The following is a 50,931-nucleotide window of genomic DNA, read 5'->3' on the forward strand; positions in this document are numbered from 1 at the left end:
TAGAAGTAAGAGACATGAAGGTAAACCCAAGCGTCAAGAAGATTTGCGACAAGTGCAAGGTCATTCGTCGTCACGGTCGCGTCATGGTTATCTGCGACAACCCACGTCACAAGCAGCGCCAGGGCTAATAACCAAATAACAAAAAAGGCAATACAAGGTTTTTAGGAACCTAACCCTCGGAGAAGGCCGGGGCCAAATCGTGAGATTCGGATGTATTGCTCCAGACCTTCAACTACAACAAGGAGAAATCCCATGGCACGTGTTGCCGGAGCAGATATTCCAGACGCGAAGCGCGTCGAAATCGCACTTACCTACATCTACGGCATTGGCCGTACTCGCTCAGTTCAGATCTTGGAAGAAACCAAGGTTGACAAGAACATCCGCGTAAAAGACCTAACTGACGACCAGCTGGTTGCCATCCGTGACTTCATCGAAGGCACTTTCAAAGTTGAGGGTGACCTCCGCCGCGATGTTGCAGCAGACATCCGCCGCAAGGTTGAGATCGGCTCATACGAGGGTATCCGTCACCGCAAGGGCCTACCGGTCCGCGGTCAGCGTACCAAGACCAACGCACGTACTCGCAAGGGTCCAAAGCGTACCGTAGCCGGCAAGAAGAAGGCGGCTCGCAAGTAGCCCTTAGGCACTTGTAGCCCTTCCACAAACCTTAAGAATTTAGGAGAAACTCATGGCAGCACCTAAGGCAAGCGTCCGCAAGCCACGCCGCAAAGAGAAGAAGAACATTGCTGTAGGCCAGGCCCACATCAAGAGCACCTTCAACAACACAATCGTTTCAATTACCGACCCAACCGGTGCGGTTATCTCATGGTCATCATCTGGCGATGTCGGCTTCAAGGGTTCACGTAAGTCAACCCCGTTCGCCGCGCAGCTAGCAGCAGAAGCAGCAGCTCGCAAGGCACAGGAGCACGGCCTAAAGAAGGTTGACGTATTCGTGAAGGGCCCAGGCTCAGGTCGCGAAACTGCAATCCGTTCACTTCAGGCTGCTGGCCTAGAGGTTGGCTCAATCTCAGACGTGACCCCACAGGCTCACAACGGTTGCCGCCCACCAAAGCGTCGCCGCGTCTAACTTCGGTTCTGTCTCGGCTGGCTAAATTGGCTAGCCGGGTCTAACCACCCGATGCTAAGCGCATCAAAGATTTACCGCTTCGTAGTGGCCACTGCGAAGTCCCCAACAAATAGACATCAAATAGTGGATGTCTAGCTGAAAGGAACCAAACGTGCTGATTGCACAGCGTCCAACTCTTCACGAAGAAGTACTAGCACCGAACCGCTCACGTTTTGCTCTAGAGCCACTTGAGCCAGGTTTTGGTTACACCCTAGGAAACTCACTCCGTCGTACCCTTTTGTCATCTATCCCAGGTGCAGCTGTTACCAACATCCGCATCGAGGGTGTTCGTCACGAGTTCAGCACCATCGAGGGTGTTAAAGAAGACGTAACCGAGATCATCTTGAACATCAAGGACCTCGTAGTTTCTTCAGAGCACGACGCACCTGTCGTGGCTCACCTGCGCAAGCAGACTGCTGGCCCTGTAACCGCTGCAGACATCCAGGTACCTGCTGGTGTAGAGGTTCACAACCCAGAATTGGTTATCGCAACCATCAACGCAAAGGCAAAGTTCGAAGTTGAGCTAACCATCGAGCGTGGCCGTGGCTACGTTCAGGCTTCTCAGAACCGTAACCCAGACGCAGATGCTGACGTTATTCCAATTGACTCAATTTATTCACCAGTACTAAAGGTCTCGTACCGCGTAGAGGCAACCCGTGCCGGTGAGTTCACCAACTTCGACAAGCTAATCGTTGACGTTGAGAGCAAGCCATCGATCACTCCTCGCGACGCAGTTGCGTCTGCAGGTAGCACCTTGGTTGAGCTCTTTGGTCTTGCACGTGAGCTTAACTCAGCCGCTGAAGGTATCGAGCTTGGCGCAGCACCAGTTGAGGCTGGACTGTCACCTGAGCTTGCAATGGCAATCGAAGAACTGGACCTAACCGTCCGCTCATACAACTGCCTAAAGCGCGAGGGCATCAACACCGTTAGCGAGCTAATCGGTCTTTCAGAAGACCAGTTGATGAACATCCGCAACTTCGGTAGCAAGTCGGTAGACGAGGTTCGCGACAAGCTAACCTCAATGGGACTTAAGTTCAAGGACGCCGTCCCAGGCTTCGACGCAGCTTACTTTAGCTCGGCTTATGACGAGGGCGACCAGGCGTAAGCCGGTCTTCCAGATCACAGAAATCTAAGAGGAGAAATCAATGCCTACCCCAACTAAGGGACCACGTCTAGGTGGCGGACCAGCTCACGAGCGTCTAATGCTTCGCAACATGGCGACTTCGCTTTTCAAGCACGGCAAGATCACTACTACTGAGACCAAGGCAAAGCGCCTTCGTCCAGTTGCAGAGCGTCTTGTTAGCTTCGCAAAGCGCGGAGACCTACACGCACGTCGTCGCGTTATGCAGCAGATCACTGACAAGTCAGTTGTTCACGAGCTATTCGCAAACATCGCACCACAGGTTGCAGAGCGCCAGGGTGGCTACACCCGCATCACCAAGCTTGGCTTCCGTAAGGGCGACAACGCCCCTATGGCGCTTATCGAGCTTGTTCTTGAGCCAGTTGCTCCTAAGAACGCAACCAAGAAGCCTAAGCTAACCAACAGCGTTAAGGCAGTTGCAGCAGCTCCTGTTGAGGCTCCAGCCGAGGTCGTAGAGACCGAAGTTGAAGAAGCAGCAGTAGAGGCTCCAGCAGCAGAGTAGTTTTAGCTAATGAATCAGCCCGTTAACCCACCGGTTAACGGGCTTTTTCGTTACCGCGTGAACTTTGCCTACGACGGAACCGCCTATTGGGGGTTTTCGAAGCAGCGTGACTTCAACACGGTTCAGGCTGAACTGCTCGAAGCCCTAACCACCGTCTTTGGTGAATCGAAGAATGACTTTGGAATGCGAGTGGCCGGTAGAACTGATGCCGGCGTTCACGCCTATGACCAAGTTGTTCATTTCGATCTGTCGATAGAGCAAATCAAGCGACTGGGCCGTTCCCGTGGCATGGTTGGCAAATTGAACGACCTGCTGCCAGTGGACATCCGTGTGCATTCTGTAGAAGAGGCGCCGCCGGGGTTCGACGCACGCTTCTCTGCGACCTACCGCCGCTATCGCTATCGCATCGCCGATGGCCTAGCTCAAAAGAACCCACTAAAGCAGCGCTATACCCACTGGATCAAACACCCCTTGGATGTCTTGCAGATGCAAGCCGCTGCGCTCGAACTCTATGGACTTCACGACTTTGCCTCTTTTTGTCGACCAAAGCTCGGCGCCACAACCATTCGCCATCTGAGAGAAATCACTATTCAGCGAAACACTCAAGATGACAATGTCATTGAGGTTGAGATTCAGGCGGATGCTTTTTGCCACAACATGGTTCGCTCAATCGTTGGCGGGCTGATTACCGCTGGTGAAGGCCGAGCTACACCTAGCGACATTTCGGCGACGTTGGCCCGCAAAACCAGGGTTGGTTCATACAAGGTAGCGCCGGCTCGTGGACTCACTTTAATCAAGATTGGTTACCCAGCCGATGACCAATTAGCGGCCCAGGCAGAGATTGCTCGCAACCTTCGAACCTTGGATGAGAATTAGGGTTTGACCGCAAGCCATAGTTCGGGCTAGACTTGACCTTTGGTATTGGCAGTTAGCCAATGTGAAAATGTGAATCCCGAGAAGATCTCTCTTCTAGTGAGGGTTCATTTCAATCCGACACTGAAGTAGAAGGCAATCTAACGTGCGTACTTATTCTCCAAAGGCTCACGAGCTGAGCAACGAGTGGCTAGTCATCGACGCCGCTGATGTAGTTCTCGGCCGTCTAGCAACCCACGCAGCAGCACTGTTGCGCGGAAAGCACAAGCCAACTTTTGCTCCTCACATGGACAACGGTGACTTCGTCATCATCATCAATGCAGAGAAGGTTGCTCTAACCGGCGCCAAGCTCAAGCAGAAGAAGGCTTACCGTCACTCTGGTTACCCAGGTGGCCTAACTGCAACCACCTATGCGGAACTTCTTGAGAAGAACCCAGAGAAGGCTGTAGAAAAGGCAATCAAGGGCATGCTGCCTCACAACAAGCTAGGCGCAGACCAGTTGTCAAAGCTTAAGGTTTACCGCGGTGCAGAGCACCCACACGCTGCTCAGCAGCCAAAGCCTTTCATCATCGACCAGGTAGCTCAGTAAGGAATCCCTCGTGGCTAAAGACATCGTAGAAAACACCACTGCTGAAGACGTAGCAGTTCCAGAGAGCTACACCACCGAGACCCCAGCAGCTAAGGCTGCTCCGGCTAAGTCACGTGGCCCACTAACCACTCCAGGTGCAGGCCTAGGTCGCCGCAAAGAAGCGATCGCTCGCGTTCGCATCATGCCAGGCACCGGCGTTATCAAGGTCAACGGCCGTGAGTTCGCAGAGTACTTCCCAAACAAGCTTCACCAGCAGCTAATCACTGACCCGTTCACCATCCTTGACCTAAAGGGCGCTTACGACGTAGTCGCTCGCATCTCAGGTGGCGGCTCAGCTGGTCAGGCTGGTGCACTTCGTCTAGGTATTGCTCGTGCACTTAACGAGATCGACCGCGACAACAACCGTCCTTCACTAAAGAAGGCAGGCTTCCTAAAGCGCGACCCACGTGTTATCGAGCGCAAGAAGGCTGGTCTTAAGAAGGCACGTAAGGCATCTCAGTTCTCGAAGCGTTAATCCGTTTCGGATTCTCGTTCAGCGCGTAGTCTTCAAACATGGCTCGTCTATTTGGAACCGATGGCGTTCGAGGTCTTGCTAACCGAGACCTCACCCTTGAAATGGCTATTCAGCTGGCTCAAGCGGCTGCCATCGTTCTAGGCGAAGAAGCGCGTTCACGAGGAATCAAACCTAAAGCCGTTATCGGCCGCGACCCCCGCATCTCGGGAGAGTTTCTAGCTGCAGCAATTGCAGCCGGGCTCTCGAGTTCGGGGGTTGACGTTTTTGACGCTGGAGTCTTGCCGACCCCGGCGACTGCGTTTCTAACCGCTGATCTAGACGCCGATTTTGGTGTCATGATTTCGGCTTCGCACAACCCAGCCCCAGATAACGGCATCAAATTCTTCTCGCGTGGTGGTCACAAACTTGACGACGCAATTGAAGATGCCATTCAGGCAGCGATGGCTGGCGAAAAGCTGGCTCCGGTTGGCGGCAATGTCGGCCACGTTCAGCGATTTGCTGATGCTGAAGATCGCTACATCGTTCACTTGTTGGCTAGCCTGCCTAACCGACTTGATGGCCTCAAGGTAGTTGTCGACTGTGCCCACGGTGCAGCTGCGGGTGTTTCACCTCAGGTTTTTGCTGATGCTGGTGCTCAGGTGATCGTTATTGGTGCAGACCCAGATGGCATGAACATTAACCTCGGATGTGGTTCTACCCACTTGAGCGCATTGCAGACGGCGGTACTAGAACACGGTGCAGATCTTGGTGTAGCTCACGATGGTGATGCCGACCGCTGCTTGGCTGTCGATCACAACGGTCACATTATTGACGGTGATGAGATCATGGCTATTCTTGCGCTTTCAATGAAAGAGCGCGGGCAGCTGGCTCGAAACACCTTGGTTGCAACGGTTATGAGCAACCTGGGTCTAAAGATTGCGATGCGCGAAAACGGCATCGAAATGCTTGAGACCAAAGTTGGCGACCGCTACGTTCTTGAAGAAATTCGCGCTGGTGGCTACACCTTGGGTGGCGAGCAGTCTGGCCACGTAATTTTTAGCCAGTATGCAACCACCGGTGACGGAATCTTGACCGGCCTGAAGTTGGCAGCCGAAGTAAACCGAAAGGGCAAATCCCTTGCCGAACTTGCCAAGGTTATGACGGTTTACCCACAGGTATTGATCAACGTTCCAAAGGTTGACCGTTCTCGTGCAGACTCAGACGCGGCAGTTCAAGCTATTGTTGCCGAGGCTGAAGCAGCTCTTCACGGAACCGGCCGAGTGCTTTTGCGCGCATCTGGAACCGAGCCGCTGGTTCGAGTTATGGTCGAGGCCGCTGACGAAGGCACAGCAAGAAGCTGGGCTGAACGCATATCGCGCGTAGTCGAAAAAGAACTGGCGCTCTAAAGCTTTCTGAGCAGCACGCGCTCTACCGCATGCTTGTCGCCTTTGTGCAAAACCAAAGTCGCCCTTGATCTGGTTGGCAAAATATTCTCAACCAGGTTCGGCAAATTGATTGTCGACCAAATCTCATTGGCTCGGGCCAATGCCTTGTCAACTGGCATTTCCGCGTAGCGGTGAAAATACGATGCAGGGTTCGTGAAGGCTGACTCGCGCAATTTATAGAATCGATCCAAGAACCAGGATGTGATGTTCTGGGTGTCAGCATCAACATAAATCTTGAAGTCGAAGAAATCGCTTAGCGCAACGTCTTGGTCGGCACCGGGGGATTGCAACACATTCAAACCCTCGATGATCAAGACGTCTGGATTGTGAACGGCGATGACTTCGCCGGGAACGATGTCGTAAATCAGGTGCGAATAGACCGGTGCGGTTACCTCAGCAGCACCGCTCTTGATGTCGGCCACGAATTTGAGCAACGCTAGGCGGTCGTAAGACTCGGGGAATCCCTTGCGGTGCATGATGCCGCGTTTTTCTAGTTCGGCATTGGGGTGCAGAAATCCATCCGTGGTCACTAGTTCAACGCTCGGAGTGCCATCCCAGCGACTGAGCAGCTCCTTCAGCAATCGAGACACAGTTGACTTGCCAACGGCCACTGAACCGGCAACGCCGATGATGAACGGAGTGCGACCTGAAGACTTGCCAAGAAAGCTTCCGGCAGCGCGGTGAAGGCTCTGGTGCTCGGCAACATAGAGGTTGAGCAAGCGGCTGAGAGGTAGGTAGACCTCGCGAACTTCTTTGAGGTCTAGAAAGTCACCGAGGCCACGGATTTGCTGAATTTCAGCCTCGGTCAGAGGCATATCAGTGGTGTTTCCTAGGTCTGCCCAGTCGGCTCGAGAAATCTCGTTGAAAGGGCTCAGCAGTTCGCTCACAAAAAGCCATTCTGCCGTAAAGTTGAAGGCATGTGTGGAATCATCGGCTATGTAGGCCCAAAGTCAACCCTGGACGTGCTACTTGGCGGCCTTCGCAGACTGGAATATCGTGGCTACGATTCAGCTGGAGTTTCAGTAATTTCAGCTGGTGGAAACCTTGAAACCCGCAAGAAGGCTGGAAAGCTAGACAACCTGGTTTCAGAAATCACCTCACACCCGCTACCTGAGTCACACATCGGTATCGGCCACACTCGCTGGGCAACACACGGCGCGCCAACTGATGGCAACGCACACCCACACCTAGGTGGCCCAACCAGCAAACTTTCTCTGATTCACAATGGCATCATTGAGAACTTTGGTGCACTAAAAGCTGAGCTGCTTGCCGCGGGCACCAAATTTGCAAGCGAGACTGACTCTGAAGTTGCAGCCCACCTAATTGCAGCCGAGTTCGAAAAGACCGGCGACCTGCCTAAAGCTTTTGCAAATGTGGTTAACCGCCTGCACGGCGCATTCACCATCCTGGTAATTCATGAATCTCAGCCAGACGTTGTTTTGGCAGCCCGTCGCAACGCACCGTTGGTTATTGGTCTTGGTGACGGCGAAAACTTCTTGGGTTCTGACGTTGCAGCATTCGTCGAGCACACCGACCGCGCCATCTCTGTTGGCCAGGATGAAATCGTAATTCTGCGCGCAGGTTCAGTCGAGGTTCGCACCTTCGACGGCGCACCGGTAACCCCAACCGAATTCAAAGTTGACTGGGATGCCTCTGCTGCCAGCAAGGGTGGTTGGTCAAGCTTTATGGCGAAAGAGATCGCCGACCAGCCTCAGGCAGTCGCCGACACACTCATGGGCCGCCTTGAATCAGATGGCTCTGTAGTTCTTCAAGAAATTGACGGCCTTAGCGCAGAAGACATCAAGAACATCGACCGCATCATCATGGTTGCCTGTGGCACTGCGAGCTATGCCTGTGACGTGGCCAAGTATGCAATCGAAAAGTTCTCTCGCATTCCGGTTCAGGTAGAGCTCTCACACGAGTTCCGTTACCGCGACCCAATCGTCACCGAGCGCACTCTAATTGTTGCGGTCAGCCAGTCTGGCGAGACCATGGATACCCTGATGGCTACCCGTTATGCCAAAGAGCAGGGTGCAAAGGTTCTAGCAATCTGTAACACCCAGGGTGCAACCCTTGCCCGAGAGTCAGACGCTGTTATCTACACCCACGCTGGCCCAGAGGTTGCTGTTGCCTCAACCAAGGCTCTGGTGGCACAGATCACCGCGGGTTACCTATTGGCACTGTTCCTAGGTGCTGGTCGCGGTGCAACCGCACAGGCAGAACTTCGTCGCCTGGGTCAAGAGCTATTGAAGATGCCGGCAAATGTCACTCACGTTCTAGAGCGCCTTGAGCCAATTCGTGAACTGGCCAAGAAGATGGCTGACGCAAAGTCAGTGCTATTCCTAGGTCGCAACGTCGGCTTCCCGGTCGCTATGGAGGGTGCACTCAAGCTCAAGGAGCTGGCTTACATCCATGCTGAAGGTTTTGCCGCGGGTGAATTGAAGCACGGCCCAATTGCACTAATCGAAGAGGGGCAGCCGGTATTCGTTATCGTGCCAAGCCCAGACGATGTCGACAGCTTGCACCCGAAGGTGATTTCAAACATCCAAGAGATTCGCGCTCGCGGAGCCAAGGTTATTGCGATTGCTGAAGAGGGCGACGCCGAGGTTGGCAACTATGCCGAGCACGTGACCTATGTGCCAAAGTGTGAAAACATTTTCTCTTCGATTTTGACTGTGATTCCACTTCAGTGCTTTGCTCTTGAACTTTCAACCGCAAAGGGCTTGGATGTAGACCAGCCTCGCAACCTAGCCAAGTCGGTAACGGTCGAGTAATTCGATGATTGTGGGTGTCGGTGTAGACGCGGTTGAACTCAGCCGCTTCGAAATCAAACTCTCAGAGACTCCTAGACTTGCCGAACGGCTTTTCACCGAGGCCGAGCGCGATTCGAACCTCAAATCTTTGGCGGGCAAATTCGCGGCTAAAGAAGCGTTGATTAAGGCGCTCGCCGGAGTTGGCGGCTTGGAGTGGCATGGCATGGAGATCATCAAAGAAGCTTCAGGCAAACCAGCATTTTCGCTCACTGGGCGCACGGCTGAATTAGCTGCTGATGCCGGGGTGCAGAACATCCATGTTTCAATTACTCATGACGGCCAAATGGCTGTTGCTTTTGTAGTGGCCGAGGGAGGTGCCTGATGCGCGAGTTGATTATCGATCTTGACGCCATTGCGAGCAACCTTAAGTCGGTGCGCGCGCGCGTTGGCTCAGCCATGGTTCTGGGAGTGGTCAAGGCAGACGCCTACGGCCACGGCATGATTCCGGTAGCTAAGAAGCTTGAGGCTGCTGGCGTCGACTATCTCGGCGTTGCTGACGTTCACGAAGCTCAGCAGTTGCGTGATGCCGGAATCGATCTGCCAATTTTGGCTTGGTTGCATGACCCACGCGAAAACTTTATCCGTGCCATTGATAGCGGAATCGAATTAGGTATTGCCAACCTGGAACAGTTGGAGCGAGTTGCGAAGGCAGCCGAGCACCTCGGCCGAATCGCCCGCGTGCACTTGAAAGTCGACACCGGCTTGGGGCGCAATGGTTCGACGGAACAAGAATGGCCTGCTCTGCTGAAGGCTGCTCACGGTTTTGTAGCCGAAGGTTTCATTCAGGCAGTTGCCATTTTTAGTCACCTGTCTTGCACCAGCGAGGCTGACGACCTGTTGCAAATCGAACGCTTCGAGGCTGCCTGCGAAAGCGCGCGAGAGCACGAGATTGATTTTGAATTGCGTCACCTAACTGCGAGCGACGGTTCGATTCGCTACCCGCAGGCTCACTACGAAATGGTTCGTATTGGCGTTGCGCTCTATGGTCTTTCGCCGTTCACCGAGAATCACTCTGAAGATTTTGGATTGATTCCGGCAATGACTGCAACCTCGGTTGTTGTGCAGACCAAGCGGGTGCCCGCTGACCATGGGGTCAGTTATGGTTACCTCCACCGCACCACTGGCGAGACCACTTTGGCACTGGTGCCAGTTGGCTACGCCGAGGGTCTTCCGCGAAACGCTAGCACAGCCGCCAAAGTCTCGATCAACGGCAAGACCTATTCGATCCTTAGTCGAATTGCCATGGATCAATTTGTGCTTGACGTCGGTGACGATGTAGTTAGTGCTGGCGACCTAGTGACTATTTTTGGTGATGCTGCCGCGGGGGTTCCATCCGTGGATGATTTGGCTGCCGCTGCCGACACGATCAACTATGAAATCGTCACTCGCATGGGTGGCCGTTTCAAGCGAACCTATTTGGGCGAAGAGGCATAAGTGGCCGAGGTTCTGGCCAACCTGATAATCGAAACCCCCGAAGAAATGCACGACTTGGGGTTGAAACTTGCACGCGCTTTCAAAGCCGGAGATCTAATTTTGCTCACTGGCCCACTCGGGGCAGGTAAGACCACGCTCACCCGCGGAATTGGCGAGGCGCTGGGCGCAATCGGAAACGTCTCAAGCCCAACTTTCGTTTTGGCCCGAACCCATTCTTGTGGCACCGGCAAACCAGAATTGGTTCACGTGGATGCTTATCGACTAACCAGCGCGGCTGAGCTCGATGACCTAGACATTGATTTTGGCAACTCGATCACTGTGGTCGAATGGGGTCGCGGGCTAACCGACGGAATCACCGAGGATTGGCTCGAACTTGAAATCGAGCGAGACCACACCGGTGCGTCAGAGACTCGAAAGGTTACTATTACAGGCACCGGCAGTCGTTGGTCAGGAGTGAAATTCTGATGCCTATCACTCTGGCGATTGACACCTCGGCTGGTACATCCGTGGCGGTCTTGCGTGGCGGCGAATTGTTGGCCGAGTTGAACAACGACTACAACATGAAACATGCCGAAGGAATTGGCGATGCGATTTCGCAAGTGATTGCAGCCGCCGAGATTAAGCCAAGCCAAATAAAGACTGTTGTGGTTGGTCGAGGCCCAGCCCCATTCACCGGCCTAAGAATCGGCATCGCGGCCGCCATCATGTTTTCTGAAGGTGTCGGAGCTAGGTTATTCGGAGTCGTCAGCCTTGACGCTGTTGCTCGCGAGGCTTTGATAAACCGCGAGATTGCCAGCCAGGTTTCAGAAGAAAAGCCCCTGTTGGTAACCGCAGATGCCAGGCGCAGCGAGGTCTACTGGGCGCTTTATTCGGGCATCTCAAAGTCGGGTGCGCCAATTTGTGTTGAAGGCCCAGCGGTTATCAAACCGGTTGCGCTTGAAGAGCTACTCGCTGGCAGAGGCCTGCAACCAATCAGGTCTGAAGCGCCGGTTAGGGCAGCCCAACTGGCTAAGGTGCTCGATGCGCAACTAGTCGATGGCCAGGCAACTGATGATGTAACCGCGCTGTATCTGCGTGCTCCAGATGCGGTGCCGAGCCCAGGCAAGAAGGTCAGCGGATGAAACCCTGGTCGATAAGAAATGCGGTTGAGTCAGACCTTGACGCAATCATGCAACTCGAAAATGCCTGCTTCGCGGCAGATGCCTGGTCTCGCGAAAATATGCACTTTGAAGTGCAGGCTCACCACACGGTTTATTTGGTGGCCCACCTTGATGAGCAGCTGGTTGGCTTTGCTGGTCTGAGCAAGGTGCCTGGCAACGATCAAGCCGACATCCAAACCATCGCTGTGTCTGAAACTCAGCGAGGCAAGGGTCTTGGTCGAGACCTGATGAACCACTTGCTCACCGATGCCCGTCGCCAGCTTGCCTATGAGGTTTTTCTTGAGGTTCGTGCAGATAACGAGCCGGCTCAAAAACTCTATGAGTCGTTGGGGTTTGAGCACATCGACACCCGCAAGCGTTATTACCAACCCGATGATGTCGATGCCTGGGTTATGCGTTTGCAATTCAAGCAGTCATCTTTCGGCCGCGAGCCTGTGGTTCTCGGAATCGAGTCTTCTTGCGATGAAACCGGTGTTGGCATTGTTCGAGGCAGCACGCTTTTGGCGAATGTCATTTCAAGCAGCATGGATGAACATGCTCGCTTCGGTGGAGTTGTTCCCGAGATTGCAGCAAGAGCTCACCTAGAGGCGCTCAAGCCAACTCTGAATCAAGCACTGGCTACGGCAAATCTCAGCCTTCAAGATATCGATGCGATTGCGGTCACAAATGGCCCGGGTCTCGGTGGCGCTCTAATGGTTGGCGTTGGCGCAGCCAAAGCCTTGGCCGTTGCGCTAGAAAAGCCGATCTATGCCGTGAATCACTTGGTTGGTCACGTCGGAGTAGACATTCTTGAGCGCGGCAAACTTGAAACTCCGACCATTGCACTCTTGGTCAGTGGTGGGCATACCTCGTTGCTATTGGTTCGCGATCTTTTAGATGATGTTGAGTTGTTGGGCGAGACCATCGACGATGCCGCGGGTGAAGCCTTCGACAAAATTGCCCGAGTGCTCGGATTGCCATACCCGGGTGGCCCCGAAATCGACCGAGCTGCGATTGGGGGTGACCCTAAAGCGATAAGGTTCCCGCGTGGGCTCACTCTGCCAAAAGACATGGAGAAGCATCGCTATAACTTCTCGTTCTCAGGACTAAAAACCGCGGTTGCCCGTTGGGTAGAGGTTGCCGAGGCCAAGGGCGAAACTTATAACAAGGCCGATGTGGCAGCTAGCTTCAGAGAGGCAGTTGCCGACGTTTTGGTGAGCAAGGCAATTAATGCTTGCCTGGCCTACGGTGTTCCTCGACTGTTGCTCGGTGGGGGCGTGGTTGCCAATGCCAGACTTCGCGAACTTGCAACCGAACGGTGCGCCGAGAATGGAATCGAACTTCGAATCCCAGCACTTAGCCTCTGCACTGATAACGGCGCAATGATCGCCGCTCTTGGTGCCCAACTCATAATGGCCGGGCGCCAGCCTTCATCCTTGCATTTTGGCGCCGACTCAACGCTGCCGGTGACCACAGTTCAGTCGTTGTAGTTTCACTGCCTAACCTCAGGCTTCTCACAGTGTTTTATCAGACACGGGTGGTCAACTGATTTTGTTGTAAGACAACGAGACCTAGGAGAAAGCCAAATGGCTGAGAAGACCGCAAAGATTGAAACCGCTGCGAAGGCAGACGCAAAAGCTGCACCAAAAACTGAGGCTAAGGCCGCCCCTGCAGCGGCTGCTAATGGTGCAGCAAAATTTGACCTGAATTCACTGAACACCCTTGCTGTTGTTTCTCTCGCAACAGCGGTAACTGGCTTCGGTGCCGTGGCCGCAATCATCACCGGTCACATCTCACTGGCTCAGATCAAAAAGTCTGGTCAGTCAGGTCGAGGTCTTGCCATTGCTGGTGTCATCGTGGGCTATGCAGTTGTAGCGCTTTGGGTGCTCGGCGGCATTGCTTCAATCGCTTACAAGCTTCGCTATGGCTTCGGCTATGGCGATGTCATGCCCATGGATGGCTTTGGAACCAGAATGGACGGTTTCGGCAACGGCATGATGGGTCAGATCGACTAAGGGTTTTACTACTGCAACAAAACGAGGATAAAGGGATTACTTCTCGCAGATAAGAACACGATGGGCGTCGCCCACTCTGGTAACAATCAGGGTGGCGGCGCCTTTCCCTTTGGGCGCCAACTCTTTGCGCAATTGCTCAGGAACAATATCTGAACCACGTTTTTTGATTTCAAGCGTGCCTATTTCGCGCTCGCGAAGATAAGCCTTTAACTTTTTGCGATCGAAAGCTAGGTTGTCGATCACGCGATAGCTCTTCAACCAAGGCGAATCAATAGGTTCATCGCTGGTCAGGTAGGCGATCTCTGGGGCAAAGATGCGAGCGCCCACCTCAATGGCGAGCTGACCCAGCAAGTGCGATCGAATTACTGAGTTGTCTGGCTCGTGTACGAAATTACCCAACTCGCCATACGGTGCATCTAGTCGAGCACTGCTAGCGCTGGTGATTTCGAACTTTGCATCCGGGGTAATCAAAAGTGCAGCACGCTTGATGTTTGGGCGCGCAACAGCGCCAAACCAGAGGCCAAGTTCTACTAGGTCGCCATTTACTGAAACCCATTGGGCTTCGGCGGTTTCAGGAATACCTTCGTGCGGGTGACCAGGGCCAAACTTCACTCCGGTAGGTTTGCGCTCTGCAGCGGCAACCACAAAGTCAAATGTTGGTGAGAAGGCGGCTGGGTCAAATTTTCTTGAAGCGCGCTCGCGCGATGGCCCACCAAGTTCGCGTCTTGCTGGGTCAAAGAAGAGTCCATCAAATTGGTCAAGGTCTAGTTTGGTGACGTCGGCTTGTTCGACGACTGCATTTTCAAATGGCGCCAGGTTATAGGAAGCCACTGCGGCGGTCACTTCATCGATGTCAAAGGCCCGAACCTGCAAATCCAGGCTGGCCATAGCCAGGCTCTCGGCTCCGATTCCGCAGCCAAGGTCGGCAATGACGCTCAAGCCCGCGGCTCTGAAGCGTTGGGCGTGCAATGCCGCCACTGAAAGCCTGGATGCCTGTTCTAGACCAGCCTCGGTGAAGAGCATCTGAGGAGTGAATGGTCCAAATTTTGATTCGGCTCGCCTGCGAAGTTTGGCTTGGCTGAGCACCGCGGCAACCAGGGCCGGGTCGTTTCCTTCGGAACGAAGGCTGCTGACCAGTTTTAGAACGTCTGCTTTAGCGTCAATCGGGCCTACTTTTTCAAGTAGCTTTTGACCCTCTGGTGAGAGCAAGCGAATGAAGTCTTGGCGTTCCATAAAGACAGGCTACCAATCGGCTGACAGCGAACAGCCTTTAGCACTCAACTGCATCGAGTGCTAATATGGCTCTACAAACCCGTTTCTAGAAGAAGAGGTAATCATGTCGGTTTCGATTAAGCCACTTGAAGATCGCATCGTTGTTCGCCCAGTTGAGGCAGAGCAGGTCACCGCTTCGGGTCTGGTAATTCCAGACACCGCAAAAGAGAAGCCACAAGAGGCTGAGGTTATTGCTGTTGGTCCTGGTCGTGTAGACGAGCGCGGCAACCGCATCCCAGTTGATGTTGCTGTTGGCGACAAAGTTATCTTCTCGAAGTACGGCGGCACCGAGCTAAAGTTTGCTGGCGAAGAGTACCTAGTGCTTTCAGCCCGCGACGTGCTAGCAGTAGTAGTTCGCTAAATTGCTTTGAAAGACCCCGGCCTAGGTCGGGGTCTTTTGCGTTAAATCAAGGTGGTTTTAGCGCCGCCAGACAAAAATTCTTCCTCTAAACAAGCCCCACTCCGGTGGGTAGAATTGAAAAATGACTTCTCATGACCCTTTTGGCTTTGTTGGCCTAACCTACGATGACGTCCTACTACTTCCAGGTGAGTCAGACATCGTTCCATCAGGTGTGAACACCAAGACTCGCATCACCAAGCGCATCGAAATCAACGTGCCTTTGCTTTCATCAGCCATGGATACCGTGACTGAGGCAAGACTTGCCATCGCAATGGCTCGACAGGGTGGAATCGGTGTCTTGCACCGCAACCTTTCACTCGAGCGTCAGGCCAGCGAAGTTGATCTGGTTAAGCGTTCAGAAGCCGGCATGATTACTCACCCGGTAACCACCAACCCACTTGCAACCATTGAAGAAGTCGATGAGCTTTGTGGCCGCTACCGCGTTTCAGGTCTGCCAGTAATCGACGAGAACGGCATCCTGGTTGGCATTGTCACCAACCGTGACATGCGATTTGTGCTTGACGTGCAGCGCACCACAACTTTGGTCAAAGATGTAATGACCCCAACTCCGCTAATCACCGCACCATATGGAATCAACCCAGATGACGCGATTGGTATTTTTGCTCAGCACCGCATCGAAAAATTGCCTTTGGTTGACCCTGACGGCAAACTTCGCGGATTGATCACCGTAAAAGACTTCGACAAATCAGAGAAGTACCCACTGGCCTCAAAAGATGCAAACGGTCGCCTTCTAGTTGCAGCGGCAGTTGGCGTTGGTCAAGACGCTTGGGAGCGCTCAATGGCTTTGGTTGAGGCCGGCGTAGACCTACTAATCGTCGACACCGCTCACGGTCACAACCGTGCCGTGCTCGAGATGATCGCCAAGCTAAAGGCCGAACCATTCGCTAAGAATGTTGACATCATGGGCGGAAACGTCGCTACTCGCGAGGGTGCTCAGGCTCTGGTTGACGCCGGCGCCGACGCAGTCAAGGTTGGCGTTGGTCCAGGCTCAATTTGCACCACTCGTGTTGTTGCCGGTGTTGGTGTACCTCAGGTCACCGCCGTCTACCAAGCTTCACTCGCGGCTCGTCCTGCCGGTGTGCCAGTTATCGCCGATGGTGGTCTGCAGTACTCAGGCGACATTCCTAAGGCCCTGGTAGCTGGAGCTAACGCGGTAATGATTGGTTCGCTTCTTGCCGGCACAGATGAAGCTCCTGGCGACATCACCTTCGTTGGCGGCAAGCAGTACAAGACCTACCGTGGCATGGGTTCATTGGGTGCCATGCAGTCTCGCGGCCAGGCAAAGTCTTATTCAAAAGACCGCTACTTCCAAGATGACGTGCTTCGCGAAGACAAGCTTGTTCCAGAAGGCATCGAGGGTCGCGTGGCATACCGCGGTTCAGTTGCATCTGTAGTTCACCAGCTAATCGGTGGCCTTCGTGCCTCGATGGGTTACGTGGGTGCCGAAAACATTCCTCAGCTTCAGGAGAAGGGCAAGTTCGTTCGCATCACAGCTGCCGGACTAAAAGAATCTCACCCGCACGACATTCAGATGACTGTCGAAGCTCCAAACTACGGAACCCGCTAAACGCGGATTAGGAAACAGAACTTATGAGTGAAATCGAAATCGGTCGCGGCAAGCGCGGCAATCGTGCCTGGGCATTCGACGACATCGCTATCGTGCCATCACGACGCACCCGCGACCCTCGCGATGTTTCAACCGCCTGGAAGATCGATGCTTATGAGTTCGACCTGCCTGTGTTGGGTGCGCCAATGGACTCAGTCGTCTCACCTGATACCGCAATTGCCATCGGCAAGCTCGGTGGTCTCGGTGTTTTAGATCTTGAAGGTCTCTGGACTCGCTACGAAGACCCAACCCAGCAGCTAAACGAGGTTGCCAAGCTTTCTCCTGAATCTGCTACCAAGCGCATGCAAGAGATTTATGCAGAGCCAATCAAGGCTGAACTGATTCGCGATCGAATCGCTCAGATTCGTGCAGCTGGTGTGACCGTTGCCGGTGCACTAACCCCGCAGCGTGCCGCCGAGTTCAGCGACACCGTCATCAAGGCGGGTCTCGACATGTTCGTTATCCGTGGCACAACCGTTTCGGCTGAGCACGTTTCACGAAACTCAGAACCGCTGAACCTAAAAGAATTCATTTACAAGCTCGAGGTGCCGGTAATCGTCGGTGGCGCAGCAACCTACACCTCAGCTCTCCACCTGATGCGCACCGGTGCTGCTGGTGTTCTAGTTGGCTTCGGTGGTGGCGCAGCTTCAACCACTCGCCGCGTTTTGGGCATACACGCTCCGATGGCAACCGCAGTTGCTGATGTGGCTGGCGCTCGTCGTGACTACATGGATGAATCTGGCGGTCGCTATGTTCACGTAATCGCCGATGGCGGTCTTGGTACTGCCGGTGACATCGTGAAAGCCATCGCTGTTGGTGCCGATGCAGTGATGCTCGGTTCAGTTCTTGCTCGTGCCGAAGAGGCACCTGGTCAAGGCTGGCACTGGGGTCAAGAGGCTTTCAACCAAGAGTTGCCGCGCGGCAACAAGGTTGAGGTCGGAACCTCTGGCACACTCGAGCAGATTTTGGTTGGCCCGTCTTCAAAGGCTGACGGAACCACCAACCTAATGGGTTCACTTCGCCGTTCGATGGCAACCACCGGTTACTCAGATGTCAAAGAGTTCCAGCGCGTTGACGTCGTGGTTGCCCCATATCACGTTTAGGCAAAAGCATGCCAGCAAAGGCGCCAACCTTCTTCTCTGTCGCAAGGCAGCCGAAGTGGATTGGCGCTTTGTTGCTTTCGCTCATGGTGGCAGCAGTTTTCGCAGCACTGGGTCAATGGCAGCTTGATCGAAGTTTTACTAAAAACACTCCGGGTCAGACCCAAGAGCTTCCGGTTGAAACTGTGAACCTAATGCTCGACACTGAACATGTTTTTATCGTCGAAAACCGATTGCAGTCGAATGAACTCGGGTTCTGGCTAATCTCAGGCGCCCACGACGAAGCCGGCAAATCGCTCACGGTCGCGCTCGGCTGGGGAGAAAACCTTGCTGAACTGGTTGCTGACCGAGAGGCGCTCATGCAATCAGTGCAGGCCCAGGCATTCATGCCTCACAAGGGAATTTGGGTGCCAACCGAGGCACCGCAACCGACGAATATCGAGCAGCCATATTTGCTCAAGTCAGTATCGTTGGCCCAACTGATCAATCTTTATGACTTAGACGCCGGCACCGAGTTGTACCCAGATGTTTTTGTGCTCGCCCAAGAGTTTCAGACTAAAAGCGGAAAGCTAGAACAAATTAAAGTCTCCTATGAAAAAGGGGCTGCAAGTATCAATTGGCTGAGCGCTTTCTATTTTCTGGAGTGGTGCCTCTTCGCCGGTTTTGCGGTCTTCCTTTGGTGGCGCTTGGTCAAAGATGAGCAAATTCGCCTTCAACTCGAAACGGTAAACTAGAGGCATGACTTTGGCCCCTCTTCCCGAGCAAATTCCAACCATCCGTGGTGTTTTGAAGTATTTCAAAGTGACTTCTTATATCACCGGTGTGTTCTTGATTTTGATCATGGTTATGTGGGCAATTCGCTTGAGCATTCATGCCGACCTGTGGCTTGCGGGCCCTGATGGTTTTCTTGCATTGGCCTTTTATTCAGAGGGCGCTGACGGCGTCAAAGTAGGCCTACCGACCAATGGCTTTAGCCTCACCTCGGTCTCGCTAATTGTTCATGGATGGCTCTATGTTGCCTACCTGTTTGGCGATTTCAGACTCTGGACTCTGCTGCGCTGGAGTTTCACCAGATTCCTGATTATTGCGCTTGGTGGAATCGTTCCATTTCTTTCATTCTTTACCGAAAAATACTTCGCCAAGGTTGCCGAAGCCGATCTGAAAAAGGTTGTCTAAATGACCCAATCAACAAATTCACGTCCGGTTCTAGTCGTCGACTTCGGTGCACAGTACGCCCAGTTGATTGCTCGTCGCGTTCGCGAGGCTTCGGTCTACTCAGAGATCGTTCACCACAATGTGACCGCTGTTGAAGTAGCTGCCAAAAACCCGCTTGCCATCATCCTTTCTGGTGGTCCATCATCGGTTTACGAAGCTGGTTCTCCAAAGCTTGACCCAGCCATCCTTGAATTGGGTGTACCGATTCTGGGTATTTGCTACGGTTTTCAGACTCTGGCCAATGCTCTTGGTGGCACAGTCGAACCAACCGGCATTCGCGAATACGGTGCAACTGAACTCTCGGTTATCTCAGGCGGAGAAATTCTTGAGGGTCAGCCGGCCGAGCAAATCTGTTGGATGAGCCACGGCGACCAGGTAACCAAGGCCCCTGCCGGCTTTGAGGTATTGGCTTCAACCGCAATTACTCCTGTGGCTGCCTTCGCTAACCACGAGAAGAAGATTTATGGCGTTCAGTGGCACCCAGAGGTGAAGCACTCGCAGTTTGGTCAAGACGTTCTAGTGAACTTCTTGCACAATGCCGCTGGTATTCCGGCTGACTGGAATTCTGGCAACGTAATTGCCGAGCAGGTGGAGAAGATTCGTGCGCAGGTGGGCGATGCCCGCGTTATCTGTGGCCTTTCTGGCGGCGTTGACTCTGCCGTTGCAGCCGCGCTGGTTCACAAGGCTGTCGGCGACCAATTGGTTTGCGTGTTCGTGAACCACGGTCTACTGCGTCAAGACGAGGCCGAGCAGGTTGAGCGTGACTATGTTGCAGCAACCGGAATTCGCCTGGTTACCGTGAACGTTGAAGAGAAATTCTTGAACGCGCTAGCCGGGGTTAGCGACCCTGAGACCAAGCGAAAGATTATCGGCCGCGAGTTCATCCGCACCTTCGAAGAGGCTCAGGCAGCACTTTACGAAGAGTCGAAAGCCGACAACCGACCAATCAAGTTCTTGGTTCAGGGCACTCTTTATCCTGACGTTGTTGAATCTGGTGGCGGCGCTACCGCAGGCATTAAGAGCCACCACAACGTTGGCGGTTTGCCAGACGACATTGAGTTCGAGCTGGTTGAACCACTTCGTACTCTCTTCAAGGATGAAGTTCGCGCCATCGGTGCCGAACTAGGTTTGCCAGCCGAGATTGTTCAGCGTCAGCCTTTCCCAGGCCCAGGCCTAGGTATTCGCATCGTTGGCGAAATCACCAAGGATCGCCTAGACCTTCTGCGCAAAGCCGATGCGATTGTTCGCGCCGAGCTAACTGCTGCCGGACTAGATTCTGAGATCTGGCAGTGCCCAGTTGTGCTGCTTGCCGATGTTCGCTCGGTTGGTGTTCAGGGCGATGGCCGCACCTACGGTCACCCAATTGTGCTTCGCCCAGTTTCTTCTGAAGACGCAATGACCGCAGACTGGACCCGCGTTCCTTACGAAGTTCTTGCGAAAATCTCGAACCGAATCACCAACGAGGTTGACGGCGTAAACCGAGTGGTTCTCGACGTCACATCAAAGCCACCTGGCACCATCGAGTGGGAATAACAAAACCGGTGCTCGTTTTTGGGCACCGCGGAGCCTGCGGTTATCGACCAGAAAATACCCTCGAGTCTTTCGAGCTGGCGTTTATTCAGGGTGCCGATGCAATCGAGTGCGACGTTGTTCCAACCAAAGACGGTCATTTGATCGTTCGTCATGACTCGTGGCTTTCTGACACCACCGACATTGCCGAACACCCTGAGTTTGCCGATCGCAAGCGCGAGGGTTTAGTTGGTTGGCAAATGACCCGCCAAGACTGGTTTGTTGAAGACTTCACGCTCGCTGAAATCAAGACACTTCGTGCTACCGAAAGGCTGGCTGATTTGCGCCCAGGTAGCGCAAAGTTTGATGGCCAATTCGAGATTCCATCCTTGGATGAATTTCTCGCCGCATCGTTCAACGATGGAAAACACCTAATCATCGAGATCAAACACGGATCTCACTTTGCGTTGCTTGGATTCCCGGTAGCCGCGATCCTTGCTCGAATCTTGGGTGAAAGCAATTGGCGTGAGCGTGGCATAACGCTAACCATCGAGTCGTTTGACGCCGCGGTGCTATCGCAGGCTAAGCGCCTCTGCGGAGACATTGCGAAATATGTATTTTTAGTCGAGAGCTGGGGCATGCCCAGCGACCGCACCGACTTGGGGGTCGCAGCCTGGCTCGACGAAATTGCGAGCAAGTTTGACGGTGTCGGCATCGAGGCCAAGCAACTTTTTGATGATGGCTCACTGGTGAGCAAAATGCATGACCGCGGGCTCTTGGTTTATGCCTGGACTGCCAAGGTTGAAGAGGCAGTTGCCAGCATTGAAGAGTATTACGTTGGGTTCATTAATCTGGGCACGGATGGAATCTTTGCCGACCAGCCCGACCTGCTTGCCGAACTTGTCGCAGGGCTGTCCTAAACTTGCGTAGTTATGTCTGAGTTAGATCTTTTTTCAAACGCCTTTGGCGCAAGCGAACGCCTTGTAGAAGGCTTGAATCCGCAACAAAAAGCTGCCGTTGAGTACCGCGGCCCAGCTTTGCTTATCGTTGCCGGAGCAGGTTCAGGCAAAACCCGAGTGCTTACCCACCGAATCGCCCACCTGTTGGCAAACCGAGAGGCCTGGCCTTCTCAGATTCTTGCCATCACCTTTACCAACAAAGCAGCTGCTGAAATGCGCGAACGAGTCAAAGATTTGCTGGGCGAAGCCGCTGATGGAATGTGGCTGAAGACCTTTCACTCAGCCTGTGTGCTCATTTTGCGTCGTGAGGCAGAGCGCCTAGGGCATGACTCAAATTTCACAATTTATGACTCGGGCGATAGCCGAGCAATTCTCAAGCGCCTGATCAAAGACACTGCAGCCGACATCCATAAGTTGACTCCAGCCGGTGTGGCAGCAGCAATTTCTAATGCCAAAAATGAGCTTGCAGATGCTGAATCATTCGCGCGCAACACTGATCAAAATGATCCAGTGGCTCGTGCGATTTCAGAAATTTTCACTCGTTACCAGGCAGAACTTCGAAAGAACAACGCCTTCGACTTTGATGACCTAATCGGCGAGACCGTTCACCTGTTCCGCGCTTTTCCTGATGTTTTGGCTCGCTATCAAGACAAGTTCAAGCACATCCTGGTCGATGAGTATCAAGACACCAACCACGCTCAATACGCACTCATCAAAGAGCTAGCCGCTAAAGCGTCGCTAACAGTGGTGGGTGATTCAGACCAGTCGATTTATGCCTTCCGTGGTGCTGATATTCGAAACATCACCGAGTTTGAAAAAGACTTTGGCGGCGCAAAGGCCATCTTGCTCGAACAGAATTACCGTTCAACCCAAAACATTCTTTCTGCGGCTAACGCTGTCATCTCGAACAACTTTGACCGACCGGCTAAAAACCTCTGGACCGCCTCGGGCGATGGCGAGAAAATCGTCGGCTACACCGGTTATTCGGCACATGATGAAGCGCAGTTTATTGCTGATGAAATCAACAAACTTCACAGCGATGGCATCAACTATCGCGATATTGCCGTGATGTATCGCACCAACTCACAAACCCGTGCCCTTGAAGATATCTTCATTCGTTCAGCCTTGCCATACCGAGTCGTCGGCGGAACAAAGTTTTATGAGCGCCAAGAAATCAAGGATGCAATGGCCTACCTCGTGGCCATCAGCAACATCAAAGATGACCTGGCTACCAGAAGAATCCTGAATGTTCCAAAGCGCGGCATTGGCGATGCCAGCGAAACCGCCTTGGCGACCTTCGCGGCTAAAAACGGACTATCAGTGCGTGAAGTTTTGGCTCACGTGAGTGAGCTTGGTTTTGGGCCAAAGATCACTGGCGCGATCAATCAATTGGCTGATCTTTTGAATGAGCTTCAGGCCATGGTTGAGGCCGAATCAGTCGACAGTATCATGCGCGAAATGCTGAACCGATCGGGTTACCTCGAGTCTTTGCGCTCAAGCCGTGATCCTCAAGACGAAGCTCGAGTCGAGAACCTTGAAGAACTTGTCTCGGTTGCCCGAGAATTCCAGCGCAATAATCCAGAGGGTCGATTGCCCGACTTCTTGAACGAAGTTGCACTGGTTGCAGCTGCTGATGATCTTGACGATGAATCAGGAACCATCTCTTTGATGACTCTTCACACCGCTAAGGGCTTGGAGTATGAAGCGGTATTCCTCACCGGAATTGAAGAGGGTCTGCTGCCACACCGAATGTCATTCATTACTCCGGGCGGTATGGCCGAGGAACGAAGGCTGTTCTATGTGGGCATCACTCGAGCACGCAAGAAATTGCACATTAGCCTGGCCATGACCCGAACCACGTTTGGTGAGTCTGAAGCTTCGACTCCGAGTCGCTACCTGCAAGAAATACCAGATGCACTGATTGATTGGCGCGAATCTGGAGCGGGGTCATCTCGTTCACTCAACTCAAGCCGCTACCGACCTTCAATTGCAGATGGTGCCGGCTATGGTTCTCGCGATTCGTCAGAGTCTTCTGGCGGTTATGGCGGCACGCCATCGGCCAAGCCGAAGACAGAGTGGAAGGGCGCAATTAGCTCGGTCCGAAACAACGAAGGCTTGCAATTAGCCGTTGGCGACCTGATTAACCACTCCGATTTTGGCAAGGGCAAAGTAATTGCAACTGCCGGTGAAGGCAATCGCCAGACCGCTGAAATTCACTTTGGCAGCATCGGCGTAAAGCGCCTGCTGGTCAAGGTTGCTCCGATCGAAAAACTAGAAAGCTAAAGCGGCACAGCCGAATTTGTGGGCCCAGAAAAGGTCTAAACTGAGAGGGTTGCCCACAACAATCTGAACGGAAATCACAGTGGATTTATTCGAGTATCAGGCACGCGACATGTTCGAGGCCTACGGCGTTCCAGTTCTGCAGGGTCTTACCGCAGACACTCCTGAAGAGGTCGAGGCAGCTGCTGCCAAGATTGGCGGCGTAGTAGTCGTCAAGGCTCAGGTTAAGGCCGGTGGCCGCGGCAAAGCCGGTGGCGTCAAGGTGGCAAAGTCACCTGAAGAAGCAAAAGAGCTTTCAAAGAACATCTTTGGTCTAGACATCAAGGGCCACGTAGTAAAGCGCGTGATGGTGGCCCAAGGCGCCTCAATCGCCCAGGAATTCTATTTCTCAGTTCTTCTTGATCGATCAAACCGCACCTTCCTATCGCTTTGCAGCGTTGAGGGCGGCATGGAGATTGAGCAGCTAGCCGAAGAGCGTCCTGAAGCACTAGCTAAAGTTCCTGTTGACGCTACCAAGGGCATCGACCTCGCAAAGGCACTCGACATCGCCAAGCAGGGTGGCTTCGATGACGAACTAGCTGCCAAGGTTGCTCCAGTGTTCGTGAAGCTTTACGAAGTCTTCGTAAAAGAAGACACCACTTTGGTTGAGGTAAACCCTCTAGTTCTAACCACCGATGGCCAGATCATCGCTCTTGATGGCAAGGTGTCGCTAGACGACAACGCCGAGTTCCGCCACGAGCGCGAATCAATGGAGCGAGACGAACTTGACCCGCTTGAGGCCAAGGCTAAGGCTATGGACCTCAACTACGTCAAGCTCGACGGCGAAGTTGGAATCATTGGTAACGGTGCTGGTTTGGTTATGTCGACCCTTGACGTAGTTGCCTATGCGGGTGAGCGTCACGGTGGCGTAAAGCCAGCAAACTTCCTTGACATTGGTGGTGGCGCTTCAGCAGAGGTCATGGCTGCTGGCCTAGACGTTATTTTGAACGACCCTCAGGTAAAGAGCGTTTTCGTGAACGTCTTCGGTGGCATCACTGCTTGTGACGCTGTTGCAAACGGCATCGTCGGCGCACTAAAGACTCTCGGCGACAAAGCAACCAAGCCGCTAGTTGTTCGCCTTGACGGCAACAACGTTCTTGAGGGCCGCTACATCCTTGAACAAGCATCACACCCGCTTGTGACCGTTGTCGACACCATGGATGAAGCTGCCGACAAGGCCGCAGAATTCGCAAACCGCTAAGCGCGAGAAGGAAATAAAGAAATGGCTATTTTTCTAGACGAGAACTCGCGAATCATTGTTCAGGGCATGACTGGCTCTGAGGGCATGAAGCACACCCGCCGCATGCTGCTTGGCGGTTCAAACATCGTCGGTGGTGTGAACCCGCGCAAGGCTGGCGAAACCGTTGACGTTGAAGGCAAGCAGTTGCCAGTCTTTGGCTCTGTTGCCGAAGCTATGTCGGCTACCGGCGCTAACGTCACCGTGATCTTTGTTCCACCTGCCTTCGCTAAGGCTGCCATGATCGAGGCTATTGACGCTGAGATTCCATTGGCAGTTGCTATCACCGAAGGCATTCCAGTTCACGACTCTGCTGAGGCCTGGGCCTACAACGTTGACAAGGGTCTAAAGACCCGCCTCATCGGCCCTAACTGCCCGGGCATCATCAGCCCAGGAAAATCAAACGCCGGAATCACCCCGTCTGACATCACCGGCGCCGGCCCAATCGGTCTAGTTTCGAAGTCAGGAACCCTGACTTACCAGATGATGTTTGAACTTCGTGACATCGGCATGTCAACCGCAATCGGTATCGGCGGAGACCCAGTAATTGGCACCACCCACATCGATGCGCTGGCTGCTTTTGAGGCAGACCCAGAGACCAAGGCAATCGTTCTAATTGGTGAAATCGGTGGCGACTCTGAAGAGAAGGCCGCTGCTTACATCAAGGCAAACGTGACCAAGCCGGTTGTTGCCTATGTTGCTGGTTTTACCGCTCCAGAAGGCAAGACCATGGGTCACGCGGGTGCTATCGTTTCAGGTTCTGCAGGTACAGCACAGGCTAAGAAAGAAGCTTTCGAAGCTGCTGGCGTAAAGGTAGGCAAGACCCCTAGCGAGACCGCAGCGCTAATGCGTGAGGTTTACGCGAGTCTCTAAACGAGGCTCGTGGGGGAGCCCAGTTAAGTGAATCGTCGTCTTACGTTTTTGATGGCGGCCCTCGAGGCCACCATCATTGCCGCCATTGGCGTCTTCATTTCGCTGGCTCCGCTAACTATCGTTTGGTTATTTGAGAACGATCCGAGCATCACCTGGCTGGTTCCATATCGTGCGGCTACCGACATTTGGTTGCTTGCCCAAGGTGCGCACCTAAGCGTTCCGGCGGCGACGGTTCTGAGTTTCGAATCTCCGGCTTTTAGTATCGGAATTTTGCCACTTGGCCTAAGCGTCATAATCGCCGCTATGGCATTCAGGTTGGGTCGTCGCCTTACCGCAGCAGGCCAATTGTGGCCTGGCTGGTCGGCAGCTGTAATTGCCTACGGGTTGATGTCGCTGCTTATCACTACTTCTTCGTATGACGTTGCAATTTTTCCGGTGGCCTGGGAGGGCACGTTCTTTCCGCCTGCCTTCTTTACGTTATTCATGGTTCTTGGTTCGGTAGTCGGCCGATTGGAATATTCCGGCGATGGGCCTCTGGTTGAGCCAGCTGAACGCTTGTGGATTCGACAGTATGCGGCTTATCGCTTTGATCGTTTCAATTGGGCTGTGCGTGCGCTTTTCTCCCCGGCGCTAAGAGCAGGAACAGGCGTCACAGCAATAATGCTTGCCGCTTCTTCGATCTTGATTGCCTTGCTGATCGGTTTCAACTGGGTTCAGTTCACCCGACTTTATGAGGGGCTTCACGTAAGTTTTCTTGGCGGGGTAATCATCACTCTCGGCCAGCTGGCGTTCTTGCCAAACGTAGTTATCTTCGGTGCAAGTTGGCTCACCGGAGTTGGCTTTTCAGTCGGCACAGGCTCAACCATCAGCCCACTCGGAACTGTTGTCGGCCCGCTTCCGGCGCTCCCAATCACCGCAGCTCTGCCGGTGGGAGCGAATGACTTTGGCATGGTGGCCATTCTGGTCCCATTAGTTGCCGCCTTCGTTGCCACCATCTTGGTTCGCAAACATGCTGCCGAGATTCGATTTGAATTCGCATCTCCTTTGTCGGCGGCTATCTCGCTAGGCATTTCGGTTGGCCTGGTTGCAGCACTAGAAATGGGCATTCTCGCAGCACTTGCTTCGGGCTCGGTTGGCCCTGGTCGCCTGGTGACCGTGGGTATAAATCCATGGATGCTTGCGCTGGTAACTTTCATTGAAGTTGCATTGGTTTCAACGCTTGCAGCCTTTTATAGCGCTCGGCCAGATGCTCCGGATCACCCTCTGTTGAGCCGAAAGCACAAGGTAAACTAGAGCAATGCTCTCAGTCGTCGTGCTTATCTCAGGTTCTGGTTCAAATCTTTTAGCCCTGCTCGAAGCCGCCGACAACCCACTTTACGGAGCACGAGTTTTGGCTGTGGGTTCTGATAACCCAGCTGATGGTCTAGCCCACGCAGAACGTTTTGGCATTCCAACTTTTGTGGTTTCACCTCAGGCATTTGACTCTCGCGAGGCTTGGGCAGACATGTTGCTTGCCAACATCAACCACTTCAAGCCAGACCTTGTTGTCTTGGCCGGCTTCATGCGAATTCTGCCAAGCAATTTTGTGCAGGCGATGTCGCCGAACCTGATTAACACTCACCCATCGCTCTTGCCAGCTTTCCCAGGTGCCCACGCTGTTCGCGATGCACTTGAGGCCGGCGTAAAAACCACCGGTGTGACTATCCATGTGGTTGATGAGGGTGTTGACACCGGGCCTCACATTGCGCAGCGCGAGGTCGAGGTGCAGACCGACGACAATGAACATGATTTGCACGAGCGAATCAAATCTGTTGAGCGCGAACTTTTGGTTGCAACCGTCAAAGACATTGCAGCAAAAAACATTCACCTAGCTTCACTAACCAATTAACTGGAGGGCACTGCCTTGGCCGCACACAACGACCACAAACCAGCCGATTACCGTCACCGCGACCGCGTAGCAATTAAGCGCGCATTGCTTTCGGTTTCTGACAAAACTGGTCTTCTTGAACTTGCTACCTCGCTAGCCGAGGCCGGCGTAGACATCGTTTCTACTGGCGGTACCTTTGCTGCCCTTTCTGCAGCAGGAATTCCGGTTACCGAGGTTTCACAAATCACTGGTTTCCCAGAGTCGCTTGACGGTCGCGTAAAAACCTTGCACCCAAGCATCCACGGTGGTTTGTTGGCTGACATGCGATTGATCGCTCACGAATCGCAGCTAAACGAACTTGGTATCGAGGCGTTCCAGCTTGTGGTCGTGAACCTTTACCCATTCGTTCAGACCGTTCAGTCTGGTGCAAAGGGTGACGCAGTTGTCGAGCAGATCGACATCGGTGGCCCAGCAATGGTTCGTGCCTCGGCAAAGAACCACGCGAACGTTGCAATTGTTGTTGACCCAGCAAAATACTCGGATGTAATCGCAGCAGTTGCTCAGGGTGGAACCACCCTCGCTCAGCGTCGCGAATTGGCTTTGGCTGCGTTCTCACACACTGCAAAGTACGACGCTGCTGTTGCTGCTTGGTTTGCTGCCGAGCTTGAAGGCGACTGGAAGCGCGCTGCTGGTCAGAGCGCACAGGTAGAGAACGCAAACCCTGGCTTCGAGACCTCATTCAAGGTTGAGGCCCAACTTGAAAACGTGCTTCGTTATGGCGAAAACTCTCACCAGGCAGCCGCAATCTATCGCACCACCGGTGAAGGTTCGGTCGCGGGCATCGCTCAGGCACGCCAATTTGGTGGCAAAGAGATGTCTTATAACAACTACGTTGACGCCGATGCCGCTTTGCGCGCAGCCTACGACTTCAACGAGCCAGCTGTTGCAATCATCAAGCACGCTAACCCTTGTGGCATCGCAGTTGGCGACCCTAACAGCGCAGATGTGATTGCCGACGCACACGCCAAAGCTCACATGTGTGACTCGGTTTCAGCCTTCGGTGGCGTCATAGCGTCAAACCGCGTTGTAACCGTGACCATGGCCAAGCAGGTTGCCGGAATCTTCACCGAGGTAATCATTGCCCCGGGTTACGAAATCGAGGCGCTTGCGATTCTGCTCGAAAAGAAGAACCTTCGTGTTCTCGAGCTGCCGGCAAACTACTCACGCGAAGAGCTCGAGTTCCGTCAAATCTCTGGCGGCATCTTGGTTCAGCAGCCCGATGAGTTCTCTAAGTTCTCATCTCAAGGATGGAAGCTAGTAACCGGCAAGAAGGCCGACGCAGCGACCATGGCCGACCTAGAGTTCGCGTGGCGCGCCTGCCGCGCCGTGAAGTCAAACGGAATTTTGCTTGCTCGTGACGGTGCCTCGGTTGGTGTTGGCATGGGTCAGGTCAACCGTGTTGACTCTTGCAAGCTGGCTGTAGAGCGCGCATCTTCTCGCTCACGCGGCGCAGTTGCTGCTTCTGACGCGTTCTTCCCTTTCGCAGATGGCCTCCAAATTCTCTTGGATGCTGGCGTGCGCGCAGTAGTTCAGCCGGGCGGGTCAGTTCGTGATGAAGAGGTAATTGCTGCGGCTGAGGCTGCCGGAGTCACCATGTACTTCACTGGCGAACGCCACTTCTTCCACTAAAAGACCTTTAGTTAAGTTTGAAGCCCCGCAGTTGACCTGCGGGGCTTCAAACATTTCAGTTTCTACTTTTTAGAGCCTTTGTGAATCGCAAACATTGTTCCGGCTGGTGCCTGGTAACTAATGGTTCCATCCCCGGCTACCTCAATTTCAAGGCCAGCACACTTGCCATCTTTTAGGGCGTTAGGCCCGCCCGAGAATACGTCGCAGTAGGTGCCAGCGGCCATTGAAGTCTTGAGCGGCTTGTCGGCATATGGCTTCTTCGAGAGGTTCACGAATATATAGCCGCGGTCTCCGCGACCCCAACCAACAATTCCCGAACCCTTCTTGGTGTCAGTCATCGGTGCGTCGCCAACGACATCGCGAAATTGAATCATGGCAGCTGTTGAAGCCCAGCGGTGCTGGCAGATCCAATCGCCATCGGCATATTTTTCAATTGCTGCAGACGGCGAATCTACGCACTGAACATCTAGAACCCGACCCGATTCGTCGGTGTTTGGTCCGTCATCAAAACTGGTGAAGGCATAACCCGAATACAACATGGCCTTGCCATAAGGGTCGGCCAGCATCATGGCAGTGCCGATTTCAAATTTCTTCGCGTTCTTCTTCCAGCTCAACGAAGACCCGTTGCGTTCGGTGTCATGGTTCGAGATAAATGAAATTCCTGAAGCACTTGGCACATAACCTTCAACGCGAGTCTCTGAAACCAGGCTGCTCATTACCCCGCTGCCAACCATGTTGCTGTAATCGTGAGTGATGCCGAATTCAAAAACATCTCCCCAGCTGGTGTAGTACTCAGGTTTCGTCGGTTCATTTGCTCCGCCTCGGATAACCTCCTGAAGAATCCAGGTGTCCTTAGGCAGTTGCCCAATAATCGCCTTTAGGTCGCCGCTGTAGATGTGCTTGGCAGCGTCAAATCTGAACCCGATGACTCCCATATCTAGCAGCTCTTGCAGGTAGGCAACGATGGTTTTTTGTACCTTAGGGCTCGCGGTATCGAGATCGGCTAGGCCAACCAGCTCACAATTGGTCACTTGCTCAAGGTCGCTGTAATCCTGAATTTGGCCATCCGAGGTGTTGTCGCAGTGATGAAAATCGCTGCTGGTATAAATGCCCGGATACTCATACTTCGTGAATTCACTGCCAGCCCAACCGGTGCCACTGTCACGGCCGGTCATGTGGTTCACCAATGCGTCGGCGACAATTCCAACCCCGGCTTCCTTGCAGGTGTCGATCATGTTTTGGTACTCAGCCTTGGTGCCGAGTCGAGATTCAAGCTTGTAGCTGGCCGCCTGATAGTGAATCCACCACTCGCTGCCCGTCACGTGTTCTTGAGGGGGAGAGGTCTCAACCCAATCGATACCGGCTGGCCCGAGATAATCGGTGCACTCCTTGGCAATCGAATTCCAATTCCACATGAAAAGTTGCACGCCCACTTCACCTTGGTGAGGGGCTCTTGGTGCTGCAGGAGCGCAGCCGGTGAGGGCCAGAACGGCCACAAGCATGAGGGCTAGTCGTTTCATGCGGTTCAGCCTAGCCCAAACCGATAGGCTAGAAGAAGACTGGCTCGCTGGTCACAAAACTTCGAAAAACAGGAGCGCCACATGGCAAAAATCAAGGTAGTAGGCAAGGTTGTCGAGCTCGATGGCGACGAGATGACCCGCATTATCTGGCAGAACATCAAAGACTCTCTGATCCTTCCATTCCTGGATGTAGACCTTGAGTACTACGACCTTTCGGTCGAGAACCGCGATGCTACTGACGACCAGGTAACCATCGACGCAGCACACGCAATCAAGCAGCACGGTGTTGGCGTTAAGTGCGCAACCATCACCCCAGATGAAGCGCGCGTTGAAGAGTTCAAGCTAAAGAAGATGTGGAAGTCCCCTAACGGAACTATCCGCAACATTCTTGATGGTGTTGTATTCCGCGAGCCAATCATCATCTCAAACGTTCCTCGTTTGGTTCCAGGCTGGACCAAGCCGATTATCATTGGTCGTCACGCTCACGGTGACCAGTACAAGGCAACTGACTTCAAGGTTCCAGGAGCTGGCCGCGTTACTATCACTTGGACTCCAGCTGATGGCGGAGAAGTTGTAACCCAGACCATCGCTGACTATCCAGAGCACGGTGGTGTTGCAATGGGTATGTACAACTACATGGACTCAATCCGTGACTTTGCTCGTGCGTCTTTCAACTACGGTTTGTCACGCAACTACCCGGTTTACCTTTCAACTAAGAACACCATCTTGAAGGCCTACGACGGTGCTTTCAAGGATGCCTTCCAAGAAGTCTTCGACGCTGAGTATGCAGACCGATTCAAGGCTGCCGGCATCACCTATGAACACCGCCTAATCGACGACATGGTTGCCGCTGCACTTAAGTGGGAGGGTGGCTACGTTTGGGCTTGTAAGAACTATGACGGCGACGTTCAGTCAGACACCGTTGCCCAGGGCTTTGGTTCACTAGGTCTAATGACTTCAGTTCTAACCACTCCAGATGGCAAAACCACTCTTGCTGAGGCAGCTCACGGTACCGTGACTCGTCACTACCGCGAGTGGCAGGCAGGCAAGTCAACTTCGACTAACCCAATCGCTTCGATTTTTGCTTGGACTCGTGCGCTTATTGCTCGTGCAGAGATTGACGGTACTCCAGAAGTTCGCACCTTTGCTGAGACTCTTGAAGATGTAATCGTCAAGACTGTTGAATCAGGCAAGATGACCAAAGACCTAGCTGCTCTTGTTGGCAAGGGTCAGGCATTCCAGAGCACCGATGAGTTCATGGCATCAATTGCTGAGAACCTTCAGGCGCGCCTGGGCTAGTAACTGTGTAAAACCGGCTGCAATTTAGGGCTGTGGATAACTCCGGCAGGGAAACCTGCCGGAGTTTTACATTTCTGGAATGAAAACCACAGTTCAGCAGCGTTGGGCCAAACTAATCGCCAGCAGCGCCATCCTTGCCGCAGTTTTTAATGGGCTAGCTATCGAGCCCGTCGGGGCCGTGTCAATCACCCCAGCTCCGGTGTGCGTTGGTTCGTCTTGCACGGTAACTTTTGATTACACCGGTGATTACTTTTCCTGGTCGCCACCGGTCGGAGCCAAAAACCTGACTTTCGATCTTGCTGGCGCACAGGGCGCAAGTGCGGCAGCCTTCGGTGGCCGCGTGACCGGTGCACTGGCAAACATCCCTAGCACTCTGTACATCTATGTTGGCGGTGCAGGCCTTCGGGGGAGCGGCGCGCTCGGCGGATTCAACGGTGGCGGAAACGCCGGTACCGGTGGTGCCGATGCGGGTTCTGGAGGGGGCGCTACCGACATCAGATCTTCGATTGCGCTTGCAGACCGAATTGCTGTCGCCGGAGGTGGAGGTGGCCAAGCCGGTGTCACCGGCGGTGTTGGTGGAGCAGCCGGTGGGGTTACCGGTTCAAGCGGAGTCGGTGGTCAGGGTGGAGCCGGAACAGGTGGTTCGGCAACCGCCGGAGGATCGGCCGGATTCGCCGGTGTTGGTGCAACTGCCGCAACCGTTGGTTCATCAGGCAAAGGCGGCAACGGCGGCTCAAGTGCCTACTCTGGTGGAGGCGGCGGCGGTGGCGGCTACTTCGGCGGCGGTGGCGGTGGCGGAGATGCCGACAATTGCTGCTCTAACGGTGGTGGTGGAGGGGGTGGCTCATCCTGGGTCAATGCCACCCTGGTTTCTGGCTCTACCAACACTGCCGCCTATCGCACCGGCGCGGGTCGAGCCATGCTCAGCTACCAGATGCCACCTTCGGTGGTCTCATTCCAAGCCGCATCGCAGGTTTCGAACGCAGCATCGGTCACATTCAATTTGCAGTTCAGCGAATCTGTTTCGGGCCTATCGAGTGCAGATTTCACAATTGCAGGCTCAGCAACCGCTTGTCAGCTAGCAGTATCAGGCAGCGGCACAACTTATGCGGTGGCAGTCTCGGGTTGCAGTTCGGGAACCCTCGCGCTCGCGCTGTTGGCAAACTCAGTTCAGGGAGTCTTGGCCGGACCAGCCGTTGCAGTAACTGCCGATTCGATCACTCTCGACTACGCGAATCCCACAGCAACAATTGCCTCGCCGGGCTCACCAAATAATTCAAGTCTTCAGAATTTCGTTGTCACTTTTTCTGAGCCGGTCACAGGCTTGGCTAGCAGCGACTTTGAAGTTCTCGGCGCTGGTTGTCAGCTAGCTTCGGTGAGTGGTTCTCAGGCTAGTTACAACATCCAAGTTTCTAATTGCACGGATGCAGCCCAGTTGCACCTGAATCTTGCCCCGAACTCTGTGAACGATGTAGCTGGCAATCTTGGCCCGGCTGAATTGGTGTCTAGTTCAGCAGTACTAATTGACTTGCTGGCACCAAATGCAACAGTCACTGTTCCTAGTTCGCCGTCGAATCATGCTGCCGTGACGGTCGAAATTCAATTTAGTGAGCAAATAGTTGGGCTAGCCGAATCTGACCTACAGATTGTGGGTGCCGGTTGCCTAATTGACGCGCTGGTTGCCGAGGGCAATCTGGTTTTTGTCACAGTCTCAAATTGCACTGATTCACTTCAAGTAAATTTATTGGCTGGGTCGGTGACAGATGTCGCTCAAAATTCCGGGCCTGTTGTTGCGGTGCATTCTGCCACCGTAATTTTTGATCTTGCGGCGCCAACAGCAACCTGGTCGAGTGCGCAGACTGAGACCCAAAGTATTGCAAGCTTCGAGCTGCGTTTCAGTGAGGCCATTACCGGTTTAGCCGATGACGACTTTGTTTCTGTGGGCACATCACTCGGATGTCGACTAACCCTCAGTGAGGTTTCTGCAGGAACCAATTACCTTGTTGAAGTGATTGATTGCCAGGTAGGGCAGATAAGCCTTGCCCTTAGATCAGGAGCTGTGTTCGACGCCGTTCTGAACGCCGGCCCAACGAGTGAGACTATTTCGCCAGTGATCACAAAGTTGGCTATTCCGGTTGTGATCGAGCCAACTCCAGAACCAACCGTTGAACCAAGCGTTGAACCAACCGTTGAACCGAGCCCAACACCGGTTCCTGAGCCAGAACCGACCTCATCGCCGGCCCCAGAACCTTCATCATCGCCGATGCCAATCAGCGAGCAAGCTGAATCAGAGTCAAGGCCCTTTTCAACCAACTCAAATCAAGAATCAGGTTCTGAAGCAGTGGTGCTTGTGCCCGAGGGTTCGGGTAATGATTCGAATGGCCCAGATACTGAAATAGAGGCGGGGCTTGCACCAAGTGATTCACCAACCTTTAGTTGGCCAACTCTTGATCAGGTTCAAACCTGGCTGCTTTCGGCAGTGGCCGCAGCGCTCGCCGGAATCGCAGCTGTCGTGATTGCGAAGTTGCTATCGATAGTTCGACGTCGCCGAATTGTGAGGTTGTTTGGTGTTTAGCTGAAGATGATGGTGCGGTCGCCATCAAGCAACACGCGACGTTCAGCAAACCAGCGAACGGCCTGGGTCAAGGTCTTTGACTCGACATCTTGGCCAATTGAGACCAAGCGCTTCTTTGAGTCTGAGTGCTCAACGCGAACTACATTTTGCTCAATGATCGGGCCTTCGTCAAGGTCGGCTGTCACAAAGTGTGCGGTGGCACCAATCAACTTCACACCGCGAGCGTGAGCCTGGGCATAAGGGTTAGCGCCCTTAAACCCTGGCAAGAATGAGTGGTGAATGTTGATAATTCTGCCTTCAAACTCCGCACAGAATTCAGGTGAAAGCACCTGCATGTAGCGAGCCAAAACAATCAGCTCGATACCAGCCGATTTGATGAAGTCACGAAGCATCGCCTCGAATGCACGCTTGTCGCCATCCGAGGTAATTGGGTGAGTTTCGAACGGAATGCCGTAAAACTCGGCCATCTCAGCGAGTTCGGCGTGGTTTCCGAATACTGCTGGCAGCTCAATTGGCAACTGGCCGTTGCGCTGGCGAAAGAGGATGTCATTCAAGCAGTGAGCGCTCTTTGAGACCAAAACCAAGGTCTTCATTTTGCGGCCAACTTCTTCAAGTTCCCAGATCATTCCGTAGCGCTCGGCTACCGGAGCAATTTGGTTTTCAAAGTGTTCGCGCGGCACTGCCGACTCAATCTGCAAGCGCATGAAGAAGCGCCCGGTGTCATCTGAGGTGAACTGCGAAGATTCGGTGATGTTTCCGTTAGCCGCGACGATGGCACCTGAAATGGCGTGAACGATTCCGGGCTTATCTTCGCAAACGAGGGTTAAAACCCAGTGTGTGGTCGCAGCAGTCATAAAAAGTAGTTTAACCGCGTGATTAAAAAGATGAACGCTTAGTCAAGGATGTCTTCGCCGCGTTTACGAGCGGCGACAATCTGCACGAGAACCCAAACCGACAAGATCAGCCCCGAGATGATCATCACTGCTCCAATGATTACTGGAAGCGGTAGTTGCTGCATTTTTTATTTCCTATGCTTGATTTCCCCTCCCTGCAGTCTAGTGTTCGTTTTGCGTAATACTCCTGAGGCCAAAGGGCCTTTCTTGTTCAGTCGCCGAGCCTTGAAAATGTTAGGATTTAGGTATCGCAACTGGCGCTAAAGATGGGTATCCATCATGGAGCGAAGACATTTTGGTCGTGCGCCTGGGCCAAGACAAACTACTTGTATAAAGGGGTTAACTCATGTCACAGCTTCCAACTACTTTCAACTCACCACTTAGTGAAACCGACCCAGAGATCGCCGCAGTTCTTGCAGCCGAACTTGATCGTCAGCGCCACACTCTCGAAATGATTGCCAGCGAAAACTTTGTTTCTCGCGGTGTTCTTGAGGCACAGGGTTCAGTTCTAACCAACAAATATGCCGAGGGTTACCCTGGCAAGCGCTACTACGGTGGTTGCGAAGCCGTTGACGTTGCCGAGAACCTAGCCCGCGACCGCGCTAAGGCCCTTTTCGGTGCCGAGCACGCAAACGTTCAGCCTCACTCGGGCGCGTCAGCCAACGCGGCTGTTTTGATGGCCTTGGCTAACCCTGGCGACCGCATCCTTGGTCTAGAGCTTGCACACGGTGGCCACCTAACCCACGGTATGCGTCTCAACTTCTCAGGCAAAATGTACGAAGCTCACGCTTATGAGCTAAACCCAGAAACCCACCTTGTCGACATGGACATCGTTCGTGCTCGCGCACACGAGGTAAAGCCAGCCGTAATCATCGCTGGTTGGTCCGCTTACTCTCGTCACCTTGACTTTGCCGAATTCCGCAAAATTGCCGACGAGGTTGGCGCCAAGCTTTGGGTAGACATGGCTCACTTCGCTGGCCTTGTTGCCGCTGGCCTGCACCCAAGCCCAGTTCCTTTTGCCGATGTTGTTTCAACCACCGTTCACAAGACTCTTGCTGGCCCACGCTCAGGTCTGATTCTTTGCAAGGCTGAATACGCCAAGAAAATTGACTCAGCTGTTTTCCCTGGCCAGCAGGGTGGTCCATTGATGCACGTGATCGCAGCAAAGGCTGTTGCTTTCAAGGCAGCTGCCACGGATGAATTCAAAGACCGTCAGAAGCGCACTATTGAAGGTGCTGCAATCATTGCTAATCGCTTGATGCAGGCTGATGTAACCGCAAATGGCGTTCAGGTTCTGACCGGCGGCACTCAGGTTCACCTGGTCTTGGTTGACCTTCGCAACGCACCGATCAATGGTCAAGAGACTGAAGACCTTCTTCACGATGTCGGCATCACTGTGAACCGCAACTCGGTTCCTAACGACCCACGTCCACCTATGGTTACCTCAGGTGTTCGTATTGGTACTCCGGCTCTTGCCACTCGTGGTTTCGGTGCTGCAGAATTCACCGAAGTTGCCGAGATCATTGCAGGCGTTTTGGTGCCAAACCCAGACATCGAGGCACTTCGTGCTCGCACTCGCAAGCTAACCGAGGCATTCCCGCTATACAGCGGCCTTGAGAACTGGTAGTCAGGTCTAGGTAATCACCGTGACTGCTATCAAACTTGACGGTTTAGCAACTGCAAAGGCCATCAAGGCTGAGCTTGCTGAGCGGGTAATCGGGCTAAAGCAACTAGGCATCACTCCAGGCCTAGGAACACTTTTAGTTGGCGATGACCCAGGTTCGCACTCGTATGTTGCCGGTAAACACCGCGACTGCGCAGAGGTCGGCATTCACTCCATTCGAGTTGATTTGCCAGCCTCGGCTTCGGCAAATGATGTTCGTGCAGCATTGCGCGATCTAAACCAGGCCCGCGACGTTACCGGTTACATCGTTCAGTTGCCTTTGCCTTTTGGCATCGACACCAACGAGATGCTTGAGCTTATTGACCCAAATAAAGACGCGGATGGCCTTCACCCGACCAACCTTGGTCGATTGGTGCTCGGAGTCTCTGGCGAGCTTAATTCTCCATTGCCCTGCACGCCGGCCGGCATCGTTGAGTTGCTGAATCGCTACGAGGTGCCAACTCGCGGAGCTGAAGTTGCCGTAATCGGTCGCGGTGTGACCGTTGGTCGCCCGCTTGGCTTGCTAATGACTCGCAAGGGAATCGATTCAACAGTCACGCTTTTGCACTCAGCCAGCCGCGATCTTGAACACGCAGTTAAGCGTGCCGACATCGTGATTGCTGCACTCGGAGTCGCTCACTTTGTTCAACCTGAGTGGATCAAACCCGGCGCTGCCGTTCTAGATGTTGGAATTACTCGCGTTGAGGCAACTTCAGCAGATGACAAGGCTCGTTTGGTTGGAGATGTTGACCCTCGTGTTGCTGAGGTTGCTGGTTGGCTATCGCCAAACCCTGGCGGTGTCGGCCCGATGACTCGAGCCATGTTGGTCAAAAACGTGGTTGACGCGGCTTCTCGCTAAACCAACAATTGCTGCTTGGCTAGTTTTTTATAGAGCGGAGTGCTTGCAACCAACTCGCTGTGAGTTCCAACTCCAACAACTTGGCCATTCTCCAAAACAATAATTTGATCGCTGTCTACAACTGTCGAAAGTCGGTGGGCAATGACCAGCAAAGTTCTGTTTTTTGCAACCGAGTCGATGGCCTCGCGCATTTTTTGTTCGTTCAATCCGTCAAGAGCCGAAGTCGATTCGTCTAGCAGCAGAATTGGTGGGGCAGCCAACAGCGCTCGTGCAATCGCTAATCGCTGACGCTCGCCGCCAGAAAGCATGATTCCATTTTCGCCAACCTCTGCATCAAGACCACGGCTATCGCGTTCCAAAACCTCGGTCAAGTTCACCTCGGCCAAAACGGCGGTTAGCTGTTCATCCGTGGCATCTGGCGAACCAATGGTTAGGTTGGCGCGAATTGAGCCGGCAAGCACCGGTGCATCTTGTTCAACATAGCCAATTTGCGATCTGAGCGCCTCGCGGCTGATGTCGGTAACCTTCTGCCCATCGAGCAAAATCTGCCCACCGCTAGGTTCATAGAATCTCTCGATGAGCGAGAAAACGGTCGACTTGCCCGAACCAGATGGCCCAACCAACGCAACCCGTGAACCACGTTTGATTTCGAAGCTTACGTTTTGCAAGACCTCGCGACTTTCAGGCAGAGGGTTCTCGGCAGTGGCCGGCGGCGCCGCATAACCGAACGAAACGTTGGCAAATTCAATAGCCGTGTCATTTACAGCTTTTGCAGATGCGGTCTTGGTTTGCTCTGATTCCTCGAGTGGTAGATCCAAAATCTCTTGGATGCGAGCAAGTGCGCCTAAGCCAGATTGAACCGAGCTATAGGCACCGAATGCTTGACCCAATGGGCGAATCATCTGGAACATCAAGAGAATGAACATGACCAAGCTGGCTACCGAAGTTGTGCCGGTTGCGACTCGGTAGCCGCCAACACCGAGCACAACAATGAAGGCACCGTTCATGGCAAGGCCTGCGATTGGCGTAATCATCGAATTGATTTTGGCAATCTTTACGCCCTGCTTATACGCCTCGGCGGCATCGGTGACAATGAGGTCGCTCTCTCGCTTTTCAGCGCGGGCCGCACGAATTGTTCGCACGGCTGAGAGTGCGCGTTCGACCGCGGCTGCCATGTCACCCACTCTTTGCTGGGCCTTTGTGGTGGCAGAGCGCACCTGGCGCGCTGTGATCACGATCGAGATGATTGCAAAGACAACCATCAAAAGCGTTAGCCCGAGCAACACCGGGTCGATGATCGCCATGGCAATCAGCGAGCCTACAAAAATCAGCACGCCACCAACTGCATCAACTAGACCCTGGGTTAGAACTGCACGAAGCAATGTTGTGTCTGAACCAACCCGCGATACCAAATCGCCGGTGCGACGAAGGTCATATTCGTGAATGGGCAATCTAAGCAAACGCTTGGCAAGTTTCTGCCGGGCCGATAGCACAACGCCTTCGCCGGCTTTTGAAAGTACGTAATACATCAAACCGCCGGTGATGGCGCTGCCCAGAATCACTGCCACCAATAGGGCAACCAAGCCGCCCATTGGTTTTGATTCCTGAACCGCAGTAATTACCTGGCCAACGACAAGTGGTTGAGCGAGGCTAATTGCTGCTCCAAATACCGACAGTGCCATTGCAGTCCACAGAGCAGGTTTGTGCTCGAGCAGGTAAGGAACCAGTTGCTTGAATTTTGCCTTCGGAGTGTTGTCGTTTGGGTTTTGACCACCGCGCGCTCCGCGGCCACCGAATCTCATGCTCATGCCTAATTCAACCTTGATTCTCTAATTGTGGATTCCCCAAAATGGCCTCGTTAAGCAGATAGTTAATCTCTGGTAGCGAAAGCGCCGGGGTGTAAGCCGTGTTTTGGTAAAACTTGGCGAAGTTTGCGTTTTGCAACGCCGAAAGCGCCTGCGGATGGTTGAGCTTCAAAAACATCCGAGTTGAATTGGGTTTTCTCTCAAATTCAGTGTGCACGCGACCGCAGCCAAAGCCAAAAATTGTGAGCGCTACGTCAGCCTCAGCCGGCGAAACCTTCGAAACGATGCCTTTGTCCTCAACTTTGACCAATGGGCGCAAGTCGCTTCGACGTTGCCAAATTTGAAAACAGGTTGCCAAGCTCGTGCGCTGCGATAGCTTTGCACCTTGTTCATCTTCGTAGTCAATTTGAATGTCATGATCGGCAACCAGGTGAAATCTTCGGTCAAGGCGATTAATCACTGACCACTTGCGCCAAGATCTCGGAACTATGAAACAGATGAACTCTGAATGGTCAGCTGCTTTGTTGAAGAACGGAATCGATAGCGAGTTATTTCTGCCAAAAGGCGGGTTTGAAATCGTTACGGCGTCTTGCACCTCAACAACAGCGTCTAAGAAATCAAACTTCACCACGGATGGATGCTTGGGCTCAATGTCGAACGAAATCACACTCTTGGCGCCAGCTTTTTCAGCGGCTTTGATGAATGCCCCGGTGCCTCCGGCGGGCTCGAGGACGCTTCTGTTGCGAAGGTCTGCCACCACAGCTTGCACTTCAACCATGAGCGCAGTCGCAAGGTTGAATGGTGTGTAGTACTGCTCTTTGCCGGTCACTCGGGTATTGCCGAGTTTGACTTTGGATGGCGGGTTTGCAGGCACGTTTTATAGGCTATCAGTGCTAGTCTGAAGGGCTGCCCCGAAGCGAAATTGAAGACGAGTTAGGAACTGCCTTGTCAGAAGAAATCATGATCAAAGCCACTGATCTCACCAAGTCATACGGTGATTTCATTGCTGTTGACGGAATCAACTTCGAGATTAGACGTGGCGAATCTTTTGGACTACTCGGGCCAAACGGTGCTGGTAAGTCGACCACCATGAAAATGATTGCATCGGTGTCACAACGCACCTCGGGTGGTCTAGAAATTCTGGGACTTGACCCAAATAAGCGTGGGCCAGAAATTCGTGCGCACCTGGGTGTTGTTCCGCAGCAAGACAACCTCGACCGCGAACTGACCGTCTCAGAGAACCTCTATGTCTATGGTCGCTACTTTGGCCTGAGTCGCAAATTTTTGAAAACTAAGGTTCAAGACCTTCTTGAGTTCGCTCAACTTGCCGATAAAGCCAAGTCAAAATCTGAAGAACTCTCGGGTGGAATGAAGCGCCGACTAACCATCGCGCGCGCACTCGTGAACGAACCAGAAATCTTCATGCTAGATGAGCCAACCACCGGTCTAGACCCGCAGGCCCGGCACATTCTTTGGGATCGCCTGTTCCGTTTGAAAGAACAGGGCGTGACCCTGGTAATCACGACTCACTACATGGATGAAGCCGAACAGCTGTGTGATCGACTAATCGTCATGGACAAAGGCAAAATCATGGCCGAGGGTTCACCTGCTGAACTCATCCGGTCATATTCGAGCCGCGAGGTGCTCGAGGTTCGCTTTGGTTCAAGCAAGAATGCCGAAGTAGCCGAGCAGATTCGCGGCTTGGGCGATCGCATCGAGGTGTTGCCAGACCGAATCTTGGTTTATGCAGAAGATGGCGAAGCTGAATTGGCCAAGATTCACAAACTCGGGCTTGAACCGCTGACTTCTTTGGTTCGACGTAGCTCACTCGAAGATGTCTTCTTGCGACTAACCGGTAGAACGCTGGTTGAGTAACGTGAGCGTTGAAAAGGCAGTACACGCCAGCGCTTGGCAGGGCTCTAGGGTCCTTGTAAATTCTGATAAAAATCGCCGGTTTGCCTGGTGGTATTTAGCGGAATACCGCGTGCGTCACATGCGCAAGTGGGCTACGGCGATTCTAATCTTTGGCATCGGCAACCCAATTTTGTATTTATTTTCGATTGGCCTAGGAATCGGCGCACTGGTTGATGCCAATTCCGGCGGTGCCGGAGTCGACGGGGTTCCTTACCTAACTTTTCTAGCTCCAGCCCTGCTTGCGTCTGCTGCTATCCAAGGTGCCCAGGATGAAACCGTGTTTCCGGTAATGCAGGGTTTTATTTGGGATAAAGGTTTCTTTGCAGTCAATTCAACTCCGGTGAGCTCGCGAGATATTGTTCACGGAGTTTTGACCGCCGCGTTGATTAGAACCTTGATCACTACTGCAATCTATGAACTTGTGCTGCTCGGTTTCGGCGGCATCACGCTTGCCAATATGTTGCCAATGTACGTGACGGCAATCCTGGCTGCAATGGCCTACAGCTGCGTGATGGTCGGAATGGCGGGATATGCCAGCGAAAACGGTTCTTTTATGGAGGTCGTGCAGCGTCTGATCATCTTTCCAATGTTCATGTTCTCGGGCACCTTTTATCCAATCGAAACCACTCCGATCTATCTCCAGTGGTTTGGCTGGATCTCTCCGCTTTGGCACGCAACAGATCTCTCACGTGCCATCAGCTATGGGCACAGCATTGAGCCGTGGGTCCTGGTCGTTCACATCGCCTACTTGGCGCTTTGGGCTGTAGTGGGCCTGGCTATCGCCTATCCAAAATTCGCCAAGAGGTTGTCAGCATGAGTTTCGTAAATAGCGCCGTGACGGCCGCGGTTGCCAACGCAGAACGACGACAGAAGAATGCGCTTGCCGGTGTTTACTCTGGGCGAAGCAGAGTGGTGCTTCAGCGTGGATTCTTTGCTCTTCGAACCAGCAATCTGGTGGCTGTGGCAACCGGCTTCTTAGAGCCACTGTTCTTCTTGCTTGCATTTGGGTTCGGTTTAGGCGCACTGGTTGGCGGAATTACCGATGGGTCAGGCAAAGAAGTAACTTTTGCGGCTTATATCGCACCAGCGCTTTTAGCGACCTCGGCGATGAATGGCGCAATTTTTGACAGCACCTGGAATGTCTATTTCAAAATGCACTTCGCCAAGCTTTACGAGAGCATGCTTGCAACCTCGCTTGGGCCATTGGATGTAGCCCTTGGTGAAATTGCTTGGGCGCTGGTTCGTGGTGCCATGTATGCGATCAGCTTCATGTTCATCATGTGGCCACTTGGCTTGATCCCAAGTTGGTGGGGCTTACTGGCCATCCCAGGTGCTGTTTTGATCGCCTTTGGTTTTTCATCGGTGGGTATGGCTGTGACCTCATATTTGAAGTCCTTCCACCAGATGAACTACGTGAACTTCTTCATGTTGCCGATGTTCTTGTTTTCGGGCACTTTTTACCCACTGAGCGTCTACCCAGAGTGGTTGCAGGCCCTTATTCAGGCGATGCCACTTTGGCATGCAATTCAACTCGAACGTGCATTCACGCTCGGCACCATTGGTCCTGAACTGTTCGGGCACATTCTTTACTTTGCTGTCATGATCGTGGTTGGTTTGGTCTTCACAACCAAGCGACTCACAGCCCTCTTTATGCGCTAAGGGCGAAAAGAAGTTGCCATTAATTTGTTGTGAATAAGCAACAAATTACTTAACCTTTCTAATGGCGCTGAATACTTCCCCATTCCCCAATGGGTTTCAGCGCTTTAAGGACGCCCGTCGATCGCCCCCCGGTTTTCGGCGGGCGTTCAATTTCGAAATCATTACTTTTCCAGCAAATCGCTGATGGTTATCCACAAGCGGGTAGATTTGAACTTGTAGCGATACCCCTCATAGCTTGGATGAATCAATGGAAATTTTTGGCCCTGAAGAATCTAGTTCTTGGCTTCGCGAGCAAATGCTGGCCCGAGAAATTGAAACCTTTGATGAGCTTCAGGATAAAACCGGTATCCATAAGGGAAATCTCTCACGGTACTTCCGCCAGCAGCAGAGCCCTTCGGTGCGAGTAATCCCGGCTTTATGTGACGCCCTTGGATGTTCTCCGCACTCACTTTTGATTGGCTTGGGTGTAATCGCACCTTCTGATGAAGATGTCCTAGCTTTTCAGCTTGACGATTAGCAGTTCGCCCTCAACTTCAAAGCTCCTGGATAGGTCATCTCGTGACCAAATGTCCATGGCCTCAATAGCAACCTCGTGATCAACGCCTAAGTCGGTCAGGGTGCGCCGCAAGTTTGTTTTCGTTTCGCGCATTGAAACGTGAATGCGCAAAAGATCTTGCGAAACGTTTTCAATCCATATTTCAATTGGTTCTTGGTGAACGGCAAGTTCAATCATTCGGCCCCCTTCCGTTTTGTTGCGTATAAGCAACATATTATGACGGTTTACCCATTCCACAAATGAAAAAAGGGGCCCGCGCTATCGCGCGAGCCCCTTTCGAGTCATCTAATTACTCGACTGTTACTCCAGTGATTACTGCAATCGAAAGATTAACCACGGTCAAAAGCAAGATAGTTGGAACAGCCCACTTAGGTGCGGTTTCCTTCTTCGAGAAGGTGTAGGCGATGAAGAAGATACCGATAATTCCGAGACCCTTGATTGAGATCACGAGATTGTTCACGGTCTCATCAGCTGCATAGACCAGACCAGTAAGAACCACGCCGGTGAGCAGCGACAACCAGGCGCCGTGAATCACGGCCGAGGTAACTGGTGCTCCAGTTTTGAAGTTCTTGGTTTGGCTTAGTGTGCCAGACATAATCGAGGCAAAGCCAAGCAGGTGCAACACCAAGGTGATGCGAATAATGATTTCTAGAATTTCCATATTTTAGAGTCTAGCCATCAAGACCGCTGCTTCTACAGCCTCGGCACCCTTGTCTTCTTTTGAGCCTTCAAGGCCTGCACGGTCAAGTGCCTGCTGCTCGTTATCCACGGTCAAGAGCCCAAAGCCAACCGGAACGCCACTGTCAAGTTGCACTCGGTTCAGTCCATCGGTCGCAGCGCTGCAGACGTAATCAAAGTGTGGGGTTTCTCCCTGAATAACGACACCCAGTGCGATGACAGCATCCGCACCGGCATCGATTGCCTTTTGTGCTCCCAGCGGAAGCTCAAATGCGCCGGGGACTCGCCAAATCTCGTAGGTGTCGTTGCCGGCGGCTTTCAGCGCGCGTTCGGCACCGGCAAGCAAACCACCGGTAATTTGGTCATGCCAACTGGTTACAACAATCGCAATCTGAAGACCTGATGCGTCGATTGCTAGTTTTGGGGCTCCCGCTCCACTCATTCTTTTACCTCCGGAATAAGGTGTCCCATGCGGGCACGTTTGGTTTCTAAATATTGCTCGTTTTCGTCAGCTTTTCCGACGATCACCGGCACATAAGAGTTCACCGGAATTCCTGCGGCAACTAGGTAGCCGCTCTTCGCCGGGTTGTTGGTCATCAGGCGAACGCTGCTAACGCCCAGATCGCGCAAAATTGCAACTGCGGCACCGTACTCACGATTTTCGCTCGGTAGTCCGAGCGCAAGGTTCGCATCCACGGTGTCTAGCCCGGTGTCTTGCAAAGCGTAGGCCTTGAGTTTGTTCAGCAGGCCGATGCCTCGGCCTTCTTGGCCTCGCAGATAAATCACTACGCCACCGCGTGGGTCTCGGGCAATCTCATCCAAGGCAAAATCTAGCTGCGGGCCACATTCACACTTCAATGAGCCAAAAGCCTCACCAGTGATGCACTCGCTGTGCATGCGAACCAGCACGTCGTCGCCGGTAGGGTTGCCCGAAATGATTGCAACGTGATCAGCAGTGGTTTTGATGTCGTAGTAGCCGCGCACTTTGAATTCACCGTGGGTGGTCGGCAGTTTTGCCTCGGCCTCTAGGCGAATTCGGTTGTTCGGTCGCTCCGCCGAAAACTCAATTTCACCCTGACGGTATTCAACCAATTGGGCGATAGTAATTACTGGGATGCCCTCTTCTGTGCCAATTTCTAGAAGGCGCGGCAGGCGGGTCATGGTGCCATCGGTTTCGGTCATTTCGCCGATGACGCCAACAGGGTTTAGCCCAGCTAGCTTCAAAAGGTCAACGGTTGCTTCGGTGTGGCCAGGTCTAGCCAACACACCTTCGTGGTGCGCACGCAGCGGAATAATGTGACCCGGTCTGAGTAGGTCTCCAGGTTCAGTGGCTGGGTCAGCTAGGGCCTGCAGTGTCAACGCGCGATCTCCAGCACTAATTCCAGTTGTTGTACCCGCTGCTACGTCCACTGAAATCGTGTATTGAGTGCGAAGACGGTCCTGGTTTGATTTAGCCATGAGCGGCAAATCAAGACGGTTAGCAATTTGCTCGGTCATTGGTGCACAAAGATAACCAGAAGTTCTTCTAATCATCCAGGCAATCCATTCAGGGGTCGCAAACTCAGCGGCCATAACTGCGTCGCCTTCATTTTCGCGGTTCTCATCGTCAGCCACCAAGATCGGCTTACCTGCGCGAAGCGCGTCAAGTGCTTGTTCGATAGTTGCTAGTGCCATTAAATGTTTCTCGCTTCTAGAAGGCGCTCGATGTGTTTTGCCATCACATCAGCTTCGACATTTACCTTGTCGCCAGGTTTCTTTGATCCAAGTGTGGTTAGAGCCAGGGTCTCTGGAATCAAGCTCAGACCAAGCCAGTCATCGCCAACTTCATTGACGGTTAGTGAGACGCCATCGATGGTTATCGAGCCTTTGAGTACCACATACTTCATCAGTTCAGTCGGAACCTGAACTCGCACCCATTCCCAGTTTTCAGAAGGCTGTCGAGAAATAATTTGGCCTACGCCATCAACGTGCCCCTGAACTACGTGGCCACCAAAGCGGGTTGCTGCAGTCATCGCGCGTTCCAGATTTACCGGGTCACCAGCCTTGATTGCGTCAAGGCTAGTTAGGCGCAAAGTCTCTTGCATCACATCCGCGGTGAAGGTTTCTGCATCAAATTCAACCGCAGTTAGGCAGGTGCCATTCACTGCAATTGAGTCGCCACGCTTCACATCTGAAACCACAAGTGGGCCTCGAATCTTAAGGCGAATAGCGTCAGGCAGTTGTTCGATTGAGTCCACAGCGCCAAGTTCTTCGATAATTCCGGTGAACATTATTTCTCCCTCGGTAATGCACGGATAAACAGATCTTTCCCAAGTTTTTCCACTTGGATAAATTCAAGTTGCTGAGCCTCGCTCATGGTCGCCACGTCTAATTGCTTGATGGAAGTCTTCGGTCCACCAATCAACATCGGAGCCAGATAGACAAGGTACTCGTCTACTAGACCTAGGTTGACAAATTGGGTTGCTACCGTTGGGCCGCCTTCAATAAATAGGCTGCGAATGCCGCGGCTGAACAGCTCAGACAAAACCAGATTCATGTCTCGGGTTTCGAAGTGAACCGTTTTTGCGTCACGATTAAAAACTCGGGCAGTTGCTTCAAGCTTGCTTTCACCAACTACAACTCTCAGCGGCTGGTCTGCATATAGTGAGCCATCCTCCTGGCGAGCGGTTAGCTCCGGGTCGTCAGCAAGCACGGTTCCAGTACCAACCAAAATCGCATCAGCTTTTGAACGACGCAGGTGCACATCTGCTCTAGCTTCTGGGCCGGTAATCCACTTGCTGCTGCCATCAGGCGCAGCTGAACGACCATCAATGCTGCTGGCCCACTTGAGCAAAACATAGGGGCGCTTCAAAAAGGTGTTCACAACCCAAGGCTTGATCAAATCAAAACCGCGCACGGCCTGCACTCCAGCCAAGACTTCAATTCCCGCATCGGCCAGGGTTTGTGCTCCACCCTTTGACTTTTCACCAGGGTCGCTGGCCGCAAACACAACTCTTCCAATTCCGGCAGCGATTAGCGCTTGCGAGCAAGGGCCGGTTTTTCCGGTGTGGTTGCAGGGTTCTAGGGTTACTACAGCGGTTAGTCCGGCTGCAGAAATGCCTGCCGCCTTCAGGTTTGCAAGGGCGTCAACTTCTGCGTGGGCTGTACCAGCGCCACGGTGATATCCCTCGGCAACAATTTGCCCTGATGCATCAAGGATGACTGCGCCCACCTGTGGGTTCACTCCAAATGCTGGGCTTTGCGCAGCTAGCTCGAAGGCGCGATTCATCGCTGCTTCGAATTGCGTTTTCTGATCCATACACCCGGGTCTTCGTCTAAAGTGAACGAACCTCGGGGTTGAGAAAATGACGTTGACGCAAAAACGCCAACGCATCGTTCTTCTCCCATCCGGACTTTAACCGTCGGTGCTGGAATTTCACCAGCTCAACCGCCGCCTCACTCATCCTAGAAACTAGGCCTCGCTTACCAACTGAATGGCTGATGCGTCGGGTCGCGGACTTTAACCGCCGGCTCAGATTTTCACTGACCCCGAAGAACTTTGTTGCTTGTGGTGACTTGCGTCACCGATTTACTGCTGTGTCAAGGCTAACGCCTTGCAGGTATAAACCCAATTCGGTCATAGACAATTCCCAGCGTCTTTTCAGCCTGCTCATTGGCTTTAGCTGCGCCCTTGGCCAATAGTCGATCCAGCTCGGCTGGGTCAGCCAAAAGTTCGTTCGCGCGGTCGCGAATTGGTTCGATGGCACCAAGTACAACTTCGAGTACCTCGGTTTTTAACGCCCCGTAGCCCTGACCTTCAAAGTGCGCGGTCAATGATTCGACACTTTGGCCGCTAATTGCCGAGTGAATGCCCAGAAGGTTTGAGACTCCCGGCTTGTTCTCGCGGTCAAAACGCACCACGCCATCCAGGTCGGTTACCGCACTCTTGATTTTCTTAGCGATCAAAGAGCTTTCATCCATGATGTTCACCAGACCCTTTGGGTCGCCAGACTTAGACATCTTGGCTTCAGGGTTTTGCAAGTCATAAATCTTGGCTGTTTCTTTCAAAATCACAGCCTCCGGAATCACAAATGTTTCGCCGAATCTTGAATTGAATCGGTTAGCCAAATCGCGGGTCAGCTCTAGGTGCTGACGCTGATCCTCGCCAACTGGCACAGCCTTTGGTTGATAAAGAAGAATGTCTGCTGCCTGCAAAACCGGGTAAGTGAACAAACCCACGGATGCTGCGTCTGCCCCAGCCTTTTGTGACTTGTCCTTGAACTGTGTCATTCGACCAGCTTCGCCAAAACCAGTAAGGGTCATCAAGACCCAAGCCAGTTGAGCGTGGGCAGGAACATGCGACTGCACAAACAGAGCCGACTTGTTCTCGTTGATTCCGGCAGCAAGATACTGTGCCGCGGTGATTCGAGTGTTCTGACGCAACTGAGCCGGTTCCTGAGGAACGGTGATCGCGTGCAAATCGACTACACAATAAAAGGCGTTGTAGTCGTCCTGCATCTTCGTCCAGTTCACCAAAGCACCCAGATAGTTGCCCAGGTGAAGTGAACCGGCAGAAGGCTGCATGCCGCTGAGAAGGTTTGGCTTAGTCATGTCCTAATCCTAAATTGCGTAGTCAACCACTACCGGAGTGTGGTCGGTCCAGCGGGTGTCATATGAGGCAGCGCGGTGAACTTGATAATTTTCGGCTTTTGCTGCGAGCCCAGGGGTTGCCAGGTGGTAGTCAATTCGCCAACCCGCATCGGTGTCAAAGGCTTGGCCACGATAAGACCACCAGGTATAAGGTCCAGCAATTCCCGGATGAGCTGCGCGACCAACATCCACCCAGCCCTGGTCGTTCATCATGGTGTCGAAATAAGCGCGCTCTTCTGGCAAGAACCCGGCATTCTTCAGATTGCCCTTCCAGTTCTTGATGTCCAATTCGGTGTGACCAACATTCAGATCGCCAACAATAACTACATCGGCTCCTGATGCTTTCAGTTCTGCCATGCGAGCGACCATGGCATCTAAGAACTTGTATTTCTCCACCTGCTTTGGGGTGTCAACCTCACCAGAGTGCACATAGGTGCTCACTACAGTCAGTTTCTTGCCATCAAAGTCATAATCTGCCTCTAGCCAGCGACCAGCTGAATCAAAATCATCCGAGCCAAAGTCGGTTCTGGTGGCAGTTGCGGCAACCTTGCTAACCAGCGCAGCCCCGGCACGGCCCTTAGCGCTCGCGGCATCATGCAGAATGTGCCATTCGCCAGTCTCAGCAAATAGGTCGGCTAGATCCTTGGTTTCGGCGCGAACCTCTTGAAGGGCGATGATGTCGGCCCCAGAACTGTTCACCCATTCAGCCATGCCTTTTCTAAAGGCAGCACGGATGCCGTTCACATTTACTGTTGCAAGTTTGATAGCCATGCCCCAAGTCTATTAACCAGCTAGCCCACCGGTTCGACTTAGAGCCAACGAATGCCAATAGCACCTGAATTCCTAGGATGTGAGGGTGCAGCCGGGCCTAGAGCGATGATCACGAAGGGTGTTTCGAAGTTTCAAAAAACACAGGGCAAATTGGAGTTGACTTTTTCGTTACCAATGCGTAATGTTTTACCTGTTGCCCAAAGCTTGGAATGTTCTGCTTAGAACTCCGGCTCAAGAGCACAAAACCCCAGAAACCTTATAGGTCTAGGCCTTTTATTGTCTCTGGAACGAGCTTCCAAAATTCGTTTCGTGTCAGGTTTGACAAGTCTCGGTTTTATGGTAAGTTAGTGAAGTTGCCCTGGAGGCGAGTAGTGATACAGACTCCCAGGTGCATCCGATCCTTGAGAACTCAACAGCGTGCACAATGTCGATACCAAGAACCTCTTGGTTGTCCGAGCTTGCTCGGATAAGCAGAG

The 50,931-nt window shown here is 53.1% G+C and carries 52 protein-coding genes and 2 riboswitches; of the genes, 37 read left to right on the forward strand and 15 right to left on the reverse strand.

What is annotated here, in order from left to right; genetic code table 11:
- Positions 1-14 precede the first annotated feature (14 nt).
- The 9 genes from rpmJ to glmM all read left to right on the forward strand — a co-directional run bounded on the left by rpmJ (position 15) and on the right by glmM (position 6,127).
- The gene (gene rpmJ, locus Q0L26_RS05075) at positions 15-128 is read left to right on the forward strand and encodes a 50S ribosomal protein L36 (protein WP_038503151.1); all 114 of its coding nucleotides are present in this window, start codon (positions 15-17) and stop codon (positions 126-128) included.
- 124 nt (positions 129-252) lie between these two features.
- Positions 253-633: a 30S ribosomal protein S13 gene (gene rpsM / locus Q0L26_RS05080; RefSeq protein ID WP_296648291.1), complete on the forward strand. Its 381-nt coding sequence runs from the start codon at positions 253-255 to the stop codon at positions 631-633.
- Positions 634-685: 52 nt separating this feature from the next.
- Positions 686-1,084, forward strand: coding sequence for a 30S ribosomal protein S11 (gene rpsK / locus Q0L26_RS05085; protein ID WP_296648294.1), 399 nt, complete (start codon positions 686-688; stop codon positions 1,082-1,084).
- Positions 1,085-1,235: 151 nt separating this feature from the next.
- Entirely contained in the window at positions 1,236-2,228 is a 993-nt protein-coding gene (locus tag Q0L26_RS05090) for a DNA-directed RNA polymerase subunit alpha (RefSeq protein WP_296648297.1), read from the forward strand.
- 40 nt (positions 2,229-2,268) lie between these two features.
- The gene (gene rplQ / locus Q0L26_RS05095) at positions 2,269-2,766 is read left to right on the forward strand and encodes a 50S ribosomal protein L17 (RefSeq protein ID WP_296648300.1); all 498 of its coding nucleotides are present in this window, start codon (positions 2,269-2,271) and stop codon (positions 2,764-2,766) included.
- 9 nt (positions 2,767-2,775) lie between these two features.
- Positions 2,776-3,642 carry a tRNA pseudouridine(38-40) synthase TruA gene (truA, locus tag Q0L26_RS05100; RefSeq protein WP_296648302.1) on the forward strand — a complete coding sequence of 289 codons (867 nt, stop codon included), beginning with the start codon at positions 2,776-2,778 and terminating at the stop codon, positions 3,640-3,642.
- A gap of 142 nt (positions 3,643-3,784) precedes the next feature.
- The gene (gene rplM, locus Q0L26_RS05105; protein ID WP_296648305.1) at positions 3,785-4,228 is read left to right on the forward strand and encodes a 50S ribosomal protein L13; all 444 of its coding nucleotides are present in this window, start codon (positions 3,785-3,787) and stop codon (positions 4,226-4,228) included.
- Positions 4,229-4,238: 10 nt separating this feature from the next.
- A complete protein-coding gene (gene rpsI, locus Q0L26_RS05110; protein ID WP_296648307.1) occupies positions 4,239-4,742 on the forward strand; it encodes a 30S ribosomal protein S9 in 504 nt (167 codons plus the stop codon).
- 38 nt (positions 4,743-4,780) lie between these two features.
- Positions 4,781-6,127 carry a phosphoglucosamine mutase gene (gene glmM / locus Q0L26_RS05115; protein WP_296648310.1) on the forward strand — a complete coding sequence of 449 codons (1,347 nt, stop codon included), beginning with the start codon at positions 4,781-4,783 and terminating at the stop codon, positions 6,125-6,127.
- On the opposite strand, the gene coaA is transcribed toward glmM, so the two are convergent.
- The gene (gene coaA / locus Q0L26_RS05120) at positions 6,124-7,053 is read right to left on the reverse strand and encodes a type I pantothenate kinase (protein WP_296648313.1); all 930 of its coding nucleotides are present in this window, start codon (positions 7,051-7,053) and stop codon (positions 6,124-6,126) included. The genes glmM and coaA overlap by 4 nt on opposite strands.
- A gap of 30 nt (positions 7,054-7,083) precedes the next feature.
- Here coaA and glmS point away from each other — a divergent pair, with 30 nt between their 5' ends.
- The 7 genes from glmS to Q0L26_RS05155 all read left to right on the forward strand — a co-directional run bounded on the left by glmS (position 7,084) and on the right by Q0L26_RS05155 (position 13,567).
- Positions 7,084-8,940: a glutamine--fructose-6-phosphate transaminase (isomerizing) gene (gene glmS, locus Q0L26_RS05125; protein WP_296648315.1), complete on the forward strand. Its 1,857-nt coding sequence runs from the start codon at positions 7,084-7,086 to the stop codon at positions 8,938-8,940.
- Between the two features lie 4 nt (positions 8,941-8,944).
- Positions 8,945-9,301, forward strand: a complete 357-nt coding sequence (locus Q0L26_RS05130) for a holo-ACP synthase (RefSeq protein WP_296648318.1) — start codon at positions 8,945-8,947, stop codon at positions 9,299-9,301.
- Positions 9,301-10,413, forward strand: a complete 1,113-nt coding sequence (gene alr, locus Q0L26_RS05135) for an alanine racemase (protein ID WP_296648320.1) — start codon at positions 9,301-9,303, stop codon at positions 10,411-10,413. The genes Q0L26_RS05130 and alr overlap by 1 nt, the downstream gene beginning before the upstream one ends.
- On the forward strand, positions 10,414-10,878 hold the full coding sequence (gene tsaE, locus Q0L26_RS05140) for a tRNA (adenosine(37)-N6)-threonylcarbamoyltransferase complex ATPase subunit type 1 TsaE (protein ID WP_296648324.1): 465 nt from the start codon (positions 10,414-10,416) through the stop codon (positions 10,876-10,878).
- On the forward strand, positions 10,878-11,534 hold the full coding sequence (gene tsaB, locus Q0L26_RS05145; protein ID WP_296648327.1) for a tRNA (adenosine(37)-N6)-threonylcarbamoyltransferase complex dimerization subunit type 1 TsaB: 657 nt from the start codon (positions 10,878-10,880) through the stop codon (positions 11,532-11,534). The genes tsaE and tsaB overlap by 1 nt, the downstream gene beginning before the upstream one ends.
- The gene (gene tsaD, locus Q0L26_RS05150) at positions 11,531-13,042 is read left to right on the forward strand and encodes a tRNA (adenosine(37)-N6)-threonylcarbamoyltransferase complex transferase subunit TsaD (protein WP_296648329.1); all 1,512 of its coding nucleotides are present in this window, start codon (positions 11,531-11,533) and stop codon (positions 13,040-13,042) included. The genes tsaB and tsaD overlap by 4 nt, the downstream gene beginning before the upstream one ends.
- Positions 13,043-13,138: 96 nt before the next feature.
- Positions 13,139-13,567: a DUF4190 domain-containing protein gene (locus tag Q0L26_RS05155; protein WP_296648332.1), complete on the forward strand. Its 429-nt coding sequence runs from the start codon at positions 13,139-13,141 to the stop codon at positions 13,565-13,567.
- Between the two features lie 36 nt (positions 13,568-13,603).
- On the opposite strand, the gene Q0L26_RS05160 is transcribed toward Q0L26_RS05155, so the two are convergent.
- A complete protein-coding gene (locus Q0L26_RS05160) occupies positions 13,604-14,800 on the reverse strand; it encodes a class I SAM-dependent methyltransferase (protein ID WP_296648334.1) in 1,197 nt (398 codons plus the stop codon).
- 103 nt (positions 14,801-14,903) lie between these two features.
- Here Q0L26_RS05160 and groES point away from each other — a divergent pair, with 103 nt between their 5' ends.
- From groES to purH, 13 genes are all read left to right on the forward strand, one after another.
- The gene (groES, locus tag Q0L26_RS05165) at positions 14,904-15,200 is read left to right on the forward strand and encodes a co-chaperone GroES (protein ID WP_296648336.1); all 297 of its coding nucleotides are present in this window, start codon (positions 14,904-14,906) and stop codon (positions 15,198-15,200) included.
- Between the two features lie 121 nt (positions 15,201-15,321).
- The gene (gene guaB / locus Q0L26_RS05170; RefSeq protein ID WP_296648340.1) at positions 15,322-16,827 is read left to right on the forward strand and encodes an IMP dehydrogenase; all 1,506 of its coding nucleotides are present in this window, start codon (positions 15,322-15,324) and stop codon (positions 16,825-16,827) included.
- 23 nt (positions 16,828-16,850) lie between these two features.
- Entirely contained in the window at positions 16,851-17,969 is a 1,119-nt protein-coding gene (locus Q0L26_RS05175) for a GuaB3 family IMP dehydrogenase-related protein (protein ID WP_296648342.1), read from the forward strand.
- Between the two features lie 8 nt (positions 17,970-17,977).
- On the forward strand, positions 17,978-18,700 hold the full coding sequence (locus tag Q0L26_RS05180) for an SURF1 family cytochrome oxidase biogenesis protein (protein ID WP_296648345.1): 723 nt from the start codon (positions 17,978-17,980) through the stop codon (positions 18,698-18,700).
- Positions 18,701-18,704: 4 nt separating this feature from the next.
- The gene (locus Q0L26_RS05185) at positions 18,705-19,142 is read left to right on the forward strand and encodes a DUF3817 domain-containing protein (protein WP_296648346.1); all 438 of its coding nucleotides are present in this window, start codon (positions 18,705-18,707) and stop codon (positions 19,140-19,142) included.
- The gene (gene guaA / locus Q0L26_RS05190; RefSeq protein WP_296648349.1) at positions 19,143-20,714 is read left to right on the forward strand and encodes a glutamine-hydrolyzing GMP synthase; all 1,572 of its coding nucleotides are present in this window, start codon (positions 19,143-19,145) and stop codon (positions 20,712-20,714) included.
- 8 nt (positions 20,715-20,722) lie between these two features.
- A complete protein-coding gene (locus Q0L26_RS05195; protein ID WP_296648351.1) occupies positions 20,723-21,610 on the forward strand; it encodes a glycerophosphodiester phosphodiesterase family protein in 888 nt (295 codons plus the stop codon).
- Positions 21,611-21,622: 12 nt separating this feature from the next.
- Positions 21,623-23,932, forward strand: coding sequence for a UvrD-helicase domain-containing protein (locus Q0L26_RS05200; protein ID WP_296648354.1), 2,310 nt, complete (start codon positions 21,623-21,625; stop codon positions 23,930-23,932).
- A 79-nt stretch (positions 23,933-24,011) separates the two neighbouring features.
- Positions 24,012-25,169 (forward strand): ADP-forming succinate--CoA ligase subunit beta, encoded by a 1,158-nt coding sequence (gene sucC / locus Q0L26_RS05205; RefSeq protein ID WP_296648356.1) that lies wholly within the window; start codon positions 24,012-24,014, stop codon positions 25,167-25,169.
- A 21-nt stretch (positions 25,170-25,190) separates the two neighbouring features.
- Entirely contained in the window at positions 25,191-26,078 is an 888-nt protein-coding gene (gene sucD / locus Q0L26_RS05210; RefSeq protein WP_296648359.1) for a succinate--CoA ligase subunit alpha, read from the forward strand.
- Between the two features lie 27 nt (positions 26,079-26,105).
- Positions 26,106-27,371, forward strand: a complete 1,266-nt coding sequence (locus tag Q0L26_RS05215) for a DUF6350 family protein (protein ID WP_296648360.1) — start codon at positions 26,106-26,108, stop codon at positions 27,369-27,371.
- A 4-nt stretch (positions 27,372-27,375) separates the two neighbouring features.
- Positions 27,376-27,966, forward strand: coding sequence for a phosphoribosylglycinamide formyltransferase (gene purN / locus Q0L26_RS05220; RefSeq protein WP_296648363.1), 591 nt, complete (start codon positions 27,376-27,378; stop codon positions 27,964-27,966).
- 15 nt (positions 27,967-27,981) lie between these two features.
- Entirely contained in the window at positions 27,982-29,634 is a 1,653-nt protein-coding gene (gene purH / locus Q0L26_RS05225) for a bifunctional phosphoribosylaminoimidazolecarboxamide formyltransferase/IMP cyclohydrolase (protein ID WP_296648366.1), read from the forward strand.
- Between the two features lie 62 nt (positions 29,635-29,696).
- Here the strand turns inward: purH and Q0L26_RS05230 are convergent, their stop codons facing one another.
- Positions 29,697-31,154, reverse strand: a complete 1,458-nt coding sequence (locus tag Q0L26_RS05230; RefSeq protein WP_296648368.1) for an alpha-amylase family protein — start codon at positions 31,152-31,154, stop codon at positions 29,697-29,699.
- Positions 31,155-31,235: 81 nt separating this feature from the next.
- Here Q0L26_RS05230 and Q0L26_RS05235 point away from each other — a divergent pair, with 81 nt between their 5' ends.
- On the forward strand, positions 31,236-32,453 hold the full coding sequence (locus tag Q0L26_RS05235; RefSeq protein ID WP_296648371.1) for an NADP-dependent isocitrate dehydrogenase: 1,218 nt from the start codon (positions 31,236-31,238) through the stop codon (positions 32,451-32,453).
- Between the two features lie 79 nt (positions 32,454-32,532).
- Positions 32,533-35,028 (forward strand): glycine-rich protein, encoded by a 2,496-nt coding sequence (locus Q0L26_RS05240; protein WP_296648373.1) that lies wholly within the window; start codon positions 32,533-32,535, stop codon positions 35,026-35,028.
- On the opposite strand, the gene purU is transcribed toward Q0L26_RS05240, so the two are convergent.
- Together purU and Q0L26_RS05250 are read right to left on the reverse strand one after the other, a co-directional pair.
- Complete coding sequence (purU, locus tag Q0L26_RS05245) at positions 35,025-35,882, reverse strand: formyltetrahydrofolate deformylase (protein ID WP_296648375.1); 858 nt, start codon at positions 35,880-35,882, stop codon at positions 35,025-35,027. The genes Q0L26_RS05240 and purU overlap by 4 nt on opposite strands.
- A 38-nt stretch (positions 35,883-35,920) precedes the next feature.
- Positions 35,921-36,046 carry a hypothetical protein gene (locus Q0L26_RS05250; protein ID WP_296648378.1) on the reverse strand — a complete coding sequence of 42 codons (126 nt, stop codon included), beginning with the start codon at positions 36,044-36,046 and terminating at the stop codon, positions 35,921-35,923.
- Positions 36,047-36,161: 115 nt separating this feature from the next.
- Positions 36,162-36,241, forward strand: a riboswitch (ZMP/ZTP riboswitch).
- A gap of 26 nt (positions 36,242-36,267) precedes the next feature.
- Here Q0L26_RS05250 and glyA point away from each other — a divergent pair.
- Together glyA and Q0L26_RS05260 are read left to right on the forward strand one after the other, a co-directional pair.
- Positions 36,268-37,548, forward strand: a complete 1,281-nt coding sequence (glyA, locus tag Q0L26_RS05255; RefSeq protein ID WP_296648380.1) for a serine hydroxymethyltransferase — start codon at positions 36,268-36,270, stop codon at positions 37,546-37,548.
- Positions 37,549-37,567: 19 nt separating this feature from the next.
- Positions 37,568-38,443 carry a bifunctional methylenetetrahydrofolate dehydrogenase/methenyltetrahydrofolate cyclohydrolase gene (locus Q0L26_RS05260; RefSeq protein WP_296648382.1) on the forward strand — a complete coding sequence of 292 codons (876 nt, stop codon included), beginning with the start codon at positions 37,568-37,570 and terminating at the stop codon, positions 38,441-38,443.
- Here the strand turns inward: Q0L26_RS05260 and Q0L26_RS05265 are convergent.
- Positions 38,440-40,251 carry an ABC transporter ATP-binding protein gene (locus Q0L26_RS05265; RefSeq protein WP_296648385.1) on the reverse strand — a complete coding sequence of 604 codons (1,812 nt, stop codon included), beginning with the start codon at positions 40,249-40,251 and terminating at the stop codon, positions 38,440-38,442. The two genes, Q0L26_RS05260 and Q0L26_RS05265, sit on opposite strands and share 4 nt — an antisense overlap.
- 7 nt (positions 40,252-40,258) lie before the next feature.
- Positions 40,259-41,122: a hypothetical protein gene (locus tag Q0L26_RS05270; protein WP_296648388.1), complete on the reverse strand. Its 864-nt coding sequence runs from the start codon at positions 41,120-41,122 to the stop codon at positions 40,259-40,261.
- An 86-nt stretch (positions 41,123-41,208) separates the two neighbouring features.
- On the opposite strand from Q0L26_RS05270, the gene Q0L26_RS05275 reads away from it, so the two are divergent.
- From Q0L26_RS05275 to Q0L26_RS05290, 4 genes are all read left to right on the forward strand, one after another.
- Positions 41,209-42,123 (forward strand): ATP-binding cassette domain-containing protein, encoded by a 915-nt coding sequence (locus Q0L26_RS05275; RefSeq protein WP_296648418.1) that lies wholly within the window; start codon positions 41,209-41,211, stop codon positions 42,121-42,123.
- A 1-nt stretch (position 42,124) separates the two neighbouring features.
- The gene (locus Q0L26_RS05280) at positions 42,125-42,979 is read left to right on the forward strand and encodes an ABC transporter permease (protein ID WP_296648390.1); all 855 of its coding nucleotides are present in this window, start codon (positions 42,125-42,127) and stop codon (positions 42,977-42,979) included.
- Positions 42,976-43,821, forward strand: coding sequence for an ABC transporter permease (locus Q0L26_RS05285; RefSeq protein ID WP_296648393.1), 846 nt, complete (start codon positions 42,976-42,978; stop codon positions 43,819-43,821). The genes Q0L26_RS05280 and Q0L26_RS05285 overlap by 4 nt, the downstream gene beginning before the upstream one ends.
- A gap of 247 nt (positions 43,822-44,068) precedes the next feature.
- Positions 44,069-44,338, forward strand: a complete 270-nt coding sequence (locus Q0L26_RS05290) for a helix-turn-helix transcriptional regulator (RefSeq protein ID WP_296648395.1) — start codon at positions 44,069-44,071, stop codon at positions 44,336-44,338.
- Here the strand turns inward: Q0L26_RS05290 and Q0L26_RS05295 are convergent.
- The 8 genes from Q0L26_RS05295 to Q0L26_RS05330 form a co-directional block, all read right to left on the reverse strand.
- Positions 44,315-44,554: a hypothetical protein gene (locus tag Q0L26_RS05295; RefSeq protein WP_296648397.1), complete on the reverse strand. Its 240-nt coding sequence runs from the start codon at positions 44,552-44,554 to the stop codon at positions 44,315-44,317. The two genes, Q0L26_RS05290 and Q0L26_RS05295, sit on opposite strands and share 24 nt — an antisense overlap.
- Before the next feature lie 112 nt (positions 44,555-44,666).
- The gene (locus Q0L26_RS05300; RefSeq protein WP_296648400.1) at positions 44,667-45,038 is read right to left on the reverse strand and encodes a hypothetical protein; all 372 of its coding nucleotides are present in this window, start codon (positions 45,036-45,038) and stop codon (positions 44,667-44,669) included.
- Between the two features lie 3 nt (positions 45,039-45,041).
- Positions 45,042-45,497, reverse strand: coding sequence for a 6,7-dimethyl-8-ribityllumazine synthase (gene ribH, locus Q0L26_RS05305; protein ID WP_296648402.1), 456 nt, complete (start codon positions 45,495-45,497; stop codon positions 45,042-45,044).
- Positions 45,494-46,729: a 3,4-dihydroxy-2-butanone-4-phosphate synthase gene (gene ribB / locus Q0L26_RS05310; protein ID WP_296648405.1), complete on the reverse strand. Its 1,236-nt coding sequence runs from the start codon at positions 46,727-46,729 to the stop codon at positions 45,494-45,496. The genes ribH and ribB overlap by 4 nt, the downstream gene beginning before the upstream one ends.
- The gene (locus tag Q0L26_RS05315) at positions 46,729-47,325 is read right to left on the reverse strand and encodes a riboflavin synthase (protein ID WP_296648409.1); all 597 of its coding nucleotides are present in this window, start codon (positions 47,323-47,325) and stop codon (positions 46,729-46,731) included. Before Q0L26_RS05315 ends, ribB begins: the two co-directional genes overlap by 1 nt.
- Positions 47,325-48,353, reverse strand: a complete 1,029-nt coding sequence (ribD, locus tag Q0L26_RS05320) for a bifunctional diaminohydroxyphosphoribosylaminopyrimidine deaminase/5-amino-6-(5-phosphoribosylamino)uracil reductase RibD (protein ID WP_296648410.1) — start codon at positions 48,351-48,353, stop codon at positions 47,325-47,327. Before ribD ends, Q0L26_RS05315 begins: the two co-directional genes overlap by 1 nt.
- 73 nt (positions 48,354-48,426) lie before the next feature.
- Positions 48,427-48,595: riboswitch (FMN riboswitch) on the reverse strand.
- A gap of 45 nt (positions 48,596-48,640) precedes the next feature.
- Positions 48,641-49,645: a tryptophan--tRNA ligase gene (gene trpS, locus Q0L26_RS05325; protein ID WP_296648413.1), complete on the reverse strand. Its 1,005-nt coding sequence runs from the start codon at positions 49,643-49,645 to the stop codon at positions 48,641-48,643.
- A 9-nt stretch (positions 49,646-49,654) separates the two neighbouring features.
- Positions 49,655-50,455 carry an exodeoxyribonuclease III gene (locus tag Q0L26_RS05330; protein WP_296648415.1) on the reverse strand — a complete coding sequence of 267 codons (801 nt, stop codon included), beginning with the start codon at positions 50,453-50,455 and terminating at the stop codon, positions 49,655-49,657.
- Between the last annotated feature and the right edge of the window lie 476 nt (positions 50,456-50,931).

The organism is Rhodoluna sp. (assembly GCF_024641065.1).
In the GTDB taxonomy this organism is placed as follows: domain Bacteria; phylum Actinomycetota; class Actinomycetes; order Actinomycetales; family Microbacteriaceae; genus Rhodoluna.

Excerpts from the sequence above, each read along its gene's own strand:
- Q0L26_RS05175 (WP_296648342.1), top strand. The coding sequence starts at position 16,851 with ATGAGTGAAATCGAAATCGGTCGCGGCAAGCGCGGCAATCGTGCCTGG.
- glyA (WP_296648380.1), top strand. The coding sequence starts at position 36,268 with ATGTCACAGCTTCCAACTACTTTCAACTCACCACTTAGTGAAACCGAC.
- rpsK (WP_296648294.1), top strand. The coding sequence starts at position 686 with ATGGCAGCACCTAAGGCAAGCGTCCGCAAGCCACGCCGCAAAGAGAAG.
- Q0L26_RS05235 (WP_296648371.1), top strand. The coding sequence starts at position 31,236 with ATGGCAAAAATCAAGGTAGTAGGCAAGGTTGTCGAGCTCGATGGCGAC.
- purU (WP_296648375.1), bottom strand. The coding sequence starts at position 35,882 with ATGACTGCTGCGACCACACACTGGGTTTTAACCCTCGTTTGCGAAGAT.
- Q0L26_RS05200 (WP_296648354.1), top strand. The coding sequence starts at position 21,623 with ATGTCTGAGTTAGATCTTTTTTCAAACGCCTTTGGCGCAAGCGAACGC.
- purN (WP_296648363.1), top strand. The coding sequence starts at position 27,376 with ATGCTCTCAGTCGTCGTGCTTATCTCAGGTTCTGGTTCAAATCTTTTA.
- glmS (WP_296648315.1), top strand. The coding sequence starts at position 7,084 with ATGTGTGGAATCATCGGCTATGTAGGCCCAAAGTCAACCCTGGACGTG.
- guaB (WP_296648340.1), top strand. The coding sequence starts at position 15,322 with ATGACTTCTCATGACCCTTTTGGCTTTGTTGGCCTAACCTACGATGAC.
- groES (WP_296648336.1), top strand. The coding sequence starts at position 14,904 with ATGTCGGTTTCGATTAAGCCACTTGAAGATCGCATCGTTGTTCGCCCA.
- Q0L26_RS05230 (WP_296648368.1), bottom strand. The coding sequence starts at position 31,154 with ATGAAACGACTAGCCCTCATGCTTGTGGCCGTTCTGGCCCTCACCGGC.
- Q0L26_RS05185 (WP_296648346.1), top strand. The coding sequence starts at position 18,705 with ATGACTTTGGCCCCTCTTCCCGAGCAAATTCCAACCATCCGTGGTGTT.
- Q0L26_RS05330 (WP_296648415.1), bottom strand. The coding sequence starts at position 50,455 with ATGGCTATCAAACTTGCAACAGTAAATGTGAACGGCATCCGTGCTGCC.
- rplQ (WP_296648300.1), top strand. The coding sequence starts at position 2,269 with ATGCCTACCCCAACTAAGGGACCACGTCTAGGTGGCGGACCAGCTCAC.
- tsaB (WP_296648327.1), top strand. The coding sequence starts at position 10,878 with ATGCCTATCACTCTGGCGATTGACACCTCGGCTGGTACATCCGTGGCG.
- rpsM (WP_296648291.1), top strand. The coding sequence starts at position 253 with ATGGCACGTGTTGCCGGAGCAGATATTCCAGACGCGAAGCGCGTCGAA.
- ribH (WP_296648402.1), bottom strand. The coding sequence starts at position 45,497 with ATGAGTGGAGCGGGAGCCCCAAAACTAGCAATCGACGCATCAGGTCTT.
- ribD (WP_296648410.1), bottom strand. The coding sequence starts at position 48,353 with ATGGATCAGAAAACGCAATTCGAAGCAGCGATGAATCGCGCCTTCGAG.
- Q0L26_RS05250 (WP_296648378.1), bottom strand. The coding sequence starts at position 36,046 with ATGCAGCAACTACCGCTTCCAGTAATCATTGGAGCAGTGATGATCATC.
- Q0L26_RS05160 (WP_296648334.1), bottom strand. The coding sequence starts at position 14,800 with ATGGAACGCCAAGACTTCATTCGCTTGCTCTCACCAGAGGGTCAAAAG.
- Q0L26_RS05265 (WP_296648385.1), bottom strand. The coding sequence starts at position 40,251 with ATGAGCATGAGATTCGGTGGCCGCGGAGCGCGCGGTGGTCAAAACCCA.
- Q0L26_RS05315 (WP_296648409.1), bottom strand. The coding sequence starts at position 47,325 with ATGTTCACCGGAATTATCGAAGAACTTGGCGCTGTGGACTCAATCGAA.
- Q0L26_RS05300 (WP_296648400.1), bottom strand. The coding sequence starts at position 45,038 with ATGGAAATTCTAGAAATCATTATTCGCATCACCTTGGTGTTGCACCTG.
- Q0L26_RS05290 (WP_296648395.1), top strand. The coding sequence starts at position 44,069 with ATGGAAATTTTTGGCCCTGAAGAATCTAGTTCTTGGCTTCGCGAGCAA.
- ribB (WP_296648405.1), bottom strand. The coding sequence starts at position 46,729 with ATGGCACTAGCAACTATCGAACAAGCACTTGACGCGCTTCGCGCAGGT.
- tsaD (WP_296648329.1), top strand. The coding sequence starts at position 11,531 with ATGAAACCCTGGTCGATAAGAAATGCGGTTGAGTCAGACCTTGACGCA.
- Q0L26_RS05240 (WP_296648373.1), top strand. The coding sequence starts at position 32,533 with ATGAAAACCACAGTTCAGCAGCGTTGGGCCAAACTAATCGCCAGCAGC.
- alr (WP_296648320.1), top strand. The coding sequence starts at position 9,301 with ATGCGCGAGTTGATTATCGATCTTGACGCCATTGCGAGCAACCTTAAG.
- rpmJ (WP_038503151.1), top strand. The coding sequence starts at position 15 with ATGAAGGTAAACCCAAGCGTCAAGAAGATTTGCGACAAGTGCAAGGTC.
- trpS (WP_296648413.1), bottom strand. The coding sequence starts at position 49,645 with ATGACTAAGCCAAACCTTCTCAGCGGCATGCAGCCTTCTGCCGGTTCA.
- Q0L26_RS05295 (WP_296648397.1), bottom strand. The coding sequence starts at position 44,554 with ATGATTGAACTTGCCGTTCACCAAGAACCAATTGAAATATGGATTGAA.
- Q0L26_RS05155 (WP_296648332.1), top strand. The coding sequence starts at position 13,139 with ATGGCTGAGAAGACCGCAAAGATTGAAACCGCTGCGAAGGCAGACGCA.
- Q0L26_RS05130 (WP_296648318.1), top strand. The coding sequence starts at position 8,945 with ATGATTGTGGGTGTCGGTGTAGACGCGGTTGAACTCAGCCGCTTCGAA.
- guaA (WP_296648349.1), top strand. The coding sequence starts at position 19,143 with ATGACCCAATCAACAAATTCACGTCCGGTTCTAGTCGTCGACTTCGGT.
- Q0L26_RS05285 (WP_296648393.1), top strand. The coding sequence starts at position 42,976 with ATGAGTTTCGTAAATAGCGCCGTGACGGCCGCGGTTGCCAACGCAGAA.
- Q0L26_RS05275 (WP_296648418.1), top strand. The coding sequence starts at position 41,209 with ATGATCAAAGCCACTGATCTCACCAAGTCATACGGTGATTTCATTGCT.
- sucD (WP_296648359.1), top strand. The coding sequence starts at position 25,191 with ATGGCTATTTTTCTAGACGAGAACTCGCGAATCATTGTTCAGGGCATG.
- glmM (WP_296648310.1), top strand. The coding sequence starts at position 4,781 with ATGGCTCGTCTATTTGGAACCGATGGCGTTCGAGGTCTTGCTAACCGA.
- truA (WP_296648302.1), top strand. The coding sequence starts at position 2,776 with ATGAATCAGCCCGTTAACCCACCGGTTAACGGGCTTTTTCGTTACCGC.
- Q0L26_RS05180 (WP_296648345.1), top strand. The coding sequence starts at position 17,978 with ATGCCAGCAAAGGCGCCAACCTTCTTCTCTGTCGCAAGGCAGCCGAAG.